At 69.9% G+C, this 57,671-nt stretch carries 38 protein-coding genes (1 of these 38 only partly in view); 18 read left to right on the forward strand and 20 right to left on the reverse strand.

Features of this window, described 5'->3' with window-relative positions; all coding sequences use genetic code 11:
• Positions 1–406 carry the 3' end of a 3-deoxy-7-phosphoheptulonate synthase gene (locus CCO03_RS00255; RefSeq protein WP_087275684.1) on the forward strand. The gene continues 716 nt to the left of window position 1, outside the view, so the window shows 406 of its 1,122 coding nt (coding positions 717–1,122); the start codon falls outside the window, past its left edge; the stop codon is at positions 404–406.
• An 81-nt stretch (positions 407–487) separates the two neighbouring features.
• Here CCO03_RS00255 and CCO03_RS00260 read toward each other — a convergent pair whose 3' ends face one another.
• From CCO03_RS00260 to CCO03_RS00270, 3 genes are all read right to left on the reverse strand, one after another.
• The gene (locus CCO03_RS00260) at positions 488–1,300 is read right to left on the reverse strand and encodes a TlpA disulfide reductase family protein (protein ID WP_087275688.1); all 813 of its coding nucleotides are present in this window, start codon (positions 1,298–1,300) and stop codon (positions 488–490) included.
• A gap of 233 nt (positions 1,301–1,533) precedes the next feature.
• Complete coding sequence (locus tag CCO03_RS00265; protein ID WP_087275691.1) at positions 1,534–2,505, reverse strand: Bug family tripartite tricarboxylate transporter substrate binding protein; 972 nt, start codon at positions 2,503–2,505, stop codon at positions 1,534–1,536.
• Positions 2,506–2,712: 207 nt separating this feature from the next.
• Entirely contained in the window at positions 2,713–8,850 is a 6,138-nt protein-coding gene (locus tag CCO03_RS00270; protein ID WP_087275694.1) for an alpha-2-macroglobulin family protein, read from the reverse strand.
• 234 nt (positions 8,851–9,084) lie between these two features.
• Between CCO03_RS00270 and asd the strand changes: the two genes are divergently transcribed.
• Both asd and CCO03_RS00280 read left to right on the forward strand, forming a co-directional pair.
• On the forward strand, positions 9,085–9,933 hold the full coding sequence (asd, locus tag CCO03_RS00275; RefSeq protein WP_087275697.1) for an archaetidylserine decarboxylase: 849 nt from the start codon (positions 9,085–9,087) through the stop codon (positions 9,931–9,933).
• A 53-nt stretch (positions 9,934–9,986) separates the two neighbouring features.
• Positions 9,987–10,229 carry a DUF1289 domain-containing protein gene (locus CCO03_RS00280; RefSeq protein WP_087275700.1) on the forward strand — a complete coding sequence of 81 codons (243 nt, stop codon included), beginning with the start codon at positions 9,987–9,989 and terminating at the stop codon, positions 10,227–10,229.
• 354 nt (positions 10,230–10,583) lie between these two features.
• On the opposite strand, the gene argC is transcribed toward CCO03_RS00280, so the two are convergent.
• The gene (gene argC, locus CCO03_RS00285; protein ID WP_087275702.1) at positions 10,584–11,516 is read right to left on the reverse strand and encodes an N-acetyl-gamma-glutamyl-phosphate reductase; all 933 of its coding nucleotides are present in this window, start codon (positions 11,514–11,516) and stop codon (positions 10,584–10,586) included.
• Between the two features lie 293 nt (positions 11,517–11,809).
• On the opposite strand from argC, the gene sucC reads away from it, so the two are divergent.
• The 6 genes from sucC (at position 11,810) to CCO03_RS00315 (ending at position 18,692) form a co-directional block, all read left to right on the forward strand.
• Entirely contained in the window at positions 11,810–12,970 is a 1,161-nt protein-coding gene (sucC, locus tag CCO03_RS00290; RefSeq protein WP_087275705.1) for an ADP-forming succinate--CoA ligase subunit beta, read from the forward strand.
• Positions 12,971–12,989: 19 nt separating this feature from the next.
• Positions 12,990–13,883, forward strand: a complete 894-nt coding sequence (sucD, locus tag CCO03_RS00295) for a succinate--CoA ligase subunit alpha (RefSeq protein WP_087275708.1) — start codon at positions 12,990–12,992, stop codon at positions 13,881–13,883.
• Positions 13,884–14,092: 209 nt separating this feature from the next.
• Positions 14,093–14,848, forward strand: coding sequence for a Stp1/IreP family PP2C-type Ser/Thr phosphatase (locus tag CCO03_RS00300; protein WP_335583025.1), 756 nt, complete (start codon positions 14,093–14,095; stop codon positions 14,846–14,848).
• Positions 14,849–14,980: 132 nt separating this feature from the next.
• Positions 14,981–15,571 (forward strand): FHA domain-containing protein, encoded by a 591-nt coding sequence (locus CCO03_RS00305; protein ID WP_335583026.1) that lies wholly within the window; start codon positions 14,981–14,983, stop codon positions 15,569–15,571.
• Between the two features lie 116 nt (positions 15,572–15,687).
• Positions 15,688–17,889, forward strand: coding sequence for a CHASE2 domain-containing protein (locus CCO03_RS00310; RefSeq protein ID WP_087275711.1), 2,202 nt, complete (start codon positions 15,688–15,690; stop codon positions 17,887–17,889).
• A gap of 23 nt (positions 17,890–17,912) precedes the next feature.
• Complete coding sequence (locus tag CCO03_RS00315; protein ID WP_236903955.1) at positions 17,913–18,692, forward strand: MBL fold metallo-hydrolase; 780 nt, start codon at positions 17,913–17,915, stop codon at positions 18,690–18,692.
• A gap of 309 nt (positions 18,693–19,001) precedes the next feature.
• Here CCO03_RS00315 and CCO03_RS00320 read toward each other — a convergent pair whose 3' ends face one another.
• From CCO03_RS00320 to CCO03_RS00350, 7 genes are all read right to left on the reverse strand, one after another.
• Positions 19,002–20,660 carry an AMP-binding protein gene (locus CCO03_RS00320; RefSeq protein ID WP_087275718.1) on the reverse strand — a complete coding sequence of 553 codons (1,659 nt, stop codon included), beginning with the start codon at positions 20,658–20,660 and terminating at the stop codon, positions 19,002–19,004.
• A gap of 373 nt (positions 20,661–21,033) precedes the next feature.
• A complete protein-coding gene (locus tag CCO03_RS00325) occupies positions 21,034–21,747 on the reverse strand; it encodes an ABC transporter ATP-binding protein (RefSeq protein ID WP_087275723.1) in 714 nt (237 codons plus the stop codon).
• Between the two features lie 88 nt (positions 21,748–21,835).
• A complete protein-coding gene (locus CCO03_RS00330; protein WP_236903957.1) occupies positions 21,836–22,606 on the reverse strand; it encodes an ABC transporter ATP-binding protein in 771 nt (256 codons plus the stop codon).
• 23 nt (positions 22,607–22,629) lie between these two features.
• A complete protein-coding gene (locus tag CCO03_RS00335) occupies positions 22,630–23,511 on the reverse strand; it encodes a branched-chain amino acid ABC transporter permease (RefSeq protein ID WP_087275728.1) in 882 nt (293 codons plus the stop codon).
• 7 nt (positions 23,512–23,518) lie between these two features.
• A complete protein-coding gene (locus CCO03_RS00340) occupies positions 23,519–24,385 on the reverse strand; it encodes a branched-chain amino acid ABC transporter permease (protein ID WP_087275731.1) in 867 nt (288 codons plus the stop codon).
• 125 nt (positions 24,386–24,510) lie between these two features.
• Complete coding sequence (locus CCO03_RS00345; RefSeq protein WP_087283835.1) at positions 24,511–25,641, reverse strand: ABC transporter substrate-binding protein; 1,131 nt, start codon at positions 25,639–25,641, stop codon at positions 24,511–24,513.
• Between the two features lie 315 nt (positions 25,642–25,956).
• Positions 25,957–27,579 carry a YifB family Mg chelatase-like AAA ATPase gene (locus CCO03_RS00350; RefSeq protein WP_087275736.1) on the reverse strand — a complete coding sequence of 541 codons (1,623 nt, stop codon included), beginning with the start codon at positions 27,577–27,579 and terminating at the stop codon, positions 25,957–25,959.
• Between the two features lie 380 nt (positions 27,580–27,959).
• Here CCO03_RS00350 and CCO03_RS00355 point away from each other — a divergent pair, with 380 nt between their 5' ends.
• Positions 27,960–28,298, forward strand: coding sequence for a P-II family nitrogen regulator (locus tag CCO03_RS00355; protein ID WP_087275739.1), 339 nt, complete (start codon positions 27,960–27,962; stop codon positions 28,296–28,298).
• Between the two features lie 75 nt (positions 28,299–28,373).
• Positions 28,374–30,044 carry an ammonium transporter gene (amt, locus tag CCO03_RS00360; protein WP_205690339.1) on the forward strand — a complete coding sequence of 557 codons (1,671 nt, stop codon included), beginning with the start codon at positions 28,374–28,376 and terminating at the stop codon, positions 30,042–30,044.
• A gap of 130 nt (positions 30,045–30,174) precedes the next feature.
• On the opposite strand, the gene CCO03_RS00365 is transcribed toward amt, so the two are convergent.
• Entirely contained in the window at positions 30,175–30,945 is a 771-nt protein-coding gene (locus tag CCO03_RS00365) for an SDR family NAD(P)-dependent oxidoreductase (RefSeq protein WP_087275741.1), read from the reverse strand.
• A gap of 415 nt (positions 30,946–31,360) precedes the next feature.
• On the opposite strand from CCO03_RS00365, the gene CCO03_RS00370 reads away from it, so the two are divergent.
• Positions 31,361–32,659, forward strand: coding sequence for an alpha/beta hydrolase family protein (locus CCO03_RS00370; RefSeq protein WP_157667417.1), 1,299 nt, complete (start codon positions 31,361–31,363; stop codon positions 32,657–32,659).
• Positions 32,660–32,924: 265 nt separating this feature from the next.
• Here the strand turns inward: CCO03_RS00370 and CCO03_RS00375 are convergent, their stop codons facing one another.
• Positions 32,925–35,621, reverse strand: a complete 2,697-nt coding sequence (locus tag CCO03_RS00375) for a bifunctional acetate--CoA ligase family protein/GNAT family N-acetyltransferase (RefSeq protein WP_087283840.1) — start codon at positions 35,619–35,621, stop codon at positions 32,925–32,927.
• A 211-nt stretch (positions 35,622–35,832) separates the two neighbouring features.
• Here CCO03_RS00375 and CCO03_RS00380 point away from each other — a divergent pair, with 211 nt between their 5' ends.
• The 3 genes from CCO03_RS00380 to CCO03_RS00390 all read left to right on the forward strand — a co-directional run bounded on the left by CCO03_RS00380 (position 35,833) and on the right by CCO03_RS00390 (position 43,981).
• The gene (locus CCO03_RS00380; protein ID WP_157667418.1) at positions 35,833–39,495 is read left to right on the forward strand and encodes a hypothetical protein; all 3,663 of its coding nucleotides are present in this window, start codon (positions 35,833–35,835) and stop codon (positions 39,493–39,495) included.
• A gap of 12 nt (positions 39,496–39,507) precedes the next feature.
• Positions 39,508–41,238, forward strand: coding sequence for an SWIM zinc finger family protein (locus tag CCO03_RS00385; RefSeq protein WP_236903959.1), 1,731 nt, complete (start codon positions 39,508–39,510; stop codon positions 41,236–41,238).
• A gap of 613 nt (positions 41,239–41,851) precedes the next feature.
• Positions 41,852–43,981 (forward strand): reverse transcriptase domain-containing protein, encoded by a 2,130-nt coding sequence (locus CCO03_RS00390; RefSeq protein ID WP_087275750.1) that lies wholly within the window; start codon positions 41,852–41,854, stop codon positions 43,979–43,981.
• Positions 43,982–44,355: 374 nt separating this feature from the next.
• On the opposite strand, the gene CCO03_RS00395 is transcribed toward CCO03_RS00390, so the two are convergent.
• Complete coding sequence (locus CCO03_RS00395) at positions 44,356–45,921, reverse strand: class I adenylate-forming enzyme family protein (protein WP_087275753.1); 1,566 nt, start codon at positions 45,919–45,921, stop codon at positions 44,356–44,358.
• 334 nt (positions 45,922–46,255) lie between these two features.
• Here CCO03_RS00395 and CCO03_RS00400 point away from each other — a divergent pair, with 334 nt between their 5' ends.
• Positions 46,256–47,233, forward strand: a complete 978-nt coding sequence (locus CCO03_RS00400; protein ID WP_087275756.1) for an ABC transporter substrate-binding protein — start codon at positions 46,256–46,258, stop codon at positions 47,231–47,233.
• A gap of 447 nt (positions 47,234–47,680) precedes the next feature.
• Here the strand turns inward: CCO03_RS00400 and CCO03_RS00405 are convergent, their stop codons facing one another.
• The 4 genes from CCO03_RS00405 to CCO03_RS00420 form a co-directional block, all read right to left on the reverse strand.
• On the reverse strand, positions 47,681–49,093 hold the full coding sequence (locus tag CCO03_RS00405) for an aldehyde dehydrogenase family protein (RefSeq protein ID WP_087275759.1): 1,413 nt from the start codon (positions 49,091–49,093) through the stop codon (positions 47,681–47,683).
• Between the two features lie 18 nt (positions 49,094–49,111).
• The gene (locus CCO03_RS00410) at positions 49,112–50,080 is read right to left on the reverse strand and encodes a PDR/VanB family oxidoreductase (RefSeq protein WP_087275762.1); all 969 of its coding nucleotides are present in this window, start codon (positions 50,078–50,080) and stop codon (positions 49,112–49,114) included.
• 19 nt (positions 50,081–50,099) lie between these two features.
• Entirely contained in the window at positions 50,100–51,407 is a 1,308-nt protein-coding gene (locus tag CCO03_RS00415) for a cytochrome P450 (RefSeq protein ID WP_087275765.1), read from the reverse strand.
• Positions 51,408–51,498: 91 nt separating this feature from the next.
• A complete protein-coding gene (locus tag CCO03_RS00420; protein ID WP_087275768.1) occupies positions 51,499–52,608 on the reverse strand; it encodes an NAD(P)-dependent alcohol dehydrogenase in 1,110 nt (369 codons plus the stop codon).
• Between the two features lie 153 nt (positions 52,609–52,761).
• On the opposite strand from CCO03_RS00420, the gene CCO03_RS00425 reads away from it, so the two are divergent.
• The gene (locus CCO03_RS00425) at positions 52,762–53,463 is read left to right on the forward strand and encodes a TetR/AcrR family transcriptional regulator (RefSeq protein WP_087275771.1); all 702 of its coding nucleotides are present in this window, start codon (positions 52,762–52,764) and stop codon (positions 53,461–53,463) included.
• A 142-nt stretch (positions 53,464–53,605) separates the two neighbouring features.
• Here CCO03_RS00425 and CCO03_RS00430 read toward each other — a convergent pair whose 3' ends face one another.
• Entirely contained in the window at positions 53,606–54,655 is a 1,050-nt protein-coding gene (locus CCO03_RS00430) for an NAD(P)H-dependent flavin oxidoreductase (protein ID WP_087275774.1), read from the reverse strand.
• A gap of 226 nt (positions 54,656–54,881) precedes the next feature.
• On the opposite strand from CCO03_RS00430, the gene CCO03_RS00435 reads away from it, so the two are divergent.
• Positions 54,882–55,478, forward strand: a complete 597-nt coding sequence (locus CCO03_RS00435) for a hypothetical protein (RefSeq protein ID WP_157667419.1) — start codon at positions 54,882–54,884, stop codon at positions 55,476–55,478.
• Between the two features lie 201 nt (positions 55,479–55,679).
• Here CCO03_RS00435 and CCO03_RS00440 read toward each other — a convergent pair whose 3' ends face one another.
• Entirely contained in the window at positions 55,680–57,569 is a 1,890-nt protein-coding gene (locus CCO03_RS00440; protein ID WP_087275779.1) for a propionate--CoA ligase, read from the reverse strand.
• Between the last annotated feature and the right edge of the window lie 102 nt (positions 57,570–57,671).

Genomic DNA, 57,671 nt, shown 5'->3' on the forward strand with positions numbered 1-57,671 from the left:
CATCTTCGAAACGCGCGGCAACCACGACACGCACATCATCCTGCGCGGCGGCAAGGTCCCCAACTACAGCCGGGCCGACGTGGACGCCGCCTGCGCCGAGCTGAAGAAGTCGGGCCTGACCGAGCAGGTGATGATCGACTTCTCGCACGCCAACAGCAGCAAGCAGCACCTCAAGCAGATCGAGGTCGGCGCCGATGTGGCCGGTCAGATCGCCGCGGGCGACGCGCGCATCATGGGCGTGATGATCGAGAGCCACCTGAACGAAGGCCGGCAGGACATCGTGCCCGGCCAGAAGCTCAAGCCCGGTGTCTCCGTCACCGACGCCTGCATCAGCTTCGCGCAAACCGTGCCGCTGCTGACCCAGCTGGCCCAGGCTGTGCAGGCCAGGCGCAAAGCGCGCGGCTGATTCAAAAGCGCGCAGTATGATCCGGTTGAAGATGTGAATGCATCGGCAACCGCACCATACCCCATCAAAGACGTCGACGCGTCACCGCACGCCGATGGCCTGCAGGTGCTGCTGCAGCGTGGCCCGCGACAGCTCGCCCATGCGGCTGGCCTGCAAGCGGCCCTGGGCATCGAAGAACAGGGTCAGCGGCAAGCCGCCCGAGCCGTAGTGGCGGCCCACCTCGGCCTTGAGGTCCAGCACCACGTTGCGCAGGTCCAGGCCCTCGGCCTGCAGGTAGCGCGCAACCGTTGCCGGCGCCTCACCCTGGTTGAGGAAGATGAACCGCACGCCGGGCCGCTCGGCCTGCGCGCGGGCCAGCACCGGCATCTCGCGCCGGCACGGCGGGCACCAGGTGGCCCACAGGTTGATGACCGTGGGCTGGCCGGTGAGCTGCCCCAGGTCCACGCGCTCGCCCTGCATGGTCAGGCTGCTGAAGGCGGGCAGGCGCTGCACGCTGGGCGAGGCCAGCAGCAGGCCGGCCACGCCGACCACCCAGAGCGTGCTGGCCACACCCAGGCCCAGCACCACGGGCCGCCGCTTGGCGCTGGGCCTGCGCGTGACCATCACGCCGCAGAACCAGGCCGCCGCCAAACCCGGCCAGGGCGACCAGCCGCCATCGCGGATGTCGAACATGCTCCAGGGCTGCGCCAGGTAGGCCTCGCGGTGCTGCGCGACAAAGGCCAGCCGCGCCACGACCACGCCCACCAGCAATGCCCACCGCAACTCCCGCTCGACCGAGCCACCGGCGCGCCGGGCACGGCGCTCGCCCAGCCACAGGCCCAGTCCGGCCGACAGGCACAGCAGCAGGAATTGCGCGGGCAGCACCAGCGGCCCCAGGGGAATCGACCACGTCATGCGGGGATGGAGCACGCCTCGGCGCGATGAGTTCCGAAGGTCGCGCCGGCGTTGGGTGGCATGAAGCAAACGCTCAAACTCCGACGGATCGTGCCAGGGCTCGTCCCCAGGGCGCGTGGCGACCGCCTTGCGGCCAGTGCGGATGGTCAGCGTCAGCGCGCCAGGTTCAGGCGGTGGGCGGTCTGGAACCCGGCTTGGGCCGCGTCAGGCCGCCCAAGCCGTCGCGCGCCGCTTCACACCTTCTCGAGGCCGGCCTTCTCGATCACGCGCTTCCACTTCGCGTACTCGGCCTTGACGAACTCGGTGGTTTGCGCGGGCGTCCAGGGTTCGGGGTCGATGGCCGCGTTGGCCAGGATCTTCATCAGGCCGGCGTCCTGCTGCACCTGGTTGAGGGCGGCGTTCAGCGCCGTGACCCGGGCAGCGGGCGTGCCGCTGGGCACGAAGGCCGCCATCCAGCCCACCACCTCGAAGCCGGGCACGCCGGACTCGGCGATGGTCGGAATCTGCGGCAGCGAGGCGGCGCGCTTGCGCGTCGTCACGGCCAGGCCCTTGACCTTGTTGCCCTGCACCTGCGAGATGGCCGCCCCGATGTTGAGGAAGCAGAAATCCACGTGGCCGCCCATCAGCGCGCTCATGGCCTCGCTGGGGCCGGCAAAGGGGATGTGGCGGTAGGCCAGGCCGCCCGGCACCGACTGGCGCAGCAGCTCCGAGGCCATGTGGGCCGAGCTGCCGATGCTGGCCGAGGCGTAGGTCATCTCGTCCTTCATGCGCTGCGCCCGCTCGACGAAGGCCGGGAAGCTGTCCACCGGGTAGTCCTTGCGCACCACCAGCACGTTGCCGTTGTGGCCGAACAGGCCCACGGCCTGCAGGTCCTTCAGCGGGTCGTAGGGGAAGGCCTTCATCAAAAAGGGGTTGATGGCGTGCGTCACGTTCGTGCCCAGCAGCAGCGTCTGGCCATCGGGCTTGGCCTTGACGACGAAGTTGGCGCCGATGGTGGCGCCCGCGCCGGGCTTGTTCTCGACGATGAAACTCTGGCCCATGGCGCGCCCCATGTACTCGCCATAGGTGCGGCCGGTGAGGTCGGTCACCCCGCCGGCGCCAAACGGCACGATGAGGCGCACCGGGCCGGCATCGGCCCGCGCCAGTGAGGCAGACAAGGGAAGCGCTGAGGCAGCCAGGGCCTGCAGCAGGTGACGGCGTTGCATGGTGTCTCCAATCGATCGTTGTCGTGCACACCCCAACCGGATGCGGCCCAACCGGGTGCGGCACGCGATGATGGAACCGCGGACGCAACGCGGCCGTCGCCTCACCGACAGCGCGAGGCGACGGCCCAGTCATGCCCAATAGGCAGTATCAGCCCATTCCCGTTTTCTCAAAGACGGCCATGAACCGATACTGCCTATCACCTCATCTCAAGGCACCACCGTGATGCTTGCCGCCGGGGCTTCGCCGAACACCTCGGGCGCGTACAGCGCCTCGACGCGCGTGGGCGGCAGCTCGAACCGCCCGGCGTTGTTCAGGCGCACGGTGTACTCGAGCGGCCAGTGGCCTTCGCCGACCCAACGGTAGTAGGCGCGGTAGCTGTCGGCGGCGTGCTCTTCAAAGCTGGGGCGGGCGCGCCAATCCCACGGCCGGCGCGCATCGCGGCCGTCGGTCGTGGCCAGGGCGCTGTCTCGGCCCAGACCGCGGTTCAGCGGCGTGGCGCCCGAGGGCAGGGCATCGCGCACCACGACCCAGGTCTGCGGCGCGTTGGATGTGACGGTGAGGCGCACGCGGTAGACGTCACCGACCGACCACTGGCCGGGCGTGCGCTGCTGCACCGGCAGCACCTCGCGCGTCACGCCCAGGCCATGGGCCGCCGGCGCCGTCAACCGCACGGCGGCCAGCGTGGCGACCGTGGCCCAGGGCTGGCCGCTGCCCTGCTGCTGCAGGCCCAGCGTGGCGGTGCCTCCCTGCTGCGGCCAGGGCAGCAGCTGCGTGGGCGCCTGCTGGGCCGCCCAGTCGGCACGGCGCTGCTGCGCCCCCAGGGTGAGCACGCTGGTGCCGCTCACGGGCCCGGCCTCGCGCTGCTGGGCAAAGCGGTTCAGCGCCACGGACGCCCAGGCATTGGCGCTGGTGGAGTACCAGCGCCCCTGCGACTGGCGCGCGACCAGGCCCTGGACGATGCGCGGCACATCGGACTGCCACTGCGCATCGCCACCGCTGAGCTGCTGCGCCAGCAGGGCCATGCGCGCCGTGGTGCCGTCGCCGCTCCACATGAACCACCACCATTGCGTGGCGACCTCGTCGCGCCAGCGCAGCACGCTGCCCTGCACGTCGAAGCGGCTGCGCAGCTGGTCGCTGACGGCCCGCGGATCGCCGGCCGGCCCCGCGGGGCGCTGCGCCGCCGGCAAGGCCGCCAGCGTGCGCGCCCAGTCGATCAGCGATTGCGCGGGCAAGGCGCTCAGGTCCTCGGGCACCTCACGCAGGGACACGGTCTGGCCGTGCTCGGCCAGCGTGGCTTGCGCCGCCAGCTGGCGCGAGCGGCGGTCCTCGCGCGGCGACCAGTCCTGCGGGGCGATGTGCCCGGCCAGCAGCTGCTGCACGGCCTGCAGCATGTGGGTCCGGGCATCGGCGGGCAGGGCCCAGCCCGTGGCGTGCGACAGGTCCAGCAGCTGCAGGGTCAGCATCTCGCTGCCGCTCAGGCTGGGCTCGGGGAAGAAGCGCGCCAGGCCTTGCGCATCGAGGTACTTGGGCAACTGCGCCATCAGGCGGTCCCACGCGGCGCGGTCGTCCAGCACCACGGCGCGCGAGCTCTGCTGCTCCAGGCAGGTGTAGGGGTAGTCGCGCATCCAGCGCCGCGTTTCCTGCAGCACCGAATCCACCAGGCTGGCCGACAGGCTGACGCGCACGCCGCCCACTTGGGGCAAGGCGCCCGTGGGCTGGGCCACCGCCAGCGTGCCCGGCTGCGCGCCCAGCTGCAGCAGCGTGGCGGCGCGCACCGTGGGCTCGACGGCGGGCTTGACCCGTTGAGTCAGCTTGAGGGTATCGCGCTCCACCGTTTTGCCTGCTTTGCCTGTGGCCGTGAACTGCCAATCGAGCTGCGACACCCCGTCGGGCACGCGCAGGCGCCACAGCACGGTTTGCGTGGCACCGGGCGCCAGCGAGAGCTGCCGCGTCAGGCTCAGGCCCCGCTCCTGCTCGGCCGCGGCATCCAGCGCACGCAGCGCGGGCGCGTCGTCGCGGCCGACGCGCGTGGCCTGCGCGCCCAGCTGCACCGCCAGCGCCTGTCGGCCGGTGTTGCGCACGGTGAGCTTTTGCACCAGCTCGTCGCCCGAGCGCACCAGCGCCGGCAAGCCCGACAGGAGCTGCAGCGGCTGCGTGGTGACGAAATGGGCCTGGCCTTCGCCAAAGCGGTCAGCCCCCTGCGTGGCCAGCGCCACGACGCGAAACCGCGTCAGGCTGTCGTTCACCGGCACGCTGACCTGGGCCCGGCCCTGGGCGTCGGTCTGCACCTGGGTCTGCCACAGCAGCAAGGACGAAAACTCGCTGCGCGGGGGCGCGGCGGCGTCGGCCGGGGCGGCGGCCTGCCCTTCATCGAGCCGGCCGTAGAGGGTGACGGATGACGGTGCCGGCGCGGCAGCCGGCGCCATGACCTTGTTCGCCAGCGCCATGCGGCCACCCGCAGGGCGCTCGTCAGGCGCAATCCAGTCGGGGGCCAGCGGCGCCACGGGCTGCACCGCGACGCCGGGCAGCACGCTGCGCACCCCCACCTGGTTGGGCCTGGCCCGCCACATGGCCTCGCTCAGCGCCCAGGTGGTGTTGGGCTGCAGGGCCAACAAGGCTTCGTCCACCACGGCGAGCGTGAGTCGCGCGTGCGCAGCGGGCTCGCCCTGGGCATCGCGCACCTGCACGGCCACCGGCAAGGCGCTGCCTGGCCGCACCTCGTCCTGCAGCGGCTTCACCTCGGTCTGCAGCGCAAAGCTGGCGGGCGACACGCTGAGTTCGGCCTGCTGCTGCTCGTACAGGCCGACCGCGTCCGACGCCCGGGGTGTGGTGTGGCCGCGCAAGGCGCTCGTCTGGGGGAAGGCATTGTCGTCTTCGTCCACGTCAGGCGCCCGGCGGTGGGCGGTTGCCGGCTCCTGCCAGGGGTAGACGTATTGCGCACGCAGGTGCACGTTGGGGGCGTCGTGCGCGGCCAGCGGCACCTCGATGCGCTGCTCGGGCTGCTGCAGGGCGATGACGCGGTGGCTGCGCACGCCTTCGCGCTCCAGGGTCAGCAGCAGGCTGGCCGGCAAGCGCCGCGCCCGCGTTTGCACCTGCGCCACCTCGCCAGCGGTGAAGGCGGTGCCGTTCAGCACGGTGAGTTCGTCCTCGGACTGGCGCCTGGCCACCTGCCAGCCGTTCACGGCCAGGGCCGTCTGCACCGTGGGCGTGGCCGCCAGCTGCGCCTGCACCAGCCACAGCGTGCCCATGTCGCCATAGCCCTTGGGCCGCAGGTCCTGGGGCCAGGGGCATTCCCAGCGGCCGCGGGCATCGGTCACGGCGTCGCACAGCGGGCGCTGAGGGGCCTGGGCTTCCCAGTAGCCGCCACCGCCGCCCGGGGCGTTCACGTGCCGACTGCGGGCTTCGCTCACCTGCAGGCGCACGCGCTGCTCGGGCAAGGGCTGCCCATCGGCGCCGACGAGCACGCCGGCCACGCGGGTCGGGGCCGTGGCCGTGGCGGCCTGCAGCGTCAGGCCCAGGCGCTGCCCCGTCGGCCAGACCGTGGCGTGGCTGGCCACGGTCTGGGTTTCGCCATTGGGATCGGCGAACTGCATCTCGCTGTCGACGCGCCAGGGTCGGCCCAGGGTGGGCAAGGCCAGCTGCTGGGCCACGGTCCCCTGGGTGTCCAGCTTGCCGGGGGCACTGGTCAAAGCAGGCGGGGCTTGCAGGTCCTGCGCCCGCGTGGGCGTGAAGAAGGTGTAGCCGTCCACGGGCGCCATGACGTGGGGCGACCAGCGGTGCTGCCACTGCACGGGTTCGCCCTCGGCGCTGCCTCCCGAGAAAAAGCGCAGCCGGCCGGCCAGACCCAACTGCCGACTGCCTGGCGTGGCCGTGCTGCTCAGGCCGGCATCGAACACGGGGCGGCGGAACTCCTCGACCCGGAAGCTGGCCTGCGCCAGCGTCACATCGCCGTCCACGCGTTGCGCCTCGAGGCGAAACCGCCCCAGCTTGACGTTGGCCGGCACCGCCCACTGCAGCGACACCTGGCCCTGCGCATCCAGCTCGCCCGACAAGGGCCCCAGCTGCTCGCCCGATTCATGGACGATGTGGACGCGCACCGCCTGCCGCTCGGGCAGTGCCCACCCCTCGGCCGTGGGTTGGCGCGCCACCAGCTGCAGGTGCAGGGTGTCGCCCGGCTGCAGCAGGCTGCGGTCCAGCACCAGGTGGCTGTGCCAGCCCGAGCGCGAGGGTGCGTAGCTGTGGCGGCCGGTGGGCAGCGTGCTGAACAGGCGGTCGTCCCCGGCTTCGACGCGCACCCAGCGCTCGTCCGCGGGCAGCAGCCGCTCCACGCCCCGGCTGCGGGGCTGGCTGCAGCCGCTCTCCCGGGTGCCGGCCACCCCCGCACCCGTGGGCAGCTGGGCCACGCCCTGGGCATCGGTCTCGCCCTGCCAGATGGGCTGCAGCCGGCAGTCGTACAGCCAGACGCGTGCGCCGGCCATGGGTTTGCCGGCATCGATGGCCGTCACCCACAGCAGCGAGGGGCCCGCGGCCGCCAGGTTGGCGGTCACGGCCAGGTTGCTCAGCTGGGCCACGCCCCAGCGCTCACCCGGATGGGCCGGCAGCGGCTCGCGCGGGGCCAGGCCCGGCTTGACGGGCGGGCGCGCGCCGGCCGACATGCCGGCCGCGCGCAGCGTCTCTGGCGCGGGCGCTTGTGCCTGCTCCTCCAGTGCGCGCTGCTGCACCAGGTGCGCGTCGTAGGCGGTGCTGCGCACCCGCGCCACATGCAGGCCCGCGCCTTGCAGCGGCAGGCCGTTGAGCTGAATCTGCGCACCGCGCGGCTGCAGGCTGAGCTCGCGCGGGGCCGGCCAATGCGCCGCCAGCTCGTCCCAATCGGCCGCGTTCAGCCGATCCGGCGCCTGCGTGGCCGACACCAGCACGGCCGCCGCGCGCCGCTGCGCCAGCGTGTCCAGCTGGGTGATGCGCCACTGCGTGGCGGCAAGCTGAGGCTCGAGACCGCGCGTGGCAAACAACAGGCGCCGCAGGCTGTCTGGCGCCTGCAGGGGCAGGAGGGCGCCCGTGTTCGGCACTGCCCCCAGGTAGGGCGGGGGCGGCTGCAGCACGAAGGTGGTGCCCAGCGCGGCGGGGTTGGCCAGCAGGCGGCCCTGCACGTCACGCAGGCTACCGCCCGTGAGGCGAACCTCCTGCGGGGCCGGGGTGCGCGGGTCCACGCGCCAGGTCAGGCCGCGCACCGTTTGGCGCCGGTCATCGGCGTAGACCAGCGTGGGCGCCAGGCTTTGCGGGCCCACCCGCAGCCGCGGCCATTCGATGGCCGGCTGGCCGGTCCCTGCGGCCACCGGCACGGGCGAGGACAGGTTCAGCGCAATGGGCAGGCGGGTGTCGCAGCGCAGGCGCTCGTCGGCGCGGGCGCTGGCACGGCCCTGCGGGCCGGTGGGGCGCGGCAGCGGCCAGGGGTGGGCGCGCTCCTGCTCGCAGGCCAGGGTGGCGACGAAGGGCTCGCGGGTTTGAAACACGAAGCGCTCGCGGCCTTCGGCGTCTCCGGCGACCAGGGCCCGGTTCAGCGCGTTCTCGGTGTCGTTCTGGCGGCGCAGGCGCACCTGCGCCCCATCGGGCAGGGGCTGGGCACAGCGCAGGGCCAGGGCCCATGGGCGGTCGCCGTTCAGTTGCCGGCCGTGCATCTCGCGCACGCGGGCCTCGCTGACCACCTCGGTCGGCTGGGTGCGCAGCCAGCGCCTCAGGTCCACCGGCGCGCCCCGCGGCAGCTCGGCCAGGGCCTGCTGACCGGCGGCGTCGAGCACATCGCACACAAAGGGGTTGCGCGCCAGTCCAGCCCGCCCGCCCGCAGGATCGGGGTGTTGCAACAGCGCGGTGTAGCTGGCCTGGGCCTGCTCGGTCTGCAGCAGCTGCAGCTGGTGGTAGCCGACGGGCAGGATGCGAAAGCGCGTGCGCGCGGGCCCGCTCACGGCCTCGCCGGCGCTGTTGCGCAGGCGGCTGTCGCGCAGCACCTCGCACTGCGTGCCGGCGGGCAGGGCCGCCGAGAATTCGAAGGCCCAGTCGCGCTCGTTCACCCAACGCCCCTGGCCGGCCGGCAGCCGTGTGGCGGCGTTGGGGTGCGCGCAGCGCACCTCGGCCGGCGCGGCGGCATCGCTGCGCCCCAGGGCCGTCATGGGCGTGTCGAACCGCAGGCTGACCTGGCGCAGGGACCGTACATCGGCCTGCGGCGTGACGGTGACGCTGGCGGCCTGCGCCGACAGGCTGGCCACCGCGGCCAGCGCGAGCACCGCCCAGCGGACTGTCGGCGGCCTGGGCGCGCAAGACGGGGACAAAGCGTTCAGGGGATGGGGCATGGGCGAGCTCGGTGGCGTGAGGGGACGGGACAGGCCGCTGCGGCGCTCCCATTGTGCGGGGGCAGGATGCGGGCGCTGTGACCGGCTGTGCCTGGCGTGAACGACGCAGACCGGCCAATGGGGTTAAAACGGCAGCACCGCCCTGTCGCGGCCACCGGCCCCCGTGACCGGCTGCAAGGCACAATCCCCGTCACCCACCCCAGGGCTGTCCCGCCAGCCCGCGCAGAAAGACCCATGAACGATCGCCTGGCCGTCGCGCCCCAATACCTGCTGCCCAAGCGCCTGGTCACGGAAGTGGCCGGCCGCTTCGCAGGCGCACCCAGGGGCGAGTTGACGCTCAGCGCCATCCGCCGCTTCATCGCCCGCTACCGCGTGGACATGAGCGAGGCCGTCAACCCCGACCCGGCCAGCTACGCCACCTTCAACGACTTCTTCACGCGCGCGCTGAAGGACGACGCACGGCCGCTGGCCGATGCCGACTTCCTGTCCCCCGTCGATGGCGCCATCAGCCAGTTCGGCCCCATCGCGCGCGGCCAGCTGTTCCAGGCCAAGGGCCACACCTACAGCGCCCAGGCCCTGCTGGCGGGCTCAGCGGCCGAAGCCGCCGATTACGAGCATGGCGCGTTTGCCACGCTGTACCTGAGCCCGCGCGACTACCACCGCATCCACATGCCGTGCGCGGGCGAGCTCCAGGCCATGGTCTACGTGCCGGGCGAGCTGTTCTCGGTCAACCCGACCACGGCGCGCGGCGTGCCGGGCCTGTTTGCGCGCAACGAGCGCGTGGTCTGCCACTTCGACACCGTGCGCGGTCCCATGGCCCTGGTGCTGGTGGGGGCCACCATCGTCGGCAGCATGGCCACGGTCTGGCACGGCGTGGTGAACCCGCCGCGGCTGTCCAAGGTGACGCGCTGGGACTACGAGCCGGGTGCGGTGCGCCTGGCCAAGGGCGCCGAGATGGGCCGCTTCCTGCTGGGCTCCACGGTGGTGCTGCTGTGGCCGGCGAACACCATCCGCTTCAACCCGGCCTGGCAGCCCGGCGACGCGATCCGCATGGGCCAGGCCATGGGCGTGGCCATCGACTGACTCACTGCTTTGGCAGTATCACCGCATTACCGTTCCACATTGAACGGAAAACCATGGATACCCCCATCAACACTGCCCAACACCTGTTCGACCGCCACGCCGATGAACTGCTGTGGGTCGACGGCCCGCCCTCGCCCTGCCTGTCCATCTGCCAGATGAAGCTGTCGCTGGGCCGCTGCGTGGGCTGCTACCGCACGCTGGACGAAATCGCGCAATGGGCGGACATGAGCGAGGCCGACAAGCGCCGCACCTGGGACGCCCTGCTGGCGCGCGCCCGGCCCGATCTGCCGGCGTAGCCGGCCGCAACATGACGGGCCCAGGCTCGTCAACCCGGCCCTCTGAGCCGCGAGCTCAACATCGCGCTGGCCAACGCGCTGGCGTCGACGGCTGGCGCTGGTTCCAGCAGGCATCCAGCGCCAGCCGGGCGGCCCGGGCCCGCCTGACAGCGGGCCCACGGCCTGACGCCACGGCGGTCGCGCCCGCAGCCTGATTCTGACCAGGGCACCGACCCAACCCCTGCGTCGCAGTCTCAGGCCATCTTCAGCTTATAAAAAGGAGTATGGGGTGATTGCCGTTATTGCTCGAACGGCAATCACCCCATACTCCTCATTTCTCAACGTCGAGCGCCTGCTTTGCAGGCGCCCCCGGGTTCACAGCCCCAGCATCAGCTTGAGGTTCTGCACCGCGGCGCCGCTGGCGCCCTTGCCCAGGTTGTCCAGGCGCGCCACCAGCACGGCCTGCCGCGTGGCTTCGTTGCCGAACACGCGCAGCTCCAGCTCGTTGGTGCCCGCCAGGGTGTCGGCGGCCAGTTTCAGGTCGTCCGTGGGCGGCAGCACCTTGACCCACTGCTCGGGCGTGTTGGTCTGGGCGTAGTGGCTGGCGAGTGCGTCGTGCAGGTCGGCCAGCTTGGGGCGGGTCGGCAGCTCGTCCAGGTGCAGCGGCAGGTGCACCAGCATGCCCTGGCGAAAGTTGCCCACGGCGGGCACGAAGAGCGGGCGACGCGAGAGGCCGCTGTATTTCAGGATTTCGGGGATGTGCTTGTGCGACAGGCCCAGCGCGTAGTCCTCATGCGGGGCGGCCTGACCGCTTTCGTAGGCCTCGATCATGGTGCGGCCCCCGCCCGAATAGCCCGACACCGAAGGCAGCGCCAGCGGCATGTCGGGGGTGAGGTGGCCGGCGTCCATCAGCGGGCGCAGCAGCGCGATGGCGCCCGTGGCGTAGCAGCCAGGGTTGGACACGCGCGTGGCGGCCTGCACGGCCGCGAGCTGGCCCGCGGCCAGTTCGGGGAAGCCGTAGACCCAGCCATCGGCCACGCGGTGGGCGGTGCTGGCGTCGATGACCTTGATGGCGCGGCCGGTTTCGGCGGTGATGGCATCGACCAGCGCCGTGGTGTCACGGGCCGCGTCATCGTGCAGGCACAGGATCACCAGATCGACGCCGGCGATCAGGCGCTTCTTGGCCTCGGGGTCCTTGCGCTGTGCCGGGTCGATGCTCACCAGCTCGATGCCGGCCATGTCGGTCAGCTGCTCGCGAATCTGCAGGCCAGTGGTGCCTGCTTCGCCATCGATGAAAACCTTGGCCATGGGGGGTGTCCTGTTGAGGTTGCGGGACCGACGTGCACGGGTTTACGCCAAGTCGGCCGGGCTCGCATGATACATTTCGCCAATTTTGTCAGGGTCTCCCTGTGCACAATGCCATGCCGCCGTCGGGCTGGGAAACCTCTGCGTCCCTGTGAGCGCTGCGGGCTTTTTGCGGATTCGGGTGAGCCGTCACATGCGTGGCGCCCCCACCCGTTCTGCAAGGCTCGCGCGCGGCTTGCTGCATGCACGGGCGACTCGGCGGGCGGTTTGTCTTCTCCCCCTTTGAGAGCATTCTCATGAAAATTCACGAGTACCAAGGCAAGGAAATCTTGCGTCAATTTGGTGTGCCCGTTCCGCGCGGCATCCCCGCGTTCAATGTGCAGGAAGCGGTCGAAGCCGCTCAGAAGCTTGGCGGCCCGGTGTGGGTGGTCAAGGCCCAGATTCATGCCGGCGGCCGCGGCAAGGGCGGTGGCGTCAAGGTGGCCAAGTCGATCGACGACGTGAAGTCGCTGTCCGAGCAAATCCTCGGCATGCAGCTGATCACCCACCAGACCGGCCCCGAAGGCCAGAAGGTGCGTCGCCTCTACATCGAAGAAGGCGCCGACATCAAGAACGAACTGTACGTGTCGCTGGTCACCGACCGCGCCACGCAGAAGGTCGCCCTGATCGCCTCGAGCGAAGGCGGCATGGACATCGAGGAAGTGGCCCACGCCACGCCCGAAAAGATCATCACCGAGATGATCGACCCGCTGACCGGCATCACCGTCGAGCAGGGCAAGAAGGTGGCGGCCGCCATCGGCCTGTCGGGCAACTCGGTGGACCAGGCCGTGGACCTGTTCGCCAAGCTCTACAAGTGCTACATGGACACCGACGCCTCGCTGGTGGAGATCAACCCGCTGAACTGCGACTCCAAGGGTGACCTGGTGGCCCTGGACGCCAAGTTCAACTTCGACGCCAACGCGCTGTTCCGCCACCCCGAAATCGTGGCCCTGCGCGACCTGGACGAAGAAGATCCGGCGGAAGTCGAGGCCTCCAAGTTCGACCTGGCCTACATCAGCCTGGACGGCAACATCGGCTGCCTGGTGAACGGCGCCGGTCTGGCCATGGCCACCATGGACACCATCAAGCTGTTCGGCGGCGAGCCGGCCAACTTCCTGGACGTGGGCGGCGGTGCCACCCCCGAGAAAGTCACCGAAGCCTTCAAGATCATGCTCAAGAACCCCAAGGTCAAGGGCATCCTGGTCAACATCTTCGGCGGCATCATGAAGTGCGACACCATCGCCACCGGCGTGATCACCGCCTGCAAGGCCGTGAACCTGCAGGTGCCGCTGGTCGTGCGCATGAAGGGCACGAACGAAGAGCTGGGCAAGAAGATGCTGGCCGAATCGGGCCTGCCCATCATCAGCGCCGACACCATGGCCGAAGCGGCCACGAAGATCGTGGAAGCCGTCAAGTAAGCCCCCGGAGATCACTCACATGTCCATTTACATCAACAAAGACACCAAGGTCATCACCCAGGGCATCACGGGCAAGACCGGTCAGTTCCACACGGAAAAGTGCCAGGAATACGCGAACGGCAAGAACGCATTCGTGGCCGGCGTGAACCCCAAGAAGGCGGGCGAGTCGATCTTCAACATCCCGATCTACGCCTCCGTCAAGGAAGCCGCCACGCAAACCGGCGCCACCGTGTCGGTGATCTACGTGCCGCCGGCGGGCGCTGCTGCGGCCATCTGGGAAGCCGTGGAAGCGGACCTGGACCTGGCCATCTGCATCACCGAGGGCATCCCCGTCCGCGACATGCTGGAAGTGCGCAACAAGATGAAGGCCAAGGAAGCCGCTGGCGGCAAGCGCACGCTGCTGCTGGGCCCCAACTGCCCCGGCCTGATCACGCCCGATGAAATCAAGATCGGCATCATGCCCGGCCACATCCACAAGAAGGGCCGCGTGGGCGTGGTGTCGCGTTCCGGCACGCTGACCTACGAAGCCGTGGCCCAGCTGACCGAGCTGGGCATCGGCCAGTCGTCGGCCGTGGGCATCGGCGGTGACCCCATCAATGGCCTGAAGCACATCGACGTGATGCGGGCCTTCAACGACGATCCCGACACCGACGCCGTGATCATGATCGGCGAAATCGGCGGCCCCGATGAAGCCGAAGCCGCCCGCTGGTGCAAGGCCAACATGAAGAAGCCCGTGGTCGGCTTCATCGCTGGCGTGACCGCCCCTCCCGGCAAGCGCATGGGCCACGCCGGCGCGCTGATTTCCGGCGGTGCCGACACGGCCGATGCCAAGCTCGCCATCATGGAAGAGTGCGGCTTCACCGTCACGCGCAACCCGTCCGAAATGGGCAAGCTGCTCAAAGCCATGCTTTGATCGACGGCCGACAGCGTGAGGCAATTCACGCTGTCACCCAAATGCATTACAGCCGGCCTCTCGCTGCGAGACGCCGGCTGTATCATTTCCTGCGTTTGAAGACCGCAGGCCGAATCCCTGGTCAGGACCGCTGCCAACGTTTTCCGCCACCACCTTGTTGAATGCGCAGCTCAGGCGTCGCGACGAGGCCCGATGCCAGGGGAGATGCCATGGGAATGACCTACGCCTTTGCCGGCTTGAGCGATGTGGGTCGCTTGCGCCAGAACAACGAAGACAGCGTGCTGTGGGACAGCGCGCTGGGCTTGGCCATCCTGGCCGACGGCATGGGCGGCTACAACGCAGGCGAGGTGGCGAGCCGGATGGCCGTGGAGCACGTGCGCGACGGCCTGCACCGCTGGCAGACACAGACGCCCCGCCCCTATGGCCTGCGGCAGCTCAAACGGGCGCTCGCGACCTGCACCGACGAGGCCAACCGGGCCATTTTCGACGCCGCCCACACCAACCCCAGCTACGCCGGCATGGGCACCACGCTGGTCTGCCTGTCGCTGGCCGAAGAGGGCCGCGTCATCGTCGCCCATGCCGGGGACTCGCGCGCCTACCGGCTGCGCGACGGCGCACTCACCCAGCTCACCCGGGATCACTCGCTGCTGCAAGAGCAGGTGGATGCCGGCCTGCTGACCCCCGAGCAGGTGCACGTCTTCGGCTACCGCAACTTCATCACCCGGGCCCTGGGCGTGGAAGACACCGTGGTACTCGACATCCACGACTTCGACGTGAACCCCGGCGACCTGTACCTGCTGTGCTCGGACGGCTTGACCGACATGGTGGACGACGCCGACATTCAGGCCGTGCTGGCCAGCAGCGGCGACCTGCCCGGCAAAGCCCGAACGCTGGTGGAATGGGCCAATCGGAATGGGGGCCGTGACAATGTAACGGTCTTGCTGACTGAGGTGCAGACGCCATGAGCCAGGGCACCGCGTCACTGCCACAATCCCTTCACTTACACGTTGATACGACAAAAGTGGAGGGGGAAAGTTTGTGCCATTTAACTGAAATCGGACCGAGCAAGGGGGGTGTCTGTGCCCAAAATCGTTGTTTTGATTGATGGCGTCACCATCAAAGAGATGCAGCTGACCAAGGACCGCACCACCGTCGGGCGGCGGCCTTACAACGACGTCGTCATCGACAACCTCGCCGTCAGCGGGGAGCATGCGGTGTTCCGACTCGCCTCCGGCATCGTGTCGGTGGAAGACCTGGGCAGCACCAACGGGGTGTATGTCAACGGCCAGGCCGTGACCAGCAGCGTGCTGCGAGACAGCGACGTCGTCGAGATCGGCCGCTACCAGGTTCGCCTCATCGACGACGCCAACCCCGCCGGTGACAAACCCTTCACGCGCTACCCGGCGTCGGAGTCCGGGGTCGAGCAGCAAAACGCCTTGCTGCGGGTGCTCACCGGGGCTTCGGCCGGCCGCGAAATGCCACTAACCAAGGTGGTGTCGACCTTCGGCAAGCCGGGTGTGGTGGTGGGTTCCATCACCCGCAGCCGACGCGGCTGGGAGCTGACCCACGTCGAAGGCAAGCCACGCTGCACCGTGAATGGCGTGCCCCTGGAGCCGGACGGCGTGCTGCTCAAGCAGGGCGACACCATCGGTCTGGCCGGCATCAAACTCGAATTTGTGCTCACCTGATGCACAAGGGGCCGCGCCCCCGAAAGCCAGCCGCCACGCTGGCTTTTGTTTGGGCGCTGCACCCTGGTCCTTCACCTCACCTTGTCCTCACCTTGACCGTCTGAACAGGCCTCACCGTGACACGCCGCAACCGCGATCGCCTGCGCATGGTGCTGTGCCTGCTGCCGCTGGCCTTGTTGCTGGCCCATGTCCAGGGATGGCTGCACCTGCCGGCCGTGGATCGCCTGGATGAACGCCTGTATGACATGCGCATGCTGGGCACCATGCCGCACACCCTGGACGAGCGCGTGGTCATCGTGGACGTGGACGAAGCCAGCCTCAGCCGCATCGGGCACTGGCCCTGGAGCCGCAACCGCGTTGCCCAGCTCATCGACGAACTCCTGAACAAGCAACAGGTGCGCGCCATCGGCATCGACATGGTGTTCGCCGAAGCCGACCACAGCTCCGGCCTGGCGCAGCTGCGGCGCCTGCTGAAAAGCGAGCCCTCCGATCGCGACCTCGCCCAATGGCTGGCGGCCATCACCCCCGAGCTGGATTTCGACGGCCAGCTGGCCAATGCCATCCAGCAGCGTCCCGTGGTGCTGGGTTACTACTTCAGCAGCGATGGCGAACCGCGCATCGGCCAATTGCCGGCCCCGGTGTTCAGCCAGTCTGTGTTGCCCACAGCCCCGACGCCGCGCTGGTCTGGCTATGGCGCCAACATCGTGCCCCTGGCCGAAGCCGCGACCGCAGCGGGCTTCTTCAACGCCATCACCGATCCCGACGGCCTGGTGCGCACGGTGCCGCTGCTCGCCCGCTACGAGGGCGGCGTCTACGAATCGCTGGCCCTGGCCACCTACCGCCTGGCCGTCGGCCCCAGCCAGCTGCTGCTCGAACACGCCCCGTCGGGCGCGCTGTCGGCGCTGCGCGTCACCGACCCGCAAGGCCGGGTCTTGAGCCGCCTGCGCACCTCCAACCTGGCCGACGCCTACATCCCGTTCCGCGGCCCAGGCGGGCCCCAGGGCGGCTCGTTCCGTTACGTCTCGGCCGCCAGCCTGCTGCTGGGCGAACTGCCGCCCGGCGAGCTTGCCGGGCGCATCGTGCTCATCGGTTCCACCGCGCCCGGCCTGCAGGACGTGCGCGCCACGCCGGTGGCGGGCACCTACCCCGGTGTCGAAGTCCATGCCAACCTGATTTCGGCCATGCTGGACAGCCGGCTGCCCCAGCAGCCTGACTATGTGCGCGGCTACGAAGTCAGCCTGCTGCTGCTGGTGAGCGGCCTGCTCATCCTGCTGCCGCGCGTGCTGCAGATCAGCAGCTCGGTGGCGCTGCACCTGGGGTTGCCGCTGGCGCTGTTCGTGCTGGATGGCTGGGCCTTCCATGCCCAGGGGCTGATCCTGCCGCTGGCCTCCGCCTTGACGTTGATCGTCTGCCTGACGGTCATCAACCTGCTGTTCGGCTACCTGATGGAAAGCCGCGACCGCCGCCAGCTCATGCGCGTGTTCGGCACCTACGTGCCGCCCGAGCTGGTGCAGGAAATGGTCAAGCGCCCGGACGCCTACAGCATGCAGGCCAGCTCGCGCGAGCTGACCGTGATGTTCTGCGACCTGCAGGACTTCACACGCCTGTCGGAACACCTCGACCCCACCGAAGTCCAGGTCCTGCTCAACAACCTGTTCACCCACCTGACCGAGGTCATCTACGCCCACGGCGGCACCGTCGACAAATACATGGGCGACTGCGTGATGGCCTTCTGGGGCGCACCCATGACCTGCGAAGACCATGCCGACCGCGCCACCCATGCGGCCATGGCCATTCAGGAACGCATCAAGACGCTGAACGCGGCCCGCCGCATCGAGGGCCGCGACCCGCTGCGCATCTGCATCGGCATCAACACCGGCATCATGGCTGTGGGCGACATGGGCTCGAACTGGCGTCGCAGCTACACGGTGATCGGCGACTCAGTCAACCTGGCGTCGCGCCTGGAAGCGCTCACCCGGGTCTACGGGTTCAACATCGTCGTCGGCGAGCGCACCTCGGTGCTGTCGTTCGAGTTCCTGTGGCAGCACATCGACAGGGTGCAGGTCAAGGGCCGCGCCCAGCTGGAAGACATCTACGCCCCGGTCAGCCTCATGACCCGGGCCAGTGCCGAGCTGGTGGCCGAGATCGACGCCTGGAACGAAGCCCTGGCCGCCCACCTGGATGGCGATGACGTCCCCATGCGGACATTTTTACTGGCTGCGCACACCGATTCCGGTCAAAAATTGCTGTACGACACCTTTGCGGCTCGGCTGTCGCTGCCCCGTTCCACTTCAGCCCCTGCGGGCCTCCCATCGTGAACGACACACCTCTTCCCATTCGCGTGCTGGGTTGCTCCGGCGGCATCGTGGCAGGTCAGCACACCACGTCCTTCCTCGTGGACGACGACATCCTGATCGATGCGGGCACCGGGGTGGCGTCGTTGACGCTCGATGACATGCAGCGCATCGACCACGTCTTCCTCTCGCACGCGCACCTCGACCACATCCTGTGCCTGCCCCTGCTGCTCGATGCGGCCGGTGCCCTGCGCCATGCCCCGGTGCAGGTCCATGCGCTGCCCGAAACCCTGGCAGCCCTGCACCGGCATGTGTTCAACAACCAGATCTGGCCCGATTTCAGCGCCCTGCCCCGTGGCCGGCCCTACATGAACCTGGTGCCGCTGAAAACCGGCGAGGTACTGGACATCGGCAACAAACGCGTCGAGGCCCTGCCGGCCCGCCACAGCGTGCCCGCCGTGGGCTATGCGGTCAGCCGCAGCATGCCGGCGCAGCCGGCCCCGTGCTGGGTGTTCAGTGGCGACACGGGGCCCAACCGGGCGTTCTGGGAGCGCGTCAACGCGCTGGACGTGGGCATGCTGGTCATCGAAACCGCCTTCAGCGACGACGAGGCCGAACTGGCCGCCGCCAGCGGCCACATGTCCCCGGCCGTGCTGGCGGAGTCGCTGACCCACATCGCGGCCGACAAGACCTTTCCCATCTACATCAGCCACACCAAACCGGCCGAGGTGAGCAAGATCATGGGCCAGCTCAAGGCCGCCAACCGCAACCTGTCGCGGCCACTCGACGTGCGCTGGCTGGCGACCGGTCAGCTGCTTCACCTGTGAATTTTGAAGCAGTATCTGGGTGTTTCCGTTGTTTTAAAAACGACAACGAGCGGATACTGCCATCCATCTTGCATGACGATGGCATGCGCCTCGGCCAGCCTTCCGCACCCTGCGCACTGAACCCGGCATGCTGGCGTGAGGAGCCTGCAGGTCAGGGCTTGCCCCTCCCCGGCCGTGGGCGTTCGTGCTGGTACAGACCTGAACGAAGCGGGCGCCGCCCCAGCGCCATGCAGCCAAGGTCCGGCCGCGTCGGCCCCGGTCGCGAGGGATGCCACCAAGCCCGCCCGCCGCAGGCCAAGGGCAGCCGGATCAGCCTCCGGCGGCCAGCCGCTCGGCCGCCATCTGGCGCAAGGCCGCGCGCTGCACCTTGGTGCCGTTCGCGCCCTGGGTCACGGGGAATTCGCTCACCACCCAGATGCGGACCGGCAGCTTGAAGGCGGCGAGCCGCGGCCGCAGCTGGTCGCGCAGCGCGACGGCTTCGGGCGCAGCGCCGGCAGCCGGAATCACGAACGCCGCGCAGGCGGGCTTGCCGTCCAGCCGCACCTCCACCACCTGGGCCGAGGCCACGTCGGGCAGGGCCATGAGCTGGCTTTCGATCTCGACCGGGCTGACCAGGAAGCCGCCCAGGCGCATGGCGTCGCCCAGGCGGGCCAGGTACACAAAGCTGCCATCCCCGCGCAGGTAGGCCAGGTCGCCGGTGCGGAAGAAGCCGTCGTCGGTGAAGGCGGCGGCCGTGGCGTCGGGGTCGTTCAGGTAGCCGACGAAGTTGCTGTCGGCCCGGATCTCCAGCTCACCCGCCTCGCCATCGGGCAGCAGCTGGCCGGTGTCCCTGTCCCGCACCCGCAGCTGGATGGCGGTGTCGCCAGCCGGCCGGCCGCCGCCCTTGACCACCTGATCGATGGCCTGGTCCTCGTCCTGCATCGAGAACAGCGCCTGCACCTCGCTGGAGCCATACAGGCCGATGACGGGCAAGCCCTGTTCGCGCGCCGGGATGCCGAAGTCCTCGGCGCTGGACACGAACGAGGCAAAGCCGAACCGGCGCAGCGAGGGCAAGGGCGACGACGATGACGACGCCGGCTGTGTGCCCTCGCCGGGCTGCAGCAGCGCCTCCTGCAGGCGGTGGCCCATGTCGTCGCTGCCGTAGAGGTGGGTGATCTGGTGCCGCTCGATCAGCGCCAGCGCCTCGCGCACCTCGAACACCGCCGTCACCACCAGCTCGGCGCGCGCGTACAAGGCTGCGAACGCGGCGTTGAACCCGAACACGCCGCAGAACGGGATCACCGCCAGCAGGCGGGCGCCCGGCTGGTCGAACGCGTAGGCGCGGGCCACGCGGGCCGTGTGCCGCAGCAGGGTGCGCTGGGTGTGCGTGACCAGCTTGGGCCCCTTGGTCGTGCCTGAGGTGGTGAACAGCATCATGGGCGCATCGGCATCGCTCAGGTCCTCGGCCAGCGGCGCCAGCGATTCGAACGCGCAACGCAGCTGCCGCCGCCCGCCCGGGCCGGTGGCCGGCACCTCGGCCGGGGCGCGCAGCAGGGCCAGGGTGCGCAGGGCCGGCAAGCCGGCCAGGTCGACGCCGGCCAGCACCTGCGCAAAGTCGATGTGGTGGAAGCTGGGCTCGTAAATCAGCATGCACGCGCCCGACTTCTCGAGGATGTAATGCAGTTCGCTGCTGCGGTAGCGCGTGTTCACGGTGACCAGGCAGGCGCCGCGCCGCGCCAGCGCCACCAGCAGCACCAGCCATTCCCAGCGGTTGGCCAGCCACACCGCCACGCGGTCGCCCGGGCCCACGCCCTGCTCGGCCAGCCAGCGCGTGGCGCGCAGCGTCTGCTGCTCGAATTCGGCCCAGTTCATCTCGCGCCCCTGCTCGATCAGCGCCAGCGCATCGGGGTGCTGCTGCGCATGGGCCGCGGTCAGGGCGGCGAACGTGGGCCAGGCCGGCTGGATGTGGGCGGTGGATGGGTGGGTCATGGGAACATCCTGACGAGAAGGGGAAAGCAAGGAACTACGCTCAACGGGGTATGGCCTGCTTGCCGTTTGACATGGAAAGGCAGTGAACGCATACATCATCCAATCGCCATGATGCATGCCGTGTCACGGCCGCGCCTGGCACTGCGCCTGGCTGACACCGAAGCGGCGCTGGCGCCGACGGTGCGCGGCGGACCCGCTGCAGGCCGTGCACCGCCCGCCGCCTTGGGTGGCGCCCGACCACGGCGGCGTGCCGCGACACCCGACCGCCGCACCCCACCGCAGCGACGCGGTGCCATGGCATCAGACCGAAACGGCAGCGACCCGCGTCGCGATCCGGCGCGACCGGCCGGGCGCCGCCCGCGGGTCGCAGGCCTCAGTACAGGGCCATGAGCTTGGCGTTGTCCTGCAACTCGGCCGGCACGGTTTCGTGGATCAGCGCGCCCGACTTCATGACGATGACGCGGTCGGCGATCTTGAGCGCCTCTTTCACGTTCTGCTCGACCAGCAGGATGGACACGCCCGTCTTGAGCTGCATCTCGCGGATGGGCGCCATCAGGTCCTGGAACAGCTTGGGCGCCAGGCCGATGGAGGGCTCGTCCATGAGCAGCACCCGGGGCTGGTTGAGCAGCGCGCGCCCGATGGACACCATCTGCTGCTGACCGCCCGACAGCGAACCCGCGCGCTGCTGCAGGAAGTTGCGCATCGCCGGCAGCGTCTCCAACACCCAGGCCAGCCGCTGCGCGCGCTGCGCCTGCGGCACCTGCGCGGCCCACATGCCCATCTCCAGCGTCTCGCTGACCGAAAGGTTGGGGAACACCCCGCGCCCCTCGGGCACCAGCGACACGCCCGCCGCCGTCAGGCTGCGCGGATCGGCGCTGGCCACGGGCTTGCCGTGCAGGCGGATCTCGCCCGAGGTCGGGCTCATGAGCCCGAACAGCGTCTTGAGCAGCGTGGACTTGCCCGCCCCGTTGTGGCCGATGAGGCACAGCACCTCGCCGGCCCGCAGGTTCATGCTCACGCCGTCCAGCACCGGACGGCCGCCATAGCCCACCACCAGGTTGTGGGCTTCCAGCACCAGGTTGTTCATGCGGTGTCCCCTTGGCTGAAGGCATTGGGGTATGAGGCCACTGCCGTTTCACATGAGACGGCCATGACCCCATACTGCATCATCTGTGTCATGCCGTCTGCTCCCCGAAGTAGATCGCCGCCAGCTTGGGGTCGCTCAGGATGGTCTTGGGATCACCCTCGGCCAGCAGCTTGCCCTGGTCCAGGAAGGCGATGCGGTCGGAGATGCCGACCACGATGTCGAGGTTGTGCTCGATGATGCAGACCGTGATGCCGCTCGCCACGCTGTCGCGCAGCAGGCCCAGAAAGCGCTCGTACGAGCCGCGGTCCAGACCCGACGCGGGCTCGTCCAGCAGCCAGATGCGCGCGTCCGAGGCCAGCACGCGCGCCATGCTGAGGAATTTGCGCTCGGCGTACGACAGGTCGATCGCGCGCTCCTTGGCGCGCGCCGTCAGGCCCACGCGCGCCAGGATCTGCGCCGTGCGCGCCCGTCGCTCGGCCTTGGCCGCCTTGCCGCCGCCTTGCCAGAGCCAGGCCGCGGGCTCCATCACCGTGGTCACGTTGTCTTCCACGCTCATGTGGTCGAACAGGCGCAGGTCCTGGAAGGTGCGCGCAATGCCCAGCCGCGCAATCTGCCAGGGCGAACGGCCCAGCACGGACTGGCCCTGCCAGCGCACCTCGCCGCTTTCGGGCTTGAGGTGGCCGGTGATCTGGTTGAACAGCGTGGTCTTGCCGGCGCCATTGGGGCCGACCAACGTGGTGACGATGCCCGCGCGCAGCTGCAACGAGACGTCGTTGGTCACCCTCAGGCCGCCAAAGGACTTGTTGAGGTGCGCGATGTCGAGCAGCACCTCGCCCGGTGTGCGGGCCTCGGTGGGCATGGTGGATTGGGTTTGCGGTGCGTTCATTTCACCCCCCCGTGTTTGCCGCCCATGATGCCGCCCGGGCGGAAGATCATCAGCAGCACCATGGCCGCGCCATAGATGATCTGCTGGATGGAGCCGACCTCGGTCTGCGGCAGCCCGGGGATGTAGCTGGTCAGGCTGGGGATGAGCATGAGCAGCACCGCGCCCACCAGCGGCCCCCAGATGGTGCCGGTGCCGCCGATGATGACCATGGCCATCACCAGCACCGAGGTGTCCAGCGTGAAGCTCTCCACGTTGACGAAGCTCATGTAGAACGCATAGACCACGCCGGCCGTGGCCGCCAGTGCCGACGAGAACACGACCGAGAGCGTCTTGATCATGGCCACGTTCTTGCCGTAGGCCAGCGCGGCCGATTCGCTGTCGCGGATCGCCTGCAGGTTGCGCCCGAAGCTCGAATGCAGCAGCGTGTTGATGGCCAGCAGGATCAGCACCAGCATGACCACCGACCAGATCAGGAAGGCCGTGGGCGACTCGAAGCTCAGGCCCGGCAGCGAGGCTGGCGGAAAGCCCATCACGCCACCGATGCCGCCGGTCACGCTCTTCCACTCCGAAAACACGGTCACGCCGATGACCTGCAGCCCCAGCGAGGCGGCGACGAAGTATTCGCCGCGCACGCGCAGGGCCGGCAGCGCCAGCGCCAGCCCCACCAGGGCCGAGATGAGCATCGCGGCCGGCAGGATCACCAGCAGCGAGCCCGTGAAATGCAGCGCCACATAGGCCGCCACGTATGAGCCGATGCCGAAGAAGATGGCGTGGGCCAGCGAGAAGATGCCCGCATAGCCCATGATGAAGTTCAGCGTCACCGCCAGCGTGGCGTTGACACAGATGAGGACCAAGAGGTTGATGATGTAACTGGTCATGGCGGCCTCAATTCGTCACAGGGCGGCCGAAGAAGCCGGACGGGCGGAACAGGATGAAGGCGAACAGCACGACGAAGGTCACGGCCTCGCTCCACTGCGGGTCCAGCACCCACAGGGCCAGGCTTTCGGCCACGCCCAGCAGCACGCCGGCACAGGCGGCGCCGCGCAGGCTGCCCACGCCGCCGACGATGGTGGCCGCCAGGCTGATGAGCATGACGTGGTGGCCGATGGCCGGGTTCAGCCCGCCCGTCAGGCCGGTGATGATGGCCGCAGGCACGACGATGAACGAGCCCAGCGCGAACACCAGGGTGGACAGGCGACGCGGGCTCAGGCCGTAGACCTTCACCAGCGCCGGGTTGTCGGCCAGCGCACGCAGCGCGGTGCCGGTGTGCGTGCGCGTGAGGAACAGCTGCAGCGCGCCGAAGAACACCAGGCCGCAGACGATGGCGATGCCGGCGATCGGCGACAGGATCAGGCCGTTCCACTCCACGCCCTTGGACAGCGGCGAATCGATGGACACGAAGGCGCGGCCGAACACCATGCCGATGACGTTCTGCACCACGATGCCGACGCCGAAGGCGGCCACGAACACGGTGAAGAACGAGCCTTCATGGCGCTGGATGGGCGCGTAGACCAGGCGGTCGAGCAGCACGCCGAAGACCACGGCCGCCAGCGCGCACACCAGCGAAGCCGGCACCCAGTGCCAGCCCAGCACGGCGTACATCTCGTAGAACACATAGGCCGCGATCGTCAGCGTGGCGCCATGGGCAAAGTGAAAGATCTTGGTGGAGCCAAAGATCAGCGAAAAGCCCACAGCCGTGAGCGCATAGAGCGCCCCCAGCTGCAGGCCATTGACCAGCAACTGCAAAAACATCGGATCGCTCCTCGCGTCAAGTCTGCGTCAAGCGCCGCGAATGACGCATGGTGTATGCGCATGTCGCCAATGAATGGTCATCGGTGACCGCCTCATACTCCACACCTCATTCACAGCCGCCCGATTCAGTTGGCCTTCACCACCTGCACCTGCTTGCCGCTGGGGCTGCCGTCCACGGTCTTGATCTGCATGGGCGCCATGACGGTGCCGTTGGGCAGGAAGGTCACCTTGCCGCCGACGAAGTCGAAGGTGTTGATCTTCTTGCGCGCCTCGAGCAGGTTGGTGCCGGTGAGGGGCTTGCCCTCTTTCTGCAGCGCAATGGCCAGGTCACCGTAGAGCTTGGTGGCGTTGTAGTAGCTCGCCACGTAGTTGGTGGGCGCCTTGCCGTGCTTTTTCTTGAAGTCGTCCACGAAGCGCTTGGTCAGCGGGTCGGTGGCCGCCAGGTCGATCAGCAGCTCCGAATACAGCGTGCCCTTGGCTTCGGGCAGGGTCTGGATCTCGGGCACCGAGAACGCCGAGTAGCTGACCAGCTGCTCCTTCACGCCGTTGTCGCGCAGCTGCTTGGCGATCTGGAACTGCTGCGCGCCATACGACGCGATGTAGACGGCATCGGCCTTGAGCTCGCGCACCTTGGCCGCGATGCCGCCGAACTGCTGCGAGGTCGGCGGCACCGAGAGCTTGCCCACCAGCGAGCCGCCGGCCTTGGGCAGCTCGCCCTCCAGCTCCTTGACGATGGCCTGGCCGAAGGGGTCGTCCACGTAGATCAGCGCCACCTTCTTGAGGTTCTGCTGCACCAGGTAGGGCACCATGGCGCGCACCTCGTAGTTGACAAGCGGAATCGCGTTCCAGAAGTACTCGCCCAGCTCCGCCAGGTCAGGGCCCACGCCGCCGGCGTTGACCACCACGGTCTTGGTGCGCTGGCCCACGGTCGACACGGCCTTGGACACGCCGGTGAAGCCGGTCAGCACATAGGGCACCTTGTCCACACTGACCAGCTTGTTCATGCCGATCACGCCACGCTGCGGCAGGGCCTGGCTGTCTTCGTAGATGACGCTCATCTTGCCTTTGAGCTTGCCATCCGCGTTGATGTGCTCGGCCGCCAAGTTGGCCCCGCTGGAGAAGAGATCGCCATAGGTCGCGTTCGGGCCGCTCATGGGGAACACCGCCCCCAGCTTCACGTCTTGCGCGAATGCGCCCACCTGCAACGCACACAGCGCCAGCGCGCCGACCATGGCCTTGACCTTGAATGCAACCATCTTGTCTCCTGTGCCGGCATGCTGCGCGCCGGCGATGTTCCACACAACCTGCCCAGGTTGGGCCAACCGGCCCGCCCGCCAAGCAGGCGGCCATGGTCCAGAGGCCCCCAGGGCCTGTCAAGGAGGCGCATGTCCCCTGTTTTGCAGGGGAAAACCCGCGGGCCCACGCGTCCAGGCCAAACCGGCCCGACTGCCGGAGACCCGTCATGGGCGCCAATGACTTCGCCTTGCTGGCCAAGCCCCACGGCGCCTGAATCGCGCACCCTCATGCGGCCGAAGCTGCTTCATTCATGCGCAGTATGGGTCTACTTCCGATCAATCGTGAACGACAAGCCGCCGATACTGCATGGCCTCGGCCAGATGCGGCGGCTCGATGAGCCGGCTGTGTGCCAGATCGGCCACGGTGCGGGCCACGCGCAGGGCGCGGTGCGTGGCGCGGGCGCTCCAGCCCAGGCGGATGGCGGCTTTTTCCAGCAACTGGGCGGCGGCAGGGGTCAGCTGGGCGTGGGTCTGGAGGTCCTGGGCCTGCAGCGCCTGGTTGGGCACGCCCTGGCGCGCCAGGGCCACCTCGCGCGCCGCGGTGCAGCGCGCCCGCACGGCCGTGGTGGACTCGCCCGGGGCCGCATCCAGCAGCACCTGGGGCGCCAGCGCGGGCACCTCCACCTGCAGGTCGATGCGGTCGAGCAGCGGGCCGCTGAGCCGGGCCTGGTAGCGCCGCACCTGATCGGGGGTGCACCGGCAGGCCTGCACGGTGGAGCCGCGGTAGCCGCAGGGACAGGGGTTCATGGCCGCGATGAGTTGGAAACGCGCCGGAAACACGGCGCGCTGGGCCGCGCGGGCGATGGCGATGTGGCCGGTTTCCAGGGGCTCGCGCAGGGCTTCGAGGGCAGACCGCGGAAACTCCGGCAACTCGTCCAGGAACAGCACGCCCTGGTGCGCCAGCGAGATTTCGCCCGGCCGTGGCGGCGAACCCCCGCCCACCAGGGCGACGGCACTGGCCGAGTGATGGGGGCTGAGCGTGGGGCGCACGCACCACCCCTCCAGCGTGAAACGGCCGGCCAGGCTGGCGACGGCCGCCGATTCAAGGGCTTCGTCCACGCTCATGTCGGGCAGCAGGCCGGCAAAGCGATGCGCCAGCATGGACTTGCCCGAACCCGGTGGACCGCTGAGCAGCAGCGAATGCTGGCCCGCGGCCGCGATTTCGAGCGCACGGCGAGCGCCGGCCTGGCCTTTGACGTCGGCCAGGTCCGGCTGGCTGGCGCGGCGCACGGCCGGGGCCTGGTGCGCGATGCGGCGCAGGCCTTGCGCCTCGCGGGTGGCCTGTGCGTCGCCGCGATCCGCCCCGCCCGCAGACCACGCGGGGCCGGGCGTCGCAGCGTCGTCCACGGGATCGGCGGCGCCCACGCCGGCCGGGGCCAGGCTGGCCACCACATCGAGCAGGTGCTCGGCGCCCCACACGGCCAGGCCCGGCACCAGCGCCGCCTCGTGGGCCGACGCCAGCGGCAGCACCAGCGCGAGGCCGGCGCCACCGGCCTGTTCCTGCCGACGCAGGCGCAAGGCCATGGCGAGCGCCCCACGCACGGGCCGCAAGGCGCCCGTCAGCGACAGCTCGCCGGCGAAGGCATGGTCGGCCAGCCGCACCGGGTCGATGGCCCCCGATGCCGCCAGGATGCCGAGCGCGATCGGCAGGTCGAACCGGCCCGAATCCTTGGGCAGGTCGGCGGGGGCCAGGTTGACCGTGATGCGCTTGTTGTGCGGAAACGCCAGGCCGCTGTTCTGCAGGGCGCTGCGCACGCGCTCGCGCGCCTCCTTCACCTCCACGTCGGCCAGGCCCACCAGCGTGAAACTCGGCAAGCCATTGGCCAGGTGCACTTCAACGGTGACTTCAGGCGCCTCCAGCCCCAGCTGGGCATGGCTGCGAACGATGGCCAGGCTCATGGTGTGTTCCCCCTGCGGCACATCTTCGCATGAGGTCGCCGGGCCGAACACGCTTCCGCAGGCAAGCACCAACACAGTGCAAATCGGCCGCCGTTCGGCTCCGAATACAGCAACGCACCATGACGGTGCACGCTAACCATGCACCAGCGTTGCGCAAGGCGCGGCCCGCGCGGCTGCACCATGGCGGGGCCAAGGCCGCGCAACCGCCCCGCCATTGGTAAGCAGTGGTATCAGCCTTTGTCCTTACGCCTTTCAGGCTACTTTCGTGAATACTGATGCCGGAGCGGCCCCTGGCGGCGCCGGCTGAATGCGGGTGGCACGATCCGTGCTTGAGGCCTGGGTGAGCCGCGCCAGCCTGCGGCACATCAAGGAGCCGCTGCATGAAATTCATCTCTGCCGTCATCAAACCCTTCAAGCTCGACGAGGTTCGCGAAGCCTTGTCGCAGCTCGGGGTCAATGGCATCACCGTCACCGAAGTCAAGGGCTTCGGCCGTCAGAAAGGCCACACCGAGCTGTACCGCGGGGCCGAGTACGTGGTCGATTTCCTGCCCAAGATCAAGATCGAAGTCGCCCTGGACGACGAGCTGCTCGACCGCGCCGTCGAAGCCATCGAGTCGGCCGCCCGCACCGGGAAGATCGGCGACGGCAAGATTTTCGTTTTCGAGCTTGAACAGGTCACGCGCATCCGCACCGGTGAAACCGGCGCCAGTGCCATCTGACGCCTGCCACCCCCAGTTTCCCCATTGACTGTCAGACGGAGCAACCGAATGCGACGATACCTCTCACTGTTTGCAATGCTGCTGGCATTGCTGGTGCCCCTTTCTGCCCTCTCGGGCAAGGCCATGGCGGCCGACTTCCCCGAAGCCAGCGTGCTGTTCGAAACCGGCAAGACCGAGCTGTCGGCCGAAGCGAACACGGCCGTCCAGGCCGTGGCCGAGCACCTCAAGGCCGTTGAAGGCGCCGCCGTCCAGCTGTCGGGCTTCACCGACACCTCGGGTGACCCGGCCGCCAATGCCGAGCTGGCCAAGAACCGCGCCATCGCCGTGCGCGACGCGCTGGTGGCAGCCGGTGTGGCCGAAGCCCGCATCGTGCTGCAAAAGCCCGATGCCGTGGCCCAGGCCGGCAACCCCGACGAAGCGCGCGCCGTGCGCATGAGCCTGGCGGCAGCCCCAGCCGCCGCCGAGGCGCCGGCCGCCGAAGCGGCTGCCGCACCGGCCGAGGCCGCGGCGGATGCGCCCAAGCTCGATTCCGGCGACACCGCCTGGATGCTGACCTCGACCATGCTGGTGATCCTGATGGTCATCCCCGGCCTGGCGCTGTTCTACGGTGGCCTGGGCCGCAGCAAGAACATGCTGTCGGTGCTGCTGCAGGTCTTCATGATCTTCTCGGCCATCACGCTGTTGTGGGTCATCTATGGCTACTCGCTGGCCTTCTCGGGCGAAGGCAAGTTCTTCGGTGACTTCAGCAAGGTGTTCCTGAAGGGCATCGCCCCCGACACCCTGTCGCACATGCTGGCCACCATCCCTGAATACGTGTTCGTGTCCTTCCAGTCGACCTTCGCCGCCATCACGGTTGCGCTGATCGTGGGGGCCTTTGCCGAGCGCATGCGCTTCTCGGCCGTGATGATCTTCTCGGTGCTGTGGTTCACCTTCAGCTACGTGCCCATGGCCCACATGGTGTGGGGCGGCGGCATCCTGGCGGCCGACGGCGCGCTGGACTTCGCAGGCGGCACCGTGGTGCACATCAACGCCGGCATGGCCGCCCTGGTGGGCGCCTACATGGTGGGCAAGCGCATCGGCTTCGGCCGCGAAGCGATGGCGCCGCACAGCCTGACGCTGACCATGGTCGGTGCCTCGCTGCTGTGGGTGGGCTGGTTCGGCTTCAACGCCGGCTCGGCCGGTGCGGCCAACGGCGGTGCAGGCCTGGCCTTCGTGAACACCATCGTGGCCACGGGCGCCGCCGCCATCTCCTGGGTCGCGGGTGAATCGCTGCTCAAGGGCAAGGCTTCGATGCTGGGCGCCGTGTCGGGTGCCGTGGGTGGCCTGGTGGTCATCACGCCGGCAGCCGGTTTCGTGGGCCCCATGGGCGCCATCGTGATGGGCCTGATCGGCGGCGTGGCCTGCCTGTGGGGTGTGAACGGCCTCAAGCGCATGCTGAAGGTGGACGACGCCTTCGACGTGTTCGGTGTCCACGGCGTGGGCGGCATCGTCGGTGCCGTGCTGACCGGCGTGTTCGCCTCGCAAGCCCTGGGTGGCACGGGTGGCCTGACGCCCGACACCTTCAACATGGGCAAGCAGGTGTGGATCCAGATCGTGAGCGTGGTGGTCACCATGGTCTGGTCGGGCATCGTGGCCTACATCGCCTTCAAGATCGCGGACGTGGCCGTCGGCCTGCGCGTCTCGGAAGAAGCCGAACGCGAAGGTCTGGACATCTCCTCGCACGGCGAAACGGCGTACGCCCGTTGATGGGCATCAGGCCTCAGGGCCTGATCCCAACGCAAAGCGCCCGGCATGCCGGGCGCTTTTTTCATGTGCAGTATGGGTTGATTATCGTTGTTTTGAAAACGGCAATCAGCCCATACTGCGTTTCAGAGGGTCAGACCGAAATGTGCACGCCGCCATCGATGGCGATGTACTGGCCCGTGATGTAGCCGGCGTCGTCCGACAGCAGGAAGCAGATCATGGGCGTGACCTCGTCGGGCTGGGCCCAGCGGCCCAGCGGAATGCCGGCCAGCATGCCGTCGCGGAACTTGTCGCCGCGGATGGTTTCGGTCATGGGCGTTTCGATGACACCGAAGCACACGGTGTTGCAGCGGATGCCGTAGCGCGCGAATTCGCGCGCCGTGGCCATGGTCATGCCCAGCTGGCCGCTCTTGGCGGCCGAGTAGTTGATCTGGCCGATCGAGCCCTTGAGGCCGGCCACCGACGAGTGGTTGACGATGGCGCCCGGGGTTTTGTCACCGGCCTTGAAGCGCTCGATCATGTGGATGCCCACGGCCTTGGTCCACAGGAAGGCACCTGTCAGGTGGACGTTGAGCACCTGGTTCCACTGGTCGAGCGACATTTTCTCGATCATGGCCGTGCGCGTGATGCCGGCGTTGTTGCACAGGCCGTGCACGGCGCCGAAATGGCTGACGGCCTTTTCGACCGACTCGGCCACGAAATCGGGGTCGGCCACGTCGCCGGCCAGCGACAGCACGCGGTCGCCGTAAGGGGACATGGTTTCGCGCAGCTTGTCGCCGTTGAGGTCGACGGCCACCGCGCGGCCGCCCAATGAAATGATCTTGCCGACCAGCGCGGCGCCGATGCCTTGTGCCGAACCCGTGACGATCACGGTCTTGTTCTCCAGAGAACCCAATCCTTGCATGTGCGTGTCCTGATGATGGTGAGGGTGGATGTCGTTCGACGGGGCCCGAACCGCAGGCCCTGCCGACGCGCCGGCATTGATACCGCCATTCGGGCTCGGCGGGGTGCCTGTGCGGGACAGTGCGGCGCCAGCCGCCTGGCCGAGGACAGCCGGTTGCGGCCCAGGCCAGCGAGCCGGCGTAGTCCTGGATCACGTGGTCTTCAGCGGGGCGATGACCACGCGCTTGGGCGCAAGCGCGGGCGCCGGAATGCGGCTTTTTGCACACCACCGCGCCCCGAGGCATGGCCCCATGGCCCCGAGTCCGCTCGGCCGGGCATGGCGGCCACTACAGTCGCCGCCTCACCCTGCACAGGCCTCTGGCAACGCTTGCTCCGGCCTGTGCCGACGTTCACCGTGCAGACCCCGAGGCCCCCGCATGTCCGACCGCCACCCCATCCCTTCCACACGCCCGCGTGGCCTGAGCCGCCTGTCGGGCTGGTTCGCCCTGGTGGCCGTGTCCGCCGCGTTGACAGCCTGTGGCGGCGGGGGCGATGACGACGCGCCCGCGCCCGCACCCACCCCGGCGCCTTCCCCCGGCCCCAGCCCAGCGCCCACCCCGAGCCCGGCACCGGCGCCCACACCGGCGCCGGCCCCCACGCCCGCCCCGGGTGAGCGCGGCGGCCTGCAGTCGGTCACCCTGGTCAACACGATCTCGGCCGCCCAGGTGCTGGCCGGCCTGCGCGACCCGGACAGCAAACTGGGGCCGGACACCGCGCTGGTGCCGCGCCATGCCGTGAGCAACTACCGCATCACCTACACCACGACCGACAAGAACGGCGTGCGGGTCACGGCCTCGGGCCTCATCAGCGTGCCGGACAAGGCCGCGGGCGCGCCCAGCCCGGTGCTGAGCTACCAGCACGCCACCACCTTCCGCAACGCCGAAGCGCCCAGCCTCAAGGTCGAGGCCGTGGAGGCGCCCATCGTGCTCTCGTCCCTGGGCTACATCGTGGTCTCGGCCGACTACGTCGGCTTCGGCAGCACGCAGGGCCTGGACCACCCCTACCTCACGTCCGCCCCCACCGCCAACGCCGTGGTCGACCTGCTCACCGCCGCGCAGACCTGGCGCCTGCAGCAGGGCGTGGCGGACAACGGCCAGCTGTTCCTGGCCGGCTACTCCGAAGGCGGCTACGCCACCCTGGCCGCGCAGCGCGCCCTGCAGCAAGCGGGCGGCACCCTGAACCAGCAGCTGGTCGCGGCCGTGCCCGGCGCCGGTCCGTACGACGTCAAACTCACGCTGGACGAGCTGCTGCAAGGCCTGCCGCGCGGCCTGCAGGCCTTGTTCAAGCCCTCGAACCTGCGCGACGCCCCCGAGTGGGTGCGCAGCGAGATCCGCCGCTTCCTCGTCAACCAGCTGCTGCCGGGCGACGCCGACGTGGCCTACCAGACCCTGTTCATCGACCGCTACCTGGCCGACGACACCGCCGCCCTGGCGGCCGAGCACAGCGTGGACCTGGGCTGGGCGCCGAGCGTCCCGGTCTACCTGTTCCACGGCCGGGACGACCAGACCGTGCCCTACGCCACCTCGGTCCAGGCGCTGCAGAACCTGCAGGCCGCCGGGGCACGCGATGTCAGCCTGACGGACTGCACCACCGGCGAGCGGGACCACCTGAGCTGCGTGCCGGAGTACTTCGAATTCGCCGTGACGCGCCTGGGCCGCCTGGCGCGCGACCTGTAGCCCTCCCGGCGGCCGGCCCTGGTGGCGTCGGCCCCATCTGCCCGGCCGATGACGTTGCGCGGCTGCCTGGCAAGCCGCATTGACGCCGATGCCAGGCAGTATGCAGCCATTGCCGTTTTCAATTGAACGACAAAGGGCGCATACTGGTATTGAACTCAATCAACGCCCCCTGCGCACCTGATCGCGGCCACAGGTCGCCGGTCACCAGCCGCGCCCCGGGCTGCGGCCGCCGGCACAGCGGCCCGCCACGCCAGGACGCTGCGCCTCACAGGCGCTTGGTCACCAGCCGGAAGTCCGGATCACCCGGGTAGGGCTTGACGTCGAAGCCCAGGCTGCGCATCAGCTTGAGCATGGTGTGGTTGTTGGTCAGCACCAGGCCAATGATCTCGGCCAGGCCTTTTTCGCGCGCCGCGTCGGTGATGCTGAGCATCAGGCGCGAGCCCAGGCCCCGGCCCGCGTAGTCGTCGGCCACCAGCAGCGAAAACTCGCAGCTGGTGCGGTCGGGGTTGGTGATGTAGCGCGACACGCCGATGATGCGTTCGCGCTCGAGGATGGCGCCGGTGTCGTCGGCCTGGCGCTCGCGCACCACGGCCACCAGCGCCATTTCGCGGTCGTAATCGATCAGCGTGAAGCGCGACAGCATCGAGGGCGGCAGCTCGCTCATGGCCGAGGCAAAGCGGAAGTAGCGGCTCTCCGACGACAGGCCGCGCGTCAGCTCCTGCAGCATCTGGGCATCGTCGGGGTGCACCGGCCGGATGGTGTACTCGCCGCCCCCGCGCAGCGGCAGGCGCTGCTCGAACTGCGCCGGGTACGGGAGGATGGCCAGGTGGTTGTAGGGCCGGCTCGACACCGCCGCGTTGCTCACCACGATGCGCGCGTCCACCGCCACCACGCCCTGCTCGTCGGCGATCAGCGGGTTGATGTCCATCTCGCGCAGCTGCGGCAGCTCGCACACCATCTCGGACACGCGCAGCAGCACGTGCTCGATCGCGGTCTGGTCCACCGCTTCCGAGCCGCGCCACTCACCCAGGGTACTGGACACGCGCGACCGCTCGATCAAGCGCCGGGCGAGGTACTGGTTCAACGGCGGCAGCTCCATGGCGCGATCGTCCATCAGCTCGATCATCACGCCGCCGGCGCCAAAGGCGATCACCGGCCCGAAGGGCGGCTCGCTGACCAGGCCGATGTACAGCTCGCGGCCGCGGCGCTTGCGCGCCATGGCCTGCACCGTGATGCCGTTGAGGTGGGCGTCGGGCCGGTTGCGCTGCACCGCCTGCATGATGGCCTCGTAGGCATCGCGCACCGCGGTGGCGCTGGCCAGGTTGAGCACCACGCCGCCCACGTCGCTCTTGTGCGCGATGTCGGGCGAATCGACCTTGAGCGCCACCGGGAAGCCCAGCTGCGTGGCCATCATCATGGCCTCGTTGGGGCTGCGCGTGAGCACGGTCTGCGTGACCGGGATGTGGAAGGCCGACAGCAGGGCCTTGGACTCCATCTCGGTCAGCAGCGTGCGCCGCTCCGACAGCACGCCTTCGATCAGCAGCCGAGCGCCCTCCACATCGGGCTTGGCCATCTCGGTCAGCGGCGGCGGCGTTTGCTGCAGCAGCAGCTGGTTCTGGTAGTACGACGCGATGTTGCCGAAGGCCCCCACGGCGGCCTCGGGCGTGCGAAAGCTGGGGATGCGCGCGCGCGCCAGCACCTCGCGCGATTCGCCCACCGAGGCGTCGCCCATCCAGCAGACGATGAGCGGCTTGTGCACCAGCGGCTTGCAGTCGGCCACGGCCTGGGCCATGGCCTTGGCGTCCTGGCCCGGCTTGGGCGCGCAGATGACCAGCACACCGTCGAGCTGACGGTCGGCCAGCGCCTGGGTCAGCGCCAGCTTGTAGTGCTCGGCCTGCGCGTCTTCGGACAGGTCGACCAGGCCGCTGAGGTCGGCCTTGGGCGGCAGCTGCGGCAGCAGCTCGGCCTGGGCCGACTCGCTGAGCACACCCAGCTGCAGGCCCAGCTCGCTCACCCAGTCCGCCGCCAGCACGCCGGGGCCGCCGCCGTTGCTGATCAGCCCCAGGCGCTTGCCCGTGGGCCGGTAGCGCGAGGCCAGGCATTTGGCGGCCGAAAACAGCTGCACAAAGGACTGCACACGCACCGCGCCGGCGCGGCGCAGCGCGGCGTCGAACACGTCGTCGCTGCCGACGATGGTGGCGGAGTGCGTGAGCGCCACGCGGTTGCCGGCCTCTTTGCGGCCGGCCTTGAGCACAACCACGGGCTTGGCGTGCGCGGCCGCGCGCAGGGCGCTCATGAAGCGGCGCGCGTTGGTGATGCCTTCCAGGTACAGCACGATGGAATGCGTGTCCCGGTCCGAGGCCAGGAAGTCCAGCACATCGGCCACGTCGAGCAGCGTGTGCGGCCCCAGCGACACCACGCTGGAAAAGCCCACGCCGTTGTTGCCCGACCAATCGAGGATGGAGGACGTGAGCGAGCCCGACTGCGACACCAGCGCCAGCGGGCCGGACTGCGCCATGTCGCCCACCACACAGGCGTTCAGGCCCTGCTGCGGGCGCTGGAACCCGCGCGTGTTCGGCCCCAGCAGGTACATCTCGTGCCGCAGCGCCACCTCGCGCAGCTGGGCCGCCTGGGTCGCATCCATGTCGCTGGACAGCACCAGCGCGGCCTGGCATTCGATGCGGCCGGCGATCTCCAGGGCCGACAAGGCCTCATCGAACGGCAGCGCGATGATGGCCAGGTCGGCCCGCGAGCGCGCCAGGTCGGCCAGGCTGCCCGCGGTGTGGGCGATGTCCAGGTACTGCACGTGGCCGTCGAACGGCGAGGCCTGCAACATGGCGCACAGGCGCTCGCCATCGGGCGTGGTGGCCGGCTCGCCCCCCGTCGCCGAGGCCGGGCCCGGCCCCGCGAACACCACGATGGAGCGGGGGTTGAACAACGGGGTCAGGTAGTGCTTGTCCATGGTGCGCCAGGGCCCGCGCCAGTCGATGCGCACGGCAGGTTTTCAACAGCCCCGGAGTATGGCGGCTGTGCCTGCGTTTGGATAGCGGCGCCGGCCGACACCCACCGCCAGCCCCGCCGCCCGCGCCACAGGCTGCCGATACACTGGCCCGTTGCCGCCCCTGCCGGCAGCCCGCGGGCCCGACAGGCCAGCACATCACCCAGAGACCGCCATGCGAACACTTGCCACCGCCACCTTGTTGCAGGGCCCGCAGCGCTTGCGCGTGTGCGTCGTGCGCCTGGTGGCCCTGAAGGACGACGCCGCGCCCGAGGCACGCGAGTTCGTCGTCAGCCGCTCGTTGACGGAGCTGGCCCCGCCTGCCGCGGCCGACGCCGGCACCGTGCGCGCCAGCAGCGAATCGACCTTGACGCCGCTGCCGCTCACCCTGGCCGGTGCCACCGACAAAGCCGTGGATTTCGTGCGCCACCGCGTGGCCATGGGCGATGCGCTGAGTGCGCAAAGCGGCTTCGCCGCCTTGGTCGACCTGTGCGCCGACGAGGGTATGAGCCATTTTCCGATTCAACCACCATCGAAATCGGCCGATACTGACCTTGCATCTAACGCCACGCTGCAAGACCCTGCGGTGGCGCCGCCGGCCGCTGGCCCCGAGACCATCGGCCTGGACGGCGCCCCGGCTTCGGCTGCGCTGCCGGCCGCCCCACCCTCACCCGACCGGCCCGACACGCCAGCGGCGCGCGGCGCAGGCTCGCCCACATCCGACGCGGCCCCGGCCGCGGGCGACGCCAACCCGGCGCGCTGGCACTTTCCGCTGGCGCCGCAGTGGCTGGCCCAGCGCAAGCCCCCGCGCGGCGAGGCCGAGGCCGTGGCCACCCTGGTCGCGCAGTTCGCGCCGGGCCCTTGGGCCGCGTTGCCGGCCAAGCAACAGGCACGCCGGGTCTGGCGGGTGGCCGAGCGCTTCGACGCCGCGCGGCGCGACCAGGCCGCGCAGCAGCGCCTGTACCGGCTGGTGCCGCAGCTGGTGAGCCTGCTCGAAAGCGGCGATGACCTGCTCGACTACACCCTGGCCTGGGCCCTGGCGCGCCTGCAAGACCCCGGCGCGGCGCAGGCCCTGGCCGCGCTGGCCCAGCACGGCCGCAGTGAGGCCACGCGGGGTGTGGCCGCCTACGCCCGCCACCTGCTGCTGGTGCGCGCCGGCACGCCCGACGAGGCGCGCGCGGCCCTGGCGCCGCTGGTCAGCGTGCGCGGGGCCCTGCTGCAGCACCTGGCCACGCTGGCCAGCCCTGCCGTCAGCCAGGCGCAACGGCACACCGCCCGCAACGACACGCAGCGCAACGCCGTTCGCGAAGCCGTCGCCAGCCTGGGGCACGCGCAGGCCCTGGCGCTGATCGACCCCACCGTGCACGCCGCCCTGGGCGAGGCCCTGGCCAGTGCGCACTGGACCCCCGAGCTGTTCGCCGCCGTGCGCCAGGTCTACCAGCGCGCCGAGTTGGCCCAGGACTGGGCGCTGCTGGCCGTGTTGCACGCGCGCCTGGAACGCGACCGCGCCATGCCCCAGCCCGACCGCCACCCCAGCGCCTACCGCGATCCCCGAACCGGGCTGTACCAGACCCGCTGGGCGCGTGGCCATGACCATGTGCGCGGGTACTCGACCGTGGCCCGCGATTACTTCTGCACCCGCACCCTGCGCACCCTGCGCCGCCTGGCCGAGGTCGGTCACAGCGAAGCGCCGCAGCTGGCCGTGGCCCTGCTGCTGGCCCTGCCCAGCGATGCCCCGGCCAGCGACGCGCGCTTTCGCGACTCGGTGTATGCCCAGGCCCACCGCTGGTCGGTGGCCGGGCTGCTGCTGCTGGACGCCCACCCCGAGTGGCGCACCCACAACCACCGCTTGCGCCTGGGCAACCACGGCTACCCCAACCTGCGCGAAGACGCCCTGCCCGAGCAACGCCTGGACGGCCTTCAGCCCCTGTGGGACGCCAACCCCCAGGCCGTGCTGCAGCTGCTGCGCACCAGCGGCAACCGGCTGGTGCAGTGGGTGATGGCGCGCGCCCTGCGCGACCAGCGCGATTGGCTGGCCGTGCTGCCGCCCGCGCCCATCGGCGAGCTGCTGGCCAGCCGCTTTGCCCTCACGGCCGAGCTGGGGCTGGACGTGGTTCAGGCCCACCTGGCGCGGGCCCGCGATGCCACCGAACGCCTGCGCTGGTGGCGCGCCCTCGCCCGCAGCGCCCACCCGCGTGCGGCCCAGGTGCTGGCCCAGGACCTGGCGCCGCACCTGGCCGCCCTGCCCCAGGCCCCCGACCTGCTGGCTGCGCTGCTGTACTCGCCCAGCGCCAGCAACCGCGCCCTGGGGTATTCGGTGATGCCGATGAATTTTTCATCGGCGGGGCTCGATACTGCCCCGCTGATGAACGAGGTGCTGGCCCTGCTGCCATCCCTCGATGACGAGCACGCCGATGCCCAGGCCATCGCCCACGGCCTGCAGCAGTGGCTGGCGGGCGCCTGGGCCGGCTGTGCGCCGCAGGTCGCCCCCGCGCCGCTGCTGGCCCTGCTGGCCGACCCCGCCCTGCCCGTGGTGCAGGTGGCCAGCACCTGGGTGGCGCTGCACCCCCAGGCGCTGGCGCACCTGCCCGCCAGCCACCTGCAGGCGCTGCTTGGCTCGCCCGAGCTGGCGCGGCGCGTGTGCGGCATGCGCCTGCTGGCCAGCCTGCCGATGACGGCCCTGCGCGAGCAGGCCGAGCTGCTGTTCGAGGGCAGCCAGTCCCCCAGCGCCGACATGCGCGGCGCGGTGCGCAACGCCATCGAGCGGCTGGCCGCAGACCCCCAGGGCCACGCCGCCTGCGCGTGGCTGGCCCAGCGCCTGCATGCCAGCCTGTTCCGCAGCGAGCCGGCCGAGGGCGTGCACGCCGACACGCTGGCCCTGCTGCTGCCGCAGCCGGCACCGGCGGGCAGGGCCTCGCCGTCGTCCGCGGGCGGGCCAAACCGCCCGCCTTCGCCCCCCGGCCTGGCAGACCCCGCTGGCGGGCCCGCGCCGCTTGCCGCCTTTGCCCCGGGTTTGGACGCCGACAGCGTCTGGCGCGCGCTGCAGGCCCAAGCCGCCGGCGCCCAGCGGTACGGTGCGCTGGCGTTGAGCCAGATGGGCTCAGACCCCTATACCCTGCGGCAATGGGCCACGCTGGGGCGCCATGCCGACGTGGACGTGCGCGCCCGCGCCCGGGCCCGCATCGACGCCCTGCTCTCGCCCCTGAGCGCCACCACGCCCGAGCAGGCCGATGCGCTGCTGCCCCTGGCCGACAGCCTGTTCGACGACAGCCAGGCCTACGCCCGCCAGTTGCTGGGCGAGCGCCTGCCCGACAGCGCCCTCAGCCCCGAGCTGCTGATCCGCTGGGTGGACCACCCGCGCGACTGGGTGCAGGCCCTGGGCCGGCAGCGGCTGATGCGCCACATGGGCGCCGCCGAGGCCAGCCTGTGCCTGACGCGCCTGGCCCAGCACCCCAGCGTCGGCGTGCAGCAGTTCGTCACGCAATGGCTGCTGGCCCTGCCCGACGAGCCCGCGCCCCAGCGCGCGGCGCGGCTGGCCCAGCTCCAGCCCTACTTCCTCAGCGTGCTGTCGCAGGTGCACCGCGGCCGCGTCAGCAAGACGCGCGTGCAGGCCTTTTTACGCCAGCAGATCGAGGCACCCGAAACCGCCGCCGTGGTGGCCGAGGTCTATGCCCGCCAGGTGGTGGGCGCGGGCCGGCTCGACCAGCCGCAGTACATGGCGGGCCTGCGCGACATCGCCGCGCGCCACCCGCAGCTGCCGCTGCCCTGCCTGCAGTGGCAGCCCCCACCCGCACGCGCGCCACGCACCCAGGCCGCTGACCGCCTCGGCCAGGCGTGACCGGAGAGCCCGATGGAATTCCGATACCAGTACCACGGCACCACCCAGGTCAGCGACGGCAGCCAGTCACAGGCCTTTTCGTTCGCCCCCGACCTGCTGCGCCCCCAGGTGGCGTTCGACGGGTTGTTGCGGCGCGACACCGGCGTGCACTGGCCCGTGCGCGAGGCCCTGTCGGCCCTGCACGACGTGGTCGTGAGCGACCTGCGCGTGCGCGGCCGTGACCGCACGGCCTACCGCGCCTGGCTGGCCGACAACGAACAGCACCTGCTGGCGCGCTTCATGCAGCGCGGCACCAGCGTCCGGGCCCGGCTGGACGACGTGCAGCGCGAGCTGCAAGCCGTGCGGGCGCAGAAAAGCCGCGTCCTCGATCCCTTCTACCGCGCCCGCGCCAAGTACTTTAGCTGGCTCTACATGGCCAACCGCGACGCCTGGTTCGTGCTCGACCCGGTCATCACCGTGCACCCCGAGCGCGTGCTGTTCGAGGCCTTCAGCCAGGACGAGTCGAGCTACTGCGCGGTCAGCATCTCGCACAACGCCTTCACGCGCACGGGCGAGGTGGCCTGCGGCACGACCAACATCGACTACTCGGTCAGCCTGTACGACGAGTTCCAGAAAATCCGCGACTACCGCGACACGCGCATCGCCATCGACCCCGCCGGCTTTGCCGTGCAGGCCGCCGGCGACCCCGAGCGGCGCGAGGACAAGATCGACCTGCCCGAATCCTGGCTGGCCGGCTTCCTGCAGGTCTCCAGCGCCAGCGCCCTGCCCGCCACCGTGCTCGAGCTGCACCCCATGGACCTGCACAGTGTGCTCAGCGTGCTGCGGCAGCAGCGCGAAACGGCCGGGCCCCGCGCCTTGCGCATCGAGCTCGCGCCCCGTGCCGCGCCCACGCTGGTCTTCGAGCCCTGGAACCTGCGCCTGCCCACGCGGCGCAGCCAACTCGTCGGCCCGGCCCTCACCGAGCCACAGACCATCCGCCTGTGGGGCCGACGCCGCCTGCTGACGCTGGAGCGCCTCATCGCCGTGGCGCAGCGCGTGCGCGTGCACCTGCTGGGCACCGGCATGCCCAGCTTCTGGGTGATCGAGCTGGGCGAGGTCACGGTCACGCTGGGCCTGTCCGGCTGGACCAGCAACGACTGGGCCAGCGCCGCCAAGTTCGCGCTGCTGACGCCGCGCCAGGCCCTGCCGCCCGCGGCGCTGAACGCCGTGGCGCAGGCCTTGCAGGCGCGCTGGATGGCGAGCGTGGACGAGCTGGCCGCCGCCACGCAGCTGGGCGCGGGCGAGGTGCGCGCCGCCCTCACGGCCTGGGCCCAGGCCGGGCGCGCCGTGTACGACCTGCCCCAGGGCCGCTGGGCCTGGCGCGAGCTGCTGCGCGAGCCGCTGACGCCCGGTCAGCTGCGCCTGGTCAGCCCCGAGGACGACGAGGCCGTGGCCCTGGTCGCCAGCGGCGGCGTGCAGGTGCACCGCATCGACTTCGCCCAGGGCTTTGCCCGTGTGGCTGGCCAGGTGCCGACCGACCGGCGCACGCACGACACGGTGCTGGAGCTGTCGGCCGACGACGTGCTGACCGACGCGCGCTGCGACTGCAACCACCGCCAGCAGCACGGCCTGCGACGCGGCCCCTGCGTGCACATGCTGGCGCTGCGCCTGGTGGCACAAGCCCCGCTGGATCAGGCCCGCGCCCAGGCGGCGACGGCCAGCGCGGCGGCCAGCGCCACGCCCGTGACCGGAGCCGACGCATGATGCCCATCACCCCCTGTATGACCCTGCTGTCGATCACCTTCAAACGCCTTTGCCACCATACCCACATGGCGAAGACACAGGGCCTTGCATCACGGCCTGGCTGCGCTGGCAGCCCGGAGCGCGCGTCACGTCCCGGCATAACGCCATCGGCGAACCCCTGGGCGAACCCTTTGACGAACCCGTTGCCCAGCCTTGGGACAGCCCCGGTTTCGCCTGAACATGCACTACACTGCCGCTTCGTGCAACGCGCAGGCTCTTGCAACCCGGACGGTGTTTCGCCGTCCATGACCTTTGCCGTTTCATGCGCCACGGGGGACCGTTTTCACTGTGCCGAACATTGGCCTGCTGTGCACTTACGAAGAGGCTTGCGACAAGCCAATTGCACAGCAGGCCAAGTTCGGCGTCGAGTGAACAGCCCCCGTCCCGTGAGCCTTGCAGGCTCTTCGACGAGAAGCGCGTTGCACGACCTTTTGGCCGCCTGCACCTCTCTGCACACCCCGTCTGGTAACGGCAGTATGCAGCAGTCTCCGTTCAATTCTGAACGGCCATCAGGTCATACCCCTCCTGAATCGCTTGTCCTGAGTGCCCCGCGCACGCCTTGCGGAGGTGCCACATGAGCGCCCCCCAACCCACCCGCGCCGAACTCCTCGAACGCATCCGCGCGTCCAGCAAGGACGCCGTGGTGCTGGCCGAGATGCAGCGCCTGGGCTTTTGGCCACAGGGCGAAGGCGAACCCCGGCTGGCGGCCGAGCTGATCGAACGCGAGGCCGAACTCAGCCAACAGCTGAACGCCCTGCGCCAGGAAGCCGCGCAGTACGCCGACCCCGAGCAGGCCCTGCGCCGCATGCGGCGCGAACGCATGGCCGCGGCCCGCGCGCAGCGCGAGGCCACGCGCCGCCAGCGCCACGAAGCGCGCCACGAACGCGCGCTGGCCTGGCACGCCGAGCGCGATCGCCACATCGGCTGGCTGGGCGAGGGCGTGTCGGCCGCGCTGCAGCCGGTGGCGCGTTTGCCCGCCGATCCAGCCCCGAGATCGGCCCAGCCGTCTGCCGACCAGGCGGACCCTTCCGCAAATGCCGAACACGCGGCGGAGCCGGCCGGCCAGGCCCGCGCGGCGACGGCTGACCGCGGCGGCGCCGCGCGCGCGTCCACGCCGCGCACCGACCGGCTGGCGCGCCACGACCTGCCGCTGCTGACCGATGCGCCGGCGCTGGCCGACGCCATGGGCATTGGCGTGCGCGAGCTGCGCTTCCTGGCCACGCACCGCGAGGTCTCGCGCAGCACGCATTACCAGCGCTTCACCGTGCCCAAGAAAACCGGCGGCGAGCGGCTGATCTCGGCGCCCATGCCGCGGCTCAAGCGCGCGCAGTACTGGGTGCTGGACAACATCCTGGCCAAGGTGCCGGTGCACGCGGCCGCGCACGGCTTTTTGCCGGGCCACGGCATCGTGGGCAATGCCCGGCCGCATGCCGACCAGGACGTGGTCATCAACCTGGACCTGCAGGACTTCTTCCCCAGCGTCGGCCTGCCGCGCGTCAAGGGCGTGTTCCAGCACCTGGGCTACGGCGAGGCCGTGGCCACCGTGCTGGCGCTGCTGTGCACCGAGGCCCGGGCCGACACGCTGCGCATCGACGGCGAAACCGTGCACATCGCGGGCCGCGCGCGCGACCGGGTGCTGCCGCAGGGCGCACCCAGCAGCCCGCAGCTGACCAACATCCTGTGCCGGCGCCTGGACCGGCGGCTGGCCGCGCTGGCCGCGACGCTGGGCTTTGCCTACACGCGCTATGCCGATGACCTGAGCTTTTCGGCCTCGGGCGAGGCCGCCGACCGCGTGGGCGAGCTGCTGCGCCGCGCGCGCTGGATCGTGCGCGACGAGGGTTTCACGCCCCATCCCACCAAGCAGGCCGTGATGCGCCGCGGCCGCCAGCAGACGGTGACCGGCCTGGTGGTCAACGGCGCGGCGCCCAGCGTGTCACGCCGCCAGCGCCGCCGCCTGCGTGCCGCCTTGCACCGGGCGCACACCCAGGGCCTGGCGCAGGCGCACTGGCAGCAACAGCCCGTCACGCGCGCCCAGCTCATCGGCTGGGCCCAGTTCGTGCACCAGGTTCAGCCGGCGCAGGCCGGTGCGCTGCTGAGCCAGGCCCAGGCCTTGCTGCCCGCCGCGCACGAGGCCAGCGCCGCCACCGTCAACGCCCTGGCGCAGGCCGCCTCGGCGCGGCCCGCGGGTGGCGGCCGCCTGTCGTTCCGGGCCGCGGCCGCGCAGGGCCAGACGCCGCCGCTGGCCTCGGGCCGCTGGTGGCAGATCGCCCCACGGCCCACGCCGGTGCGCGTGCTGACCGACCAGGAGCGGCGCGAACAGCGCCAGGCCCGCCGCGCCGCCCAGGCCGCGGCGGCCGAGCCCGCGACGACGGCCGCCGGCGTGGGGCCAGCCGGTGCGCGCCCGGGGCAGGGCGGCCGCCGCCTGAGCGACCCGCGCACCGAAGACGCAGGGCGGGCCGGTGTCCCCGCCCCCGATGGCCACGCCCCACAGTCACGCACCCGGCGCCGGCTTGGCACCTACGTGCTGCAGCTGATGGCGGCCTGGGGTTTGGGTAACGTCGTGTTCCACGACCGGCTTTTCACGCAGGTGGCCTTGGTCATGCTGGTGTTCCTGTACCTGATGCGCAGGCAAAGTTGGGCACTGTGGGGCGGCACCATGCTGCTGGCGGCCCTGGTGGCGTGGAGCCTGCGCTTTCTGGGGTGAGCGGCCACCCTGGCGTCGGATCGATGCATTCAAGCAGTATGGGTCAATCACCGTTTCAGCATGAATGGGAACCAGCCATACTGCTCAATCCTGAACATCCGCCTGTTCGAACGGCACGCGACCTGTGCCGTCCCCCGAAGGCGCGCCACGGCGAGCCGTGGCGCCCGCCACGACACGGGGCTGGGTGAGCCGGACATGCGGGCGGCGTCATCCGATGGACGCGCCGCCGGTCACCGCGCGTGTGGCCATGCGATCGTCGCCGTTGTCCGCCGCGCTGCATCGGCGGCTCCAGAACGAGGCCGGCACCGCGGGCCAGCCAAGCGCGCGCCAGACCCAGGGAGCAGAGCAGGGCAGGGCCGCCCTGGACCCCGCGCTCAGACGGCGGTGCTGCGCTGGTACAACTCGCGCAGGTCGCGCTTGAGCACCTTGCCGATCTCGCTGCGCGGCAGGCTGTCGACGACGACCAGGTCGGCCACGCGCTGGGTCTTGCCCACGCGGCCATTCAGCCAGGCCTTGACCTCGGCGCCCAGCTCAGCCGGGTTGCGCGAGGCGTCGCGCGCCACCACGTAGGCCACGGGCGTTTCGCCCCACTCGCGCGAGGGCACGCCGATGACCGAACACTCGCGCACCTCGGGGTGCTGCACCAGCTCGGCCTCGATGTCCTGCGGGTAGATGTTGAAACCACCCGAGATGATCATGTCCTTCTTGCGGTCGCCCAGCACGATGAAGCCGTCTTCGTCGAAGCGGCCCACGTCACCGGTGCGCAGGTAGCGGCGGCCCTGGTCGTCGAACCACTCGATCTCGGCCGACTTCTCGGGCAGGCGGTAGTAGCCGTTCATCATGGCGGCCGAGTGGCCGACGATCTCGCCCAGCTCGCCGGGGGGCAGGGGCTTGCCCTGGTCGTCGATCATCACGACGATGGTGCCCTCACGCGGCTTGCCCACGGTGTGCAGCTTGTGGGGGTAGGTGTGGCACTCCAGCTGGCAGCCCACGCCGCCTTCGGTCATGCCGTAGTACTCGATCAATTTGCCGGGCCAGCGGCGCAGCACCTCGGCCTTGAGGTCGGCCTTGAACGGGGCGCTGGTGCAGAACTTGGTCGTCAGCGTGGACAGGTCGGTCTGGTCGAACTCGGGCGCATCGAGCAGGCGCTGGTACTGGACCGGCACCAGCATGGCGTGCGTCACCTTGTGCTGTTCGACCAGCTTGAGGAACTTGGCCGCGTTGAACTTGGGCATGAGCACCAGGGTGCCACCCATGCTCAGCGTGGGCAGTGCCGCCACCAGCGTGGTGTTGGAGTACATGGGCGTGGCGGCGATGGCGATGGTGTCGCGCGTGTAGCCATTCACGTTGCCGCGGTTGACGTGCTGCCAGCGCATGCCCAGGGACTGGACGATGCCCTTGGGCACGCCCGTCGTGCCGGACGAGTAGATGAGGTTGAAGCCGCGCTGTGGATCGGGCTGCACGGGCTGGGGCAGGGTGCCCACGGGCGTCAGCCAGTCGCTGAAGGGCTTGCCGGCCTCGGCGCGGTCGTCCAGCGCGATGCATTGGCCGGTGTGCCCGGCGGCCGGCCATTGCTGGGCGATGTCGGCGTCGCGGAACAGCAGCTTGGCCTGCGAGTTGTCCAGCATGGCGCCCAGGTGATCGGCCGTGGCCGACGGAGCCAGCGGGGCCACCACCACGCCGGCGCGCAAGGCGCCGAAAAAGGTCTCGACGTAGGCGATGGAGGTGGTGGCGCAGATGGCGATCACGTCGCCGGGCACCAGGCCGTCGCGCTGCAGCGCGGCCGCGATGCGGTTCATTTGGGCATCCAGCTCGCCGTAGCTCAGCCGCTGTTCGCCTTCGATCAAGGCCGTGTGATCGGGGCGCGTCTGCGCGTGACAGGCGATCAGCTCGGGGATGGTGCCGAAAGGCTGCGCGAGGAGGTCATCAAACTGGGACATGGCGAGGGACGTTCAGGGGTTGATCGAGCAGCGCGCACCTGACTGTCCGAGCAATCCGCATGAAACCGCCGGCGGGCCAGGGCGGAACTTACTGCAAGTGGGGTCGATGCCCTGTCTCCAGGCTGATTCCGGTTCGCCAGCCGGCACGCGGCGGCTTCTCGTCGCGCCATGGGCGACCGCCCGCGTGCCGGTCGGCCCGCCCTGCCTGGCGAGCCACGGCAGGCGGTGACGCTGAGGCAAATGCCCATGAAAAACGGTGGACGTGCTGCTACGCTTGCAGGTTCAAGCGGCCGCCCCATGCGGCCTTGTGTGTTCTCGTTCTGGAAAGACAACCATGAAGCAAATGTTGAGCCGTCGCGTGGTGATGAGTTCGGTGGCCTTGGCCTGTGCCGTGCTGATGAGCCCGGTCGCCCTGGCGCAGACCAAGTCGGTGGGCATCACCGCCTACGTCGATCACCCCGCGCTGGATGCCGCCCGCAAGGGCGTGGAGGACGAGCTCAAGGCGCTGGGCTGGGAAAGCGGCAAGAACCTGAAGCTGCAATACCAGAGCGCGCAAGGCAATGCCGCCACCACGGGCCAGATCGCCAAGAAGTTCGTCGGCGACAAGGTGGACGCCATCGTCGCCATCGCCACGCCCAGCGCCCAGGCTGCTGCGGCCGCCACGCGCTCCATCCCGCTGGTCTATGCCGCCGTGACCGACCCCGTGGCCGCCAAGCTCGTCAAGGGCATGGGCCCGTCGGGCACCAACGTGACCGGCGTGTCGGACGCGCTGCCGCTGGCCCCGCAGATCGAGCTGATCAAGAAGATCAAACCCAGCGCCAAGAAGGTGGGCATGGTCTACAGCCCCGGCGAGGTGAACTCGACCATCGTGGTCAAGGAGCTCAAGGCCGAGCTGGCCAAGCACGGCATGACGCTGGTGGAAGCCGCGGCACCGCGCACCGTGGACGTGGGCTCGGCCGCCAAGTCGCTCGTGGGCAAGGTCGACGTGATCTACACCTCGACCGACAACAACGTGGTGTCGACCTACGAGTCCATGGTGGCCGTGGCCCGCGATGCCAAGATTCCGCTGGTGGCCTCGGACCCGGATTCGGTCAAGCGCGGCGCCGTGGCCGCCCTGGGCATGAACTACTACGACATGGGCCGCCAGGCCGGCAAGATCGTCAACCGCATCCTCAAGGGTGAAAAGGTCGGCGCCATCGCCAGCGAAGTGGGCAACAAGACCACCCTGGTGCTGAACGAGACCGCCGCCGGCCAACAGGGCGTGACGCTGAGCGACGCCCTGCGCAAGGAAGCCGAAGAAATCATCAAGTGAGGCGGGGCGGGCCCTGGGCCCGCCGCGCAACCGCACGGCCAGGCCGCAGGCCTGCCATGACACCAGGGGCCGGTGACGCACGTCACCGGCCCCTGGTCGTTGGTGGCGGCCTGTGGCCCGGCATCCCGCATGCGCTGACGGACGCCGTGCGGCCACCACGCTGGGTTCACACCGGGCCACGCGCCGCGAACCCTGGGCGTCGTGTTGCCCCCAGTGGGCACGGTCACGAGCCGGCTGGCCCCAAAAGGCGACGCGGCACGGCCATCCCCGGTGGGTGCATGCGCCGGGTCTCGCGGGTGATGGGAGCGGTGCCCCACCGGACACCACGCGGCGAGCCCGCTCAGCGCAACTGAGTTGGCTCAATCATCATGGGGTATAGGGCTGTTACCGTTTTTTGAAAAAAGGCAATTGGTCCATACCCCACATCTACACCTCACACGCGGGCGATCAGGCCTTCTTCACCGACACGGTGCGCGGCACGGTGTAGGCCAGCAGGCCGTCCAGGCCGTTCTCGACGCCCAGGCCCGATTGCTTGTGACCGGCCATGGGCTTGTTCGGGCCCAGGGTGTGGATCTGGTTGACCCAGACGGTGCCGGTGTTCAGGCGCAGCGCCACGTCCGTCGCGGCCTGCGCATCGCGCCCCCAGACCGAGCCGCCCAGGCCGTATTCGCTGTCGTTGGCGCGCGCCACCACCTCGTCCACCTCGCGAAACTTGAGCAGCGGCAGGATGGGGCCGAAGGGCTCTTCCTTCACCACGCGCGCGCTGTCGGGCGGGTTGTCCACCAGCGTGACGGGGAAGAAGTAGCCCGCGCCCTCGGGGACCTCGCCGCCGCACAGCAGGCGGTGGCCTTGTTGCCGCGTGTCCGCCAGCAGGTCGTTCAGGCGCGCGAACTGGCGCTGGTTCTGCACCGGGCCCAGCTGCACGCCGGGCTGGTCGCCGGGGCCCATGGGCGTCTGCCGCGCCAGCTCGACCAACTTGGCGGCCAGGCGGTCGTAGATGGACTCGTGGATGTAGAGGCGTTTGATGGCCAGGCAGAACTGCGCGTTGTTCGAGAACGCGCCCCAGAACAGCTTGGGCGCGACCTCGTCCACGTCCACATCGGGCAACACGATGGCCGCGTCGTTGCCGCCCAGCTCCAGCGTCAGGCGCTTGAGGTTGACCGAGGCCGATTCCATGACCTTGCGGCCAGTCTGGGTGGAGCCGGTGAAGCTGACCTTGTCGATGCCGGGGTGGGACGAGATCAGCGGCCCCAGCGCGTCGGTGCCGCTGATCACGTTGAGCACGCCGGGCGGCAACACGCCTTGCAGCAGCTCACCGAGCTTGAGCGTGGTCAGCGGCGTGAACGGCGACGGCTTGAGCACCAGGGTGTTGCCGGTGACCAGCGCGGGCGCCACCTTCCACAGCGCCAGCACCACAGGAAAGTTCCAGGGCACGATGCCGCCCACCACGCCCAGCGGCACGTGCAGCACCTTGACCACCTCCGTGCCGAGGTCGGTCTCCTCAACCGGCACGTCCATTTGGGCCATGGCCTGGCACCAGTAGGCCGCGCGCTGCACCTCCTGCTTGGCCTGGTCCAGCGGCTTGCCCTGCTCCTGCATCAGCAGCGGCGCCAGCACGTCCACCTGGGCCAGCAGGGTCTGGCCGATCTGGGCCACGCAGCGCTGGCGCTCGGCCAGCGGCGTGGCGGCCCAGGCCGGAAACGCGCGCCGCGCGCTGGCCACGGCCTGGTCCAGCTCGGCCGCGCTGGCGTCCGGGGCGTCGGCGATGACCTGTCCGGTCGCGGGGTTGATGACGGGGAAGCGGGCTTCACCGGGCGTGGACTGCCCGTCGATGGTCATGGAGAACGAGGGATGTGACATGGTTGGCTTGCAGGGGGATCACAGGTCGAGCACCAGCATCGGTGTGCGGGCGCGCGAACAACAGGGGGTGAATTGCTGGCCGCTGGCGTGTTCCTCGTCGGTGAGGAAGACGTCGCGGTGCTCGGGCTCGCCCTCCAGCACGCGTGTCACGCAGCTGCCGCAGGTGCCTTCCTCGCACGAGGTGTAGATGTCGATGCCGGCCTCGAGCAGCACCGAGGTGACGGAGCGGTCGGCCGGGATGTGGAACACCTGACCCGAGCGGGCCAGCTTGACCGCGAAGGCCCCATCGCCAGAGGTGTCCACGGCCTGGGCGCTGAAGTACTCGACGTGCACGCGCGACTTGGCGACGCCCGCCTGTTCGGCAGCAGCGCACACCGCGGCGATGAAGCCGGCCGGGCCGCAGACGTAGACCTCGTCGTCCGCCGCGGCGGCCTGGTGCAGCAGCGCCGCCAGCGCCAGCTGCTGGGCCGGCTCGCCATCGTCGAAATGCAGCTGTACGCGGTCGCCGAAGGGCGCCTGCGCCAGCGTGTCCAGAAAGGCCGCCCGGGCCGGGCTGCGCGCGCAGTAGTGCAGGGCGAACGCGGTGCCGGCCGCGTGCAGCGCATGCGCCATGCCCAGCAGCGGCGTGATGCCGATGCCGCCGGCCAGCAGCAAGCTGCGCCGTGCGGGCTGCAGCGGAAAGTGGTTGCGCGGGGCACTGATCTGCAGCTGCGCACCCGGCGTCAGCCGCTCGTGGATGGCGGCCGAGCCGCCGCGCGAGGCCGGGTCGCGCAGCACGCCGATCACGTAGCGGCCGGCGTCAGCGGGCGGGTTGCACAGCGAGTACTGGCGCACCAGGCCAGGCCCGGCGTGCACGTCGATGTGCGCGCCGGCCTCGAAGCGGGGCAGGGCGGCGGCGTCCAGGGCCTGCAGCTCCAGCTCCACGATGTCGTCGGTGTGGGGCGTGCGGCGCACCACCTGCACCGTCAGCGTCTCGGGGGGATTCATGGGGAACTCCTGATCCGGCTCACTGCACCACGCAGCGCAGCGGCAGCGTCTTGGGGCCGCCCACGAACAGCGACGACATCATGCGCATCTCGCCCACCTGCTCGACGCGTTGCAGGCGCGGGATGAGGGCCTCGAACAGCAGGCGCAGCTCGAGCTTGGCCAGGTGCTGGCCCAGGCAGACGTGGGCGCCGAAGCCAAAGGCCAGGTGGCGGTTGGGCTTGCGGTCGATGTTGAACGCGAACGGCTGCTCGAACACCTCCTCGTCGCGGTTGGCTGAGCCGTAGCACAGCATCAGCCAGTCGCCCTGGCGGATGGTGCGGCCGCGGATGTCGGTGTCGGCCATGGCGGTGCGCATGAAGTGGCGCACCGGCGTGGCGATGCGGATGGCCTCGTCGATGAACTGCGGGATCAGGGCCGGGTCGGCCTGGAGGCGCGGCAGCAGCTCGGGGTGCTGCGCCAGCGCCCACATGGCGCACGACGCGGACGAGGACGTGGTGTCGTGGCCCGCGGTGGCGATGATGATGTAGTAGCCCAGGCGCTGCAGGTCGCCCAGCGGCTCGCCGTTGATCGTGCCGCTGGCCAGCAGGCTGGCGACGTCGTTGCGCGGGTTGCGCCGGCGCTCGTCGGTCAGGCGGTCGAAGTAGGCGCGGAAGTCGGCCACGACGGCCAGCATGTTCTGGCCCAGGCCCAGCCCGTTGTCGCTGCCGCCGCTGTCCAAGCCGCGCTTGAGGTCCGGGTCCTGGTTGCCGAAGAACTCCTGGGTCAGGGCCAGCATGCGCGGTTCGTCCTCGGGCGGCACGCCGAGGATGTCCATGATGACGTGCAGCGGGTAGTGCAGGGCCAGGTCGGTGACGAAATCGACCGTCTGGCCGTTGTGGCGCGCGAGCGCGTCCACGTTCTGCCGCGCCAGCGCGCTGATGCGCTCGTTGAGCTTGAGGATGCTGTTCGGCATGAACCACGATTGCGTGAGGCCGCGCAGGGCCTTGTGCTCCTCGCCGTCGACGTGCACCAGGGCCTTGACCGAATGCGGGATGCCGTTCTTGGCGATCAGGTGGTCGATGAAGGCCTGGGGGCGGCAGATGACGGACGACGCGCCGTTGCTGAACAGCGTGTTGTTGCGCGAGATGGCGGTCACGTCGGCGTGCTTGGTCACGGCCCAGAACGGCGCGTAGTCGGGGTGCGTGACGCGGCCCAGGGGGTTGTGGGCCCGCATCCAGGTGTAGGTGTCGTGCAGGCGTTCGACGTCGGCATAGCCTTGGGCGTCGACAAGGAAAGAGGCGATGTGCGCGGGCAGGTCGACATCGGGCGTGGCCACGGCGGTCGTCATGGGGAAGTCTCCAGGTGGGTTTGATTTCTTGAGGTATCAGGCCATTTCCGTTTTGCATTCAACGGCAATGGCTGCATACTGCATCAGGTGATCAAGGCAGCAGCACCGGCTTGATGCACAGGCCCTGCTGTTGCTCGGCCACGGCGCGGTTGATGTCGGCCAGCGGGTAGGTGGTGACCAGGCGGTCGAACGGAAAACGGCCTTGCAGGTACAGCGCCATCAGCTGCGGGATGAAGGTGTCGGGGTCGCTGTCGCCTTCGATGATGCCGCGGTAGGTGAAGCCGCTGCGCATGGCCTCGCGCAGCGTGCCCGGCAGCGCCAGGTCGGCGGCATGGGCCGGCGGCACGCCAACGAAGCCGAACGTGCCTTTGGGCGCCAGCAGCTGCGGCACCCGCTCGATCACGGCCGGGATGCCGCTGGTGTCCAGCATGAAGTCCACGCCCGTGGGCAACACGGCGCGCACGGCCGCCACCCAGTCTGCCTCGGCGCGGGGGTCGATGGCCAGCGTCGCGCCCAGCGACAGGGCCATCTCGCGGCGCGCGGCATTGGGCTCGAGCACCACGACATGGGCGCAGCCCTGGATCACCGCGCCCATGACCGCGCTGAGGCCCACCGCGCCGCCGCCGGTGATCAGCAGGCTGGAGCCGGCCGGGCACTGCAGCGACCGCATGATGGCGCCGGCACCCGTCTGCACGCCGCAGCCCAGTGTGCCCGCAATCTCGAGCGGCACGCCCGGCGCCACCTTCACCACGTTGCGTTCGCTGGCCAGGGCATGGGTGGCAAACGACGATTGCCCGAAGAAGCTGCCCGAGATGCGCTGCCCCCCGGCCACCAGCGATCGGCTGCCATCGGCGCGCAAGCCGGTGAAGTTGAGCTGGCCCATGGCATGGCAATAGGCCGGCTCGTGCGACGCACAGCGGGGGCAGTGGCCACACGAGGTGAAGGTGATGGCCACGGCGTCGCCCGGCTGCACCTTGGTGACCTGCGCGCCCACCTGTTCCACCACGCCAGCGCCCTCGTGGCCCAGCACGGCCGGCAGCGCGATGGGCATCATCCCCTCGGCGGCCACAAGGTCGGTGTGGCACAGCCCTGCGCCCACGATGCGCACCAGCACCTCGTCCGGGCGGGGGGCGTCCAGCTCGACCTCGGCAAGCGTGAACGGGGCATTCGCGGCCGGCGTGATGGCGGCTTGGATCTTCATGGGTCTCCTTTCGGCGCGGCGCGGTTGACCGGCCTGCCTTTGTGTTTTGGAATCAGAACTCGAGTTCTATTTTCAGGTGGCTGCAGCGAGCCCATCAATGCGGGTAAGCCCTAGCTCGATAATGGCGCGTTCAACCTTTGGAGACGCCATCCCATGGCCACCACCACGCCCAGGCGCACCGGCTCAGGCCGGGCGCGCCGGGCTCAGACCGCCGTGAACGCCGCCGGGGACGCCGTGCGGCCCCCCCGCCAACTGCGCAGCGAGGCCACCTTCAGCCGCATGGTGCAGGCGGGTCACGCCTTGATCGAACGCCACGGCAGCTTTGAGCAGGTGGTGGTCAGCGAGGTGATCCGCCTCGCCAAGACCTCGACCGGCGCTTTCTACGGCCGCTTCAAGGACAAGGACGCCTTCATCGAGGCGGTGCTCGCGGTCGCCTACAGCCAGCTGCGCGAGCGGGCCAGTGCGGCGGCCGAACCGCTGGCGCCCGGCACGCCGCTCACCGCGCTGGAGGTGGCCGAGCACATCGTGCGCTACTACGTGCGCCTGTGCCGGGCCAACCTGGGCCTGTTTCAGGCCTCGCTGCGGCATTTCGCGTCGCTGAACCCGGACACCAACCCCATGCGCGGGCTGAACCGGCACAGCTACGCCCTGTTCGTGCCGGCGCTGGCCGCACGGCTGTGCGCGCCCGGTCAGGACCCGGCGCCGGTGGAACGCGAGATCGAGATTGCCTTGCAGATGATGGTGGGCACGCTGGTGTTCACCATGCTGACCAACCCCGGCCCGCTGGCGCTGGACAGCGCCGAGATGGACAGCAAGCTGCTGATGCTGATGCGCCGCGTGTTGGACCTGCACTGACGCGGGCGGCCGAGCCGGTCGGCACCCAGTCCACGCTCGTTGGCGCTGTCTACATTGAACCGCAGTATGTCCAATCACTCGTTTCAGATGAAACGGCGATCAGGCCATACTGCCCTTAAATTCTTCAGCGATGGCCAATCCATCAGGCCAGGGCACGCGTCAGCTCGGCGACGATGGTGGCGGCCGGGGCATCGCGACAGACCGATGCGTTCTGCCCCGCCCACAGCGAGCTGAAGTCGGTGTTGCCCTGCTGCTCGGCCGCCGCCTTCAGCAGGCCCATGGCATTGCCCGCGAACGGAAACGGGGGCGCCAGGTTGCTCAGGTGCTGCGCGTCGCCCAGCTCGCGCATGGCGAAGTTGACGATGCCGCGCGCCGGCCGGCCCGAGAACACGTTGGTCACGCTGGTGTGGCGGGCCGCCTCGCTGTGCAGGGCGGCGCGGTGCAGGGCGCTGGTGCGGGCCTCGTCGGCGCAAAGAAAGGCCGTGCCCACCTGCACGGCCGCCGCGCCCAGCTGCAGGGCCGCAACCACGCCCTCGGCCGTGGCCACGCCGCCCGCCGCGATCACCGGGCAATCGACCGCCGCCACCACCTGCGGCAGCAGGGCGAAGGTGCCGGTCTGCTCGGTCAGCTCATCGCTGAGGAAATGGCCGCGGTGGCCACCGGCTTCCCAGCCCTGGGCGATGACCGCGTCCACCCCGCGTTCGGCCAGCCAGCGCGCCTCGGCCACGGTGGTGGCGCTGGACCAAATCTGCGCCCCGGTCTGCCGCACCTGGTCGACCAGGGCCGCGTCGGGCAGGCCGAAGTGAAAACTCACCACCGTGGGCCGGAACTCGGCCAGCACCTGGGCCTGCGCCGCGCCGAAGGGCTGGCGCGAGGCCTCGCCCGGCACGTGCGCGGTGTCCAGGTTCCAGCGCTCGAAAAAGGGCGCCAGGCGGTCGGTCCAGGCGCGCATCAGCGCCGGGCTGGGCACCGTCTGCGCGTGGGCGAAAAAGTTCACCCCATAGGGCAGGCCGCTGTCCTGCAAGGCGCGTAGCGCGCTGCGCAGGGCCTCCACGCTCAGCATGGCGCCAGGCAAGTTGCCCAGGCCGCCGGCGCGTGACACGGCCAGCGCCAGGGCCTGGTCCTGCACGCCAGCCATGGGCGCCTGGATGAGGGGGAAACGACACGCGAGGCGACGAACGAATTCAGACATGACCACTCCGATGCATCCGCGGCTGGGGACGCCGCTGGCGCAGACTACCATTGACGCCCAGGCCCGGCGGGGCCGTCCGCCCGTTGCGGGCGCCTTGACCCATCTCCGAGCAGTATGAGCCCATACTCGTTCATTACATGACGGCATTCAACCCATACTGCTTGCAACAAGCCATGCCTTTGACCCTGCACACCACGCGGTGTGCGCCCACCCGGGTTCGTCGTCCATGAGCGTGAACGCCCACGGCATGCCCTCGCGCGTGCGCGCCATCGCCGAGATCGGCCGCCTGCTGGGCGACCCCACGGCGGCCGAGGCCGACCAGCGCGCCGCGCTCGAGCTGCTGGTGCAGGACCACGCCGATCTGGACGCCGTCGAAGCCTGGTCGGCGCTGTGGGCGCTGGCGCAGTTGCCGGTGCCTGCGCTGGTTCAGTCGACGGCGCCCTTGCCGGTTGCCGCGCCCGGTCCACGGCCCATTCCTGCCTTGGCACGCGAGGCCGCCGTTGCACCGGATGCATCGGCCACGGCGCCTCCGCCCCCGGTAGGTGGCCCGGCCACGTTGTCAGCCCGCGGTCCCGATTCAGCCGGCTCCACTGCTGAATCCGCGCCCGACCTCGCCGCGCTGGCGCGCGACGCCTTGCTGGCCTGCGGGCCGCAGCTCATGCACAGCAGCGAAGCCGCGCAGCAGTTCCTCGACGTCTACCAGCGCTGGTTCGGCCGCAGCGTGCGCTGTGGGGGCCACGCCGCCCAGCCGGCCTTCCGGCGCATCGAGCGGCTGGCCCTGGACGACGCCGAGCTTGCGGCACGCCTGGCCGGGTTTCGCTGAGCGGGTCGCCGGCCGTAGGTTGCGGGCCACGCGCTGGCCGGCACGTCGGCTTCGGTCCAGCCACACCACGCCGCACTGCCTCGGAGCCCTGGCGAGCAGCCGTGACGCGGGTGGTGGGGGCCTGTCGAGTCCGATGGATTCAACCGCGGTCACGGCGCCATCACAGCAAGACAACGCCGCGTCGCACGGCGTCGCCCAGTCTCAATCCACCGACGCGGGCTTGAACAAGCCCTGGATGGCGGTCAAGGTGCTGGGGTCTTCGATGGTGCTCAGGTCGCCCGGGTCGCGTTGCTCGGCCACGGCTTGCAGGGCGCGGCGCAGCACCTTGCCCGAGCGCGTTTTGGGCAGGCCCCCGACGAAGTGGATCTGCGAGGGCCGCGCCACGGCGCCCAGCTGCTGCTCGACCACCTTGGCGACCTCGCCGCGCAGGGCGTCGCTGGCCTGGCCGGCGTCTTTCAGCGTGACGAAGGCGACGGCGATCTGGCCCTTGAGCTGGTCGGCCACGCCCACCACGGCCGACTCGGCCACGGCGGCGTGGGTGGCGATGCTGGCCTCGATCTCGCGCGTGCCAAAGCGGTGGCCGGCCACGTTGATGACGTCATCGGTGCGGCCCAGGATGAAGTGGTCGCCCGCGGCGTTGCGGATGCCCCAGTCGAAGGTGGAGTAGTAGTGCTTGCCGCCCAGCTCTTGCCAATAGGTCTTGAGGAAGCGCGCGTCGTCGCGCCACACGGTCTGCATGAAGCCCGGGGGCAGAGGGGCTTCGATCATCACCACGCCCTTCTGGTCGGCGCCCTGCAGCACCTCGCCGCTCTGGTCGTCGATGAGGCGGACTTGGTAGCCCACCATGGGCACGCCGGCGCTGCCCAGAGCCGGCGTGCGGCGCTCCACCCCGTTGGCCGTGCCCAGGATGGGCCAGCCCGATTCGGTCTGCCAGTAGTTGTCGACGATGGGGATGCCCAGCGTCTGCTGCAGCCAGGCCGAGGTGGTCTCGTCCAGCGGCTCGCCGGCGACGAACAGCGCGCGCAGGCTGTCGAGCTTGTGCTGTTGGATCGCTTCGGCGCCTTCTTTTTTGAGGATGCGCATGGCCGTGGGCGCGCTGAACATGATGTTGACGCGGTGTTGCTCGACCAGCTGCCACCAGATGCCGGCGTCGGGGCGAATCGGCAGGCCCTCGTAGACCACGGTGGCCATGCCGGCGATCAGCGGCGCGTAGACGATGTAGCTGTGGCCCACCACCCAGCCCACGTCGCTGGTGGTGAACATGGTGTCGCCGGCCGCGCCCAGGTAGATGTGCTTCATGCTGGCGGCCAGGGCCACGGCGTAGCCGCCGGTGTCGCGCTGCACGCCCTTGGGCTTGCCCGTGGTGCCGCTGGTGTACAGGATGTAGCTGGGGTGCTCGGACGCCACCCATTCGCAAGGCACAGACTTGCCCCATTGGGCCTGGCGTTGCTCGGCATAGTCCACATCGCGGCCGGCGGTCATCTCGGGCGCGACCAAGCCGCGATTCACGATGAGCACGTGCGCCGGCTTGTGCGCCGACAGCTCGATGGCCTTGTCGAGCAGCGGCTTGTAGGCCATGGCTTTGCCGCCGCGCGAGCCGGCGTCGGCGCTGACGATGAGCTTGGGCGACGCGTCTTCGATGCGCGTGGCCAGGCTGACGCTGGCAAAGCCGCCGAACACCACCGAATGGATGGCCCCCAGGCGCACAGCAGCCAGCATGGCGAACAGCGCCTCGGGCACCATGGGCATGTAGATCAGCACGCGGTCGCCCTTGGTCACGCCCAGCGCCTGGTAGGTGGCGGCCATGGCCTGCACCTCGTCCAGCAGCTGGGCGTAGGTGTAGGTGCGTTCCTGGTTGACCTCGGTCGAATGCCAGATCAGGGCCGGCTGATCGGGCCGCGTGGCGGCATGGCGGTCGACGGCGTTGTGGCACAGGTTGAGTTCACCGCCGGCGAACCAGGTCTCGAACGGCGAGCGGCTGCCGTCGTGCACCTGGGTGAAGGGCGTGTGCCAGTCGATGGCCTTGGCCTGTTCACCCCAGAAGGCCTTCGGATCGTGGATGGACTGCTCGTGAAGCTCGGCGTAGCGCATGGGCACCTCGGGTGTGATCGTTTGCAGGATGTGGGTCGTCTCGATGATGCATCAGCCCGTGCCGCGGGCAGTCCCCCAAGCTGCAGGCGGGGCACAGCTTCG

The organism is Comamonas serinivorans, assembly GCF_002158865.1.
GTDB lineage: Bacteria > Pseudomonadota > Gammaproteobacteria > Burkholderiales > Burkholderiaceae_C > Comamonas_E > Comamonas_E serinivorans.

What these genes read in the sequence shown, in the direction of transcription:
- CCO03_RS00260 (WP_087275688.1), bottom strand. Translation starts at nt 1,300, where the DNA reads ATGACGTGGTCGATTCCCCTGGGGCCGCTGGTGCTGCCCGCGCAATTC.
- CCO03_RS00265 (WP_087275691.1), bottom strand. Translation starts at nt 2,505, where the DNA reads ATGCAACGCCGTCACCTGCTGCAGGCCCTGGCTGCCTCAGCGCTTCCC.
- CCO03_RS00270 (WP_087275694.1), bottom strand. Translation starts at nt 8,850, where the DNA reads ATGCCCCATCCCCTGAACGCTTTGTCCCCGTCTTGCGCGCCCAGGCCG.
- asd (WP_087275697.1), top strand. Translation starts at nt 9,085, where the DNA reads ATGAACGATCGCCTGGCCGTCGCGCCCCAATACCTGCTGCCCAAGCGC.
- CCO03_RS00280 (WP_087275700.1), top strand. Translation starts at nt 9,987, where the DNA reads ATGGATACCCCCATCAACACTGCCCAACACCTGTTCGACCGCCACGCC.
- argC (WP_087275702.1), bottom strand. Translation starts at nt 11,516, where the DNA reads ATGGCCAAGGTTTTCATCGATGGCGAAGCAGGCACCACTGGCCTGCAG.
- sucC (WP_087275705.1), top strand. Translation starts at nt 11,810, where the DNA reads ATGAAAATTCACGAGTACCAAGGCAAGGAAATCTTGCGTCAATTTGGT.
- sucD (WP_087275708.1), top strand. Translation starts at nt 12,990, where the DNA reads ATGTCCATTTACATCAACAAAGACACCAAGGTCATCACCCAGGGCATC.
- CCO03_RS00300 (WP_335583025.1), top strand. Translation starts at nt 14,093, where the DNA reads ATGGGAATGACCTACGCCTTTGCCGGCTTGAGCGATGTGGGTCGCTTG.
- CCO03_RS00320 (WP_087275718.1), bottom strand. Translation starts at nt 20,660, where the DNA reads ATGACCCACCCATCCACCGCCCACATCCAGCCGGCCTGGCCCACGTTC.
- CCO03_RS00325 (WP_087275723.1), bottom strand. Translation starts at nt 21,747, where the DNA reads ATGAACAACCTGGTGCTGGAAGCCCACAACCTGGTGGTGGGCTATGGC.
- CCO03_RS00330 (WP_236903957.1), bottom strand. Translation starts at nt 22,606, where the DNA reads ATGCCCACCGAGGCCCGCACACCGGGCGAGGTGCTGCTCGACATCGCG.
- CCO03_RS00335 (WP_087275728.1), bottom strand. Translation starts at nt 23,511, where the DNA reads ATGACCAGTTACATCATCAACCTCTTGGTCCTCATCTGTGTCAACGCC.
- CCO03_RS00340 (WP_087275731.1), bottom strand. Translation starts at nt 24,385, where the DNA reads ATGTTTTTGCAGTTGCTGGTCAATGGCCTGCAGCTGGGGGCGCTCTAT.
- CCO03_RS00345 (WP_087283835.1), bottom strand. Translation starts at nt 25,641, where the DNA reads ATGGTTGCATTCAAGGTCAAGGCCATGGTCGGCGCGCTGGCGCTGTGT.
- CCO03_RS00350 (WP_087275736.1), bottom strand. Translation starts at nt 27,579, where the DNA reads ATGAGCCTGGCCATCGTTCGCAGCCATGCCCAGCTGGGGCTGGAGGCG.
- CCO03_RS00355 (WP_087275739.1), top strand. Translation starts at nt 27,960, where the DNA reads ATGAAATTCATCTCTGCCGTCATCAAACCCTTCAAGCTCGACGAGGTT.
- amt (WP_205690339.1), top strand. Translation starts at nt 28,374, where the DNA reads ATGCTGCTGGCATTGCTGGTGCCCCTTTCTGCCCTCTCGGGCAAGGCC.
- CCO03_RS00365 (WP_087275741.1), bottom strand. Translation starts at nt 30,945, where the DNA reads ATGCAAGGATTGGGTTCTCTGGAGAACAAGACCGTGATCGTCACGGGT.
- CCO03_RS00370 (WP_157667417.1), top strand. Translation starts at nt 31,361, where the DNA reads ATGTCCGACCGCCACCCCATCCCTTCCACACGCCCGCGTGGCCTGAGC.
- CCO03_RS00375 (WP_087283840.1), bottom strand. Translation starts at nt 35,621, where the DNA reads ATGGACAAGCACTACCTGACCCCGTTGTTCAACCCCCGCTCCATCGTG.
- CCO03_RS00380 (WP_157667418.1), top strand. Translation starts at nt 35,833, where the DNA reads ATGCGAACACTTGCCACCGCCACCTTGTTGCAGGGCCCGCAGCGCTTG.
- CCO03_RS00385 (WP_236903959.1), top strand. Translation starts at nt 39,508, where the DNA reads ATGGAATTCCGATACCAGTACCACGGCACCACCCAGGTCAGCGACGGC.
- CCO03_RS00390 (WP_087275750.1), top strand. Translation starts at nt 41,852, where the DNA reads ATGAGCGCCCCCCAACCCACCCGCGCCGAACTCCTCGAACGCATCCGC.
- CCO03_RS00395 (WP_087275753.1), bottom strand. Translation starts at nt 45,921, where the DNA reads ATGTCCCAGTTTGATGACCTCCTCGCGCAGCCTTTCGGCACCATCCCC.
- CCO03_RS00400 (WP_087275756.1), top strand. Translation starts at nt 46,256, where the DNA reads ATGAAGCAAATGTTGAGCCGTCGCGTGGTGATGAGTTCGGTGGCCTTG.
- CCO03_RS00405 (WP_087275759.1), bottom strand. Translation starts at nt 49,093, where the DNA reads ATGTCACATCCCTCGTTCTCCATGACCATCGACGGGCAGTCCACGCCC.
- CCO03_RS00410 (WP_087275762.1), bottom strand. Translation starts at nt 50,080, where the DNA reads ATGAATCCCCCCGAGACGCTGACGGTGCAGGTGGTGCGCCGCACGCCC.
- CCO03_RS00415 (WP_087275765.1), bottom strand. Translation starts at nt 51,407, where the DNA reads ATGACGACCGCCGTGGCCACGCCCGATGTCGACCTGCCCGCGCACATC.
- CCO03_RS00420 (WP_087275768.1), bottom strand. Translation starts at nt 52,608, where the DNA reads ATGAAGATCCAAGCCGCCATCACGCCGGCCGCGAATGCCCCGTTCACG.
- CCO03_RS00425 (WP_087275771.1), top strand. Translation starts at nt 52,762, where the DNA reads ATGGCCACCACCACGCCCAGGCGCACCGGCTCAGGCCGGGCGCGCCGG.
- CCO03_RS00430 (WP_087275774.1), bottom strand. Translation starts at nt 54,655, where the DNA reads ATGTCTGAATTCGTTCGTCGCCTCGCGTGTCGTTTCCCCCTCATCCAG.
- CCO03_RS00435 (WP_157667419.1), top strand. Translation starts at nt 54,882, where the DNA reads ATGAGCGTGAACGCCCACGGCATGCCCTCGCGCGTGCGCGCCATCGCC.
- CCO03_RS00440 (WP_087275779.1), bottom strand. Translation starts at nt 57,569, where the DNA reads ATGCGCTACGCCGAGCTTCACGAGCAGTCCATCCACGATCCGAAGGCC.